This window comes from Pseudomonas sp. H3_E04 (assembly GCF_054668915.1).
The window spans coordinates 1203555-1261225 of record NZ_CP162797.1 but is presented as its reverse complement, the minus strand read 5'-3'; the positions used below and the strand labels follow the sequence as shown (position 1 = coordinate 1261225).

General features: G+C 59.1%; 50 protein-coding genes and 3 tRNA genes (2 of these 53 cut by a window edge). 27 read left to right on the top strand and 26 right to left on the bottom strand.

Annotation, left to right across the window (positions count from 1 at the left end):
- A protein-coding gene (pstS, locus tag AB4N53_RS05750; protein ID WP_051600442.1) for a phosphate ABC transporter substrate-binding protein PstS crosses the window boundary here: on the bottom strand, positions 1 to 420 show its 5' portion. The gene continues 612 nt to the left of window position 1, outside the view; the window shows 420 of its 1032 coding nt (coding positions 1-420); the start codon lies at positions 418 to 420; its stop codon lies off the left edge, out of view.
- Between the two features lie 313 nt (positions 421 to 733).
- Here pstS and AB4N53_RS05745 point away from each other — a divergent pair, with 313 nt between their 5' ends.
- Both AB4N53_RS05745 and AB4N53_RS05740 read left to right on the top strand, forming a co-directional pair.
- Positions 734 to 2173 carry an ATPase domain-containing protein gene (locus AB4N53_RS05745; protein WP_460125349.1) on the top strand — a complete coding sequence of 480 codons (1440 nt, stop codon included), beginning with the start codon at positions 734 to 736 and terminating at the stop codon, positions 2171 to 2173.
- 23 nt (positions 2174 to 2196) lie between these two features.
- Positions 2197 to 2556, top strand: coding sequence for a response regulator (locus AB4N53_RS05740; RefSeq protein WP_064361715.1), 360 nt, complete (start codon positions 2197 to 2199; stop codon positions 2554 to 2556).
- Here the strand turns inward: AB4N53_RS05740 and AB4N53_RS05735 are convergent.
- Complete coding sequence (locus AB4N53_RS05735) at positions 2551 to 3507, bottom strand: fimbrial protein (RefSeq protein WP_460118910.1); 957 nt, start codon at positions 3505 to 3507, stop codon at positions 2551 to 2553. The genes AB4N53_RS05740 and AB4N53_RS05735 overlap by 6 nt on opposite strands.
- Positions 3508 to 3836: 329 nt before the next feature.
- Between AB4N53_RS05735 and AB4N53_RS05730 the strand changes: the two genes are divergently transcribed.
- On the top strand, positions 3837 to 4418 hold the full coding sequence (locus tag AB4N53_RS05730) for a hypothetical protein (protein WP_460118908.1): 582 nt from the start codon (positions 3837 to 3839) through the stop codon (positions 4416 to 4418).
- 37 nt (positions 4419 to 4455) lie between these two features.
- Here the strand turns inward: AB4N53_RS05730 and AB4N53_RS05725 are convergent, their stop codons facing one another.
- The 6 genes from AB4N53_RS05725 to AB4N53_RS05700 form a co-directional block, all read right to left on the bottom strand.
- Positions 4456 to 6084 carry a methyl-accepting chemotaxis protein gene (locus tag AB4N53_RS05725; RefSeq protein WP_460118906.1) on the bottom strand — a complete coding sequence of 543 codons (1629 nt, stop codon included), beginning with the start codon at positions 6082 to 6084 and terminating at the stop codon, positions 4456 to 4458.
- 115 nt (positions 6085 to 6199) lie between these two features.
- The gene (locus tag AB4N53_RS05720) at positions 6200 to 6661 is read right to left on the bottom strand and encodes a hypothetical protein (RefSeq protein ID WP_460118904.1); all 462 of its coding nucleotides are present in this window, start codon (positions 6659 to 6661) and stop codon (positions 6200 to 6202) included.
- Positions 6662 to 6967: 306 nt separating this feature from the next.
- Positions 6968 to 7345, bottom strand: coding sequence for a type 1 fimbrial protein (locus AB4N53_RS05715; RefSeq protein ID WP_460118902.1), 378 nt, complete (start codon positions 7343 to 7345; stop codon positions 6968 to 6970).
- A gap of 102 nt (positions 7346 to 7447) precedes the next feature.
- Positions 7448 to 11080, bottom strand: a complete 3633-nt coding sequence (locus tag AB4N53_RS05710; protein WP_460118900.1) for a transporter substrate-binding domain-containing protein — start codon at positions 11078 to 11080, stop codon at positions 7448 to 7450.
- 7 nt (positions 11081 to 11087) lie between these two features.
- Positions 11088 to 11795 carry a response regulator gene (locus AB4N53_RS05705; protein WP_460118898.1) on the bottom strand — a complete coding sequence of 236 codons (708 nt, stop codon included), beginning with the start codon at positions 11793 to 11795 and terminating at the stop codon, positions 11088 to 11090.
- Positions 11796 to 11969: 174 nt separating this feature from the next.
- Entirely contained in the window at positions 11970 to 13190 is a 1221-nt protein-coding gene (locus AB4N53_RS05700; RefSeq protein ID WP_110599490.1) for an EAL domain-containing response regulator, read from the bottom strand.
- Positions 13191 to 13515: 325 nt separating this feature from the next.
- On the opposite strand from AB4N53_RS05700, the gene AB4N53_RS05695 reads away from it, so the two are divergent.
- The 3 genes from AB4N53_RS05695 to AB4N53_RS05685 all read left to right on the top strand — a co-directional run bounded on the left by AB4N53_RS05695 (position 13516) and on the right by AB4N53_RS05685 (position 17596).
- On the top strand, positions 13516 to 14121 hold the full coding sequence (locus AB4N53_RS05695) for a fimbrial protein (protein ID WP_056785673.1): 606 nt from the start codon (positions 13516 to 13518) through the stop codon (positions 14119 to 14121).
- Positions 14122 to 14189: 68 nt separating this feature from the next.
- Entirely contained in the window at positions 14190 to 14939 is a 750-nt protein-coding gene (locus AB4N53_RS05690) for a fimbrial biogenesis chaperone (protein WP_460125346.1), read from the top strand.
- 197 nt (positions 14940 to 15136) lie between these two features.
- Entirely contained in the window at positions 15137 to 17596 is a 2460-nt protein-coding gene (locus AB4N53_RS05685; protein ID WP_460125343.1) for a fimbria/pilus outer membrane usher protein, read from the top strand.
- 121 nt (positions 17597 to 17717) lie between these two features.
- On the opposite strand, the gene AB4N53_RS05680 is transcribed toward AB4N53_RS05685, so the two are convergent.
- The 9 genes from AB4N53_RS05680 to AB4N53_RS05640 form a co-directional block, all read right to left on the bottom strand.
- On the bottom strand, positions 17718 to 18623 hold the full coding sequence (locus tag AB4N53_RS05680) for a LysR family transcriptional regulator (RefSeq protein WP_016774575.1): 906 nt from the start codon (positions 18621 to 18623) through the stop codon (positions 17718 to 17720).
- 87 nt (positions 18624 to 18710) lie between these two features.
- A complete protein-coding gene (locus AB4N53_RS05675; RefSeq protein WP_024012829.1) occupies positions 18711 to 19247 on the bottom strand; it encodes a 2,4'-dihydroxyacetophenone dioxygenase family protein in 537 nt (178 codons plus the stop codon).
- Between the two features lie 130 nt (positions 19248 to 19377).
- Positions 19378 to 20502 (bottom strand): glycerol dehydrogenase, encoded by a 1125-nt coding sequence (locus tag AB4N53_RS05670; RefSeq protein WP_460118895.1) that lies wholly within the window; start codon positions 20500 to 20502, stop codon positions 19378 to 19380.
- A gap of 24 nt (positions 20503 to 20526) precedes the next feature.
- Positions 20527 to 21297: an SDR family oxidoreductase gene (locus AB4N53_RS05665; protein ID WP_460118893.1), complete on the bottom strand. Its 771-nt coding sequence runs from the start codon at positions 21295 to 21297 to the stop codon at positions 20527 to 20529.
- A gap of 33 nt (positions 21298 to 21330) precedes the next feature.
- On the bottom strand, positions 21331 to 22035 hold the full coding sequence (locus tag AB4N53_RS05660) for an ABC transporter ATP-binding protein (protein WP_073474647.1): 705 nt from the start codon (positions 22033 to 22035) through the stop codon (positions 21331 to 21333).
- Positions 22028 to 23809, bottom strand: a complete 1782-nt coding sequence (locus AB4N53_RS05655) for a branched-chain amino acid ABC transporter ATP-binding protein/permease (protein ID WP_460118891.1) — start codon at positions 23807 to 23809, stop codon at positions 22028 to 22030. Before AB4N53_RS05655 ends, AB4N53_RS05660 begins: the two co-directional genes overlap by 8 nt.
- Before the next feature lie 11 nt (positions 23810 to 23820).
- Positions 23821 to 24696, bottom strand: a complete 876-nt coding sequence (locus AB4N53_RS05650) for a branched-chain amino acid ABC transporter permease (RefSeq protein ID WP_073474651.1) — start codon at positions 24694 to 24696, stop codon at positions 23821 to 23823.
- A gap of 76 nt (positions 24697 to 24772) precedes the next feature.
- Positions 24773 to 26020 carry an ABC transporter substrate-binding protein gene (locus AB4N53_RS05645; protein WP_056785656.1) on the bottom strand — a complete coding sequence of 416 codons (1248 nt, stop codon included), beginning with the start codon at positions 26018 to 26020 and terminating at the stop codon, positions 24773 to 24775.
- A gap of 201 nt (positions 26021 to 26221) precedes the next feature.
- A complete protein-coding gene (locus tag AB4N53_RS05640; RefSeq protein WP_460118888.1) occupies positions 26222 to 27127 on the bottom strand; it encodes a LysR family transcriptional regulator in 906 nt (301 codons plus the stop codon).
- Positions 27128 to 27244: 117 nt separating this feature from the next.
- Here AB4N53_RS05640 and AB4N53_RS05635 point away from each other — a divergent pair, with 117 nt between their 5' ends.
- Both AB4N53_RS05635 and AB4N53_RS05630 read left to right on the top strand, forming a co-directional pair.
- A complete protein-coding gene (locus AB4N53_RS05635; RefSeq protein WP_460118886.1) occupies positions 27245 to 28171 on the top strand; it encodes an alpha/beta hydrolase in 927 nt (308 codons plus the stop codon).
- 91 nt (positions 28172 to 28262) lie between these two features.
- Positions 28263 to 28472 (top strand): hypothetical protein, encoded by a 210-nt coding sequence (locus AB4N53_RS05630; RefSeq protein WP_460118884.1) that lies wholly within the window; start codon positions 28263 to 28265, stop codon positions 28470 to 28472.
- Between the two features lies 1 nt (position 28473).
- Here AB4N53_RS05630 and AB4N53_RS05625 read toward each other — a convergent pair whose 3' ends face one another.
- Positions 28474 to 29448 carry an NAD-dependent epimerase gene (locus tag AB4N53_RS05625; RefSeq protein WP_460118882.1) on the bottom strand — a complete coding sequence of 325 codons (975 nt, stop codon included), beginning with the start codon at positions 29446 to 29448 and terminating at the stop codon, positions 28474 to 28476.
- A gap of 684 nt (positions 29449 to 30132) precedes the next feature.
- On the opposite strand from AB4N53_RS05625, the gene rfaH reads away from it, so the two are divergent.
- The 17 genes from rfaH to AB4N53_RS05540 all read left to right on the top strand — a co-directional run bounded on the left by rfaH (position 30133) and on the right by AB4N53_RS05540 (position 50667).
- Positions 30133 to 30651, top strand: a complete 519-nt coding sequence (rfaH, locus tag AB4N53_RS05620; RefSeq protein ID WP_460118880.1) for a transcription/translation regulatory transformer protein RfaH — start codon at positions 30133 to 30135, stop codon at positions 30649 to 30651.
- Positions 30652 to 30702: 51 nt separating this feature from the next.
- Complete coding sequence (locus AB4N53_RS05615) at positions 30703 to 31860, top strand: outer membrane beta-barrel protein (RefSeq protein WP_460118877.1); 1158 nt, start codon at positions 30703 to 30705, stop codon at positions 31858 to 31860.
- 12 nt (positions 31861 to 31872) lie between these two features.
- Positions 31873 to 32406 carry a polysaccharide biosynthesis/export family protein gene (locus tag AB4N53_RS05610; RefSeq protein WP_375123650.1) on the top strand — a complete coding sequence of 178 codons (534 nt, stop codon included), beginning with the start codon at positions 31873 to 31875 and terminating at the stop codon, positions 32404 to 32406.
- 2 nt (positions 32407 to 32408) lie between these two features.
- Positions 32409 to 34718: a GumC family protein gene (locus AB4N53_RS05605; protein WP_460118874.1), complete on the top strand. Its 2310-nt coding sequence runs from the start codon at positions 32409 to 32411 to the stop codon at positions 34716 to 34718.
- A 66-nt stretch (positions 34719 to 34784) separates the two neighbouring features.
- Positions 34785 to 36176, top strand: a complete 1392-nt coding sequence (locus tag AB4N53_RS05600; RefSeq protein WP_281895177.1) for an undecaprenyl-phosphate glucose phosphotransferase — start codon at positions 34785 to 34787, stop codon at positions 36174 to 36176.
- Between the two features lie 46 nt (positions 36177 to 36222).
- Positions 36223 to 37581 (top strand): UDP-glucose dehydrogenase family protein, encoded by a 1359-nt coding sequence (locus tag AB4N53_RS05595; protein ID WP_460118872.1) that lies wholly within the window; start codon positions 36223 to 36225, stop codon positions 37579 to 37581.
- Positions 37578 to 38285, top strand: a complete 708-nt coding sequence (locus AB4N53_RS05590) for a WecB/TagA/CpsF family glycosyltransferase (protein ID WP_460118870.1) — start codon at positions 37578 to 37580, stop codon at positions 38283 to 38285. The genes AB4N53_RS05595 and AB4N53_RS05590 overlap by 4 nt, the downstream gene beginning before the upstream one ends.
- A gap of 11 nt (positions 38286 to 38296) precedes the next feature.
- Complete coding sequence (locus tag AB4N53_RS05585; RefSeq protein ID WP_460118868.1) at positions 38297 to 39376, top strand: glycosyltransferase; 1080 nt, start codon at positions 38297 to 38299, stop codon at positions 39374 to 39376.
- Entirely contained in the window at positions 39373 to 40479 is a 1107-nt protein-coding gene (locus tag AB4N53_RS05580; RefSeq protein WP_460118866.1) for a glycosyltransferase, read from the top strand. The genes AB4N53_RS05585 and AB4N53_RS05580 overlap by 4 nt, the downstream gene beginning before the upstream one ends.
- Before the next feature lies 1 nt (position 40480).
- A complete protein-coding gene (locus AB4N53_RS05575) occupies positions 40481 to 41788 on the top strand; it encodes an O-antigen ligase family protein (RefSeq protein ID WP_460118864.1) in 1308 nt (435 codons plus the stop codon).
- On the top strand, positions 41782 to 42711 hold the full coding sequence (locus AB4N53_RS05570; protein WP_460118862.1) for a glycosyltransferase family 2 protein: 930 nt from the start codon (positions 41782 to 41784) through the stop codon (positions 42709 to 42711). The genes AB4N53_RS05575 and AB4N53_RS05570 overlap by 7 nt, the downstream gene beginning before the upstream one ends.
- Before the next feature lie 17 nt (positions 42712 to 42728).
- Positions 42729 to 44147: an oligosaccharide flippase family protein gene (locus AB4N53_RS05565; RefSeq protein ID WP_460118860.1), complete on the top strand. Its 1419-nt coding sequence runs from the start codon at positions 42729 to 42731 to the stop codon at positions 44145 to 44147.
- A 31-nt stretch (positions 44148 to 44178) separates the two neighbouring features.
- The gene (gene galE, locus AB4N53_RS05560; RefSeq protein ID WP_460118858.1) at positions 44179 to 45234 is read left to right on the top strand and encodes a UDP-glucose 4-epimerase GalE; all 1056 of its coding nucleotides are present in this window, start codon (positions 44179 to 44181) and stop codon (positions 45232 to 45234) included.
- Positions 45235 to 45265: 31 nt separating this feature from the next.
- Positions 45266 to 46744, top strand: coding sequence for a family 16 glycosylhydrolase (locus AB4N53_RS05555; RefSeq protein WP_460118856.1), 1479 nt, complete (start codon positions 45266 to 45268; stop codon positions 46742 to 46744).
- 409 nt (positions 46745 to 47153) lie between these two features.
- The gene (locus tag AB4N53_RS05550) at positions 47154 to 48338 is read left to right on the top strand and encodes an MFS transporter (protein WP_460118853.1); all 1185 of its coding nucleotides are present in this window, start codon (positions 47154 to 47156) and stop codon (positions 48336 to 48338) included.
- Between the two features lie 27 nt (positions 48339 to 48365).
- A complete protein-coding gene (locus AB4N53_RS05545) occupies positions 48366 to 49040 on the top strand; it encodes a polysaccharide lyase family 7 protein (protein WP_071172297.1) in 675 nt (224 codons plus the stop codon).
- Positions 49041 to 49374: 334 nt separating this feature from the next.
- Complete coding sequence (locus tag AB4N53_RS05540; RefSeq protein ID WP_460145101.1) at positions 49375 to 50667, top strand: MFS transporter; 1293 nt, start codon at positions 49375 to 49377, stop codon at positions 50665 to 50667.
- Positions 50668 to 50674: 7 nt separating this feature from the next.
- On the opposite strand, the gene AB4N53_RS05535 is transcribed toward AB4N53_RS05540, so the two are convergent.
- Both AB4N53_RS05535 and AB4N53_RS05530 read right to left on the bottom strand, forming a co-directional pair.
- Positions 50675 to 50803 carry a hypothetical protein gene (locus tag AB4N53_RS05535; protein ID WP_460118851.1) on the bottom strand — a complete coding sequence of 43 codons (129 nt, stop codon included), beginning with the start codon at positions 50801 to 50803 and terminating at the stop codon, positions 50675 to 50677.
- Between the two features lie 160 nt (positions 50804 to 50963).
- A tRNA-Leu gene (locus AB4N53_RS05530) sits at positions 50964 to 51050 on the bottom strand.
- Between the two features lie 497 nt (positions 51051 to 51547).
- Here AB4N53_RS05530 and AB4N53_RS05525 point away from each other — a divergent pair.
- On the top strand, positions 51548 to 52087 hold the full coding sequence (locus AB4N53_RS05525) for a GAF domain-containing protein (RefSeq protein WP_460118849.1): 540 nt from the start codon (positions 51548 to 51550) through the stop codon (positions 52085 to 52087).
- An 85-nt stretch (positions 52088 to 52172) separates the two neighbouring features.
- On the opposite strand, the gene AB4N53_RS05520 is transcribed toward AB4N53_RS05525, so the two are convergent.
- The 6 genes from AB4N53_RS05520 to AB4N53_RS05495 form a co-directional block, all read right to left on the bottom strand.
- Positions 52173 to 52246, bottom strand: a tRNA-Cys gene (locus AB4N53_RS05520).
- Positions 52247 to 52292: 46 nt separating this feature from the next.
- Positions 52293 to 52368: transfer RNA gene (locus AB4N53_RS05515), tRNA-Gly, on the bottom strand.
- A 60-nt stretch (positions 52369 to 52428) separates the two neighbouring features.
- Positions 52429 to 52989, bottom strand: a complete 561-nt coding sequence (gene pgsA, locus AB4N53_RS05510) for a CDP-diacylglycerol--glycerol-3-phosphate 3-phosphatidyltransferase (RefSeq protein WP_460118847.1) — start codon at positions 52987 to 52989, stop codon at positions 52429 to 52431.
- Between the two features lie 32 nt (positions 52990 to 53021).
- Positions 53022 to 54845, bottom strand: coding sequence for an excinuclease ABC subunit UvrC (gene uvrC, locus AB4N53_RS05505; protein ID WP_024012762.1), 1824 nt, complete (start codon positions 54843 to 54845; stop codon positions 53022 to 53024).
- 2 nt (positions 54846 to 54847) lie between these two features.
- Positions 54848 to 55489 carry a response regulator transcription factor GacA gene (gene gacA, locus AB4N53_RS05500; protein WP_024012761.1) on the bottom strand — a complete coding sequence of 214 codons (642 nt, stop codon included), beginning with the start codon at positions 55487 to 55489 and terminating at the stop codon, positions 54848 to 54850.
- A 127-nt stretch (positions 55490 to 55616) separates the two neighbouring features.
- Positions 55617 to 56060, bottom strand: a complete 444-nt coding sequence (locus tag AB4N53_RS05495; protein ID WP_460118844.1) for a GNAT family N-acetyltransferase — start codon at positions 56058 to 56060, stop codon at positions 55617 to 55619.
- A 607-nt stretch (positions 56061 to 56667) separates the two neighbouring features.
- Here AB4N53_RS05495 and AB4N53_RS05490 point away from each other — a divergent pair.
- On the top strand, positions 56668 to 57671 hold the 5' portion of the coding sequence (locus AB4N53_RS05490) for a 3-deoxy-7-phosphoheptulonate synthase (RefSeq protein ID WP_460118842.1). Its footprint extends 70 nt past the window's final position; only the first 1004 of its 1074 coding nucleotides appear in the window; the start codon lies at positions 56668 to 56670; its stop codon lies off the right edge, out of view.

The following is a 57671-nucleotide window of genomic DNA, read 5'->3' as shown; positions in this document are numbered from 1 at the left end:
GTTCCAGCGCGTGATCTTGCCCAGAAAAATGTTGGAGTAGACGTCGCGTGGCAGCTTCAGGCCCTTGGGATTGCCCGGCAGGTTATAGGCCAGCACGATTTCCCCGGCGGTCATTGGCAGCAACTGCACGCCTTCGGCGACCTTGGCGATATCCTCGTCTTTCATTGCCGAGTCACTGGCAGCGAAATCTACGGTTTTGTTCAAGAAGTCCTGTACGCCCGCGCCACTGCCCTTGGATTGGTAATCGACAGTGACGCCATCGGACTTCTTGCTGAAATCCTTGAACCAGGTCAGGTAGATCGGTGCCGGAAAACTTGCTCCGGACCCCGTCAGGCGAACATTTTCTGCTGCAAAGGAGGCCGAGGTGGCACAAAGAGATACCGCAATGGCGAGCGCAGCAGACTTCATTAAACTTTTCATTAAATGACACCTAGTGATTACGGGCTCCCGAACTCTGCAGCAGTTTTGTGACGATTTCATGAAAGCAAAGTGGCAAGCGTTGCCCTCATGGTCCGCAGCAGCGCCTATGGATGTAATCGGCTTCCGGGTTTCGAAAAATCGAATCTTCCTGTGCCGGGCTTGTCACTACCCCCTGATCCCGAGCAGTCACGCGCCAGGTTCACATTGCAAAAACGCTACTTTTCCCCAGCCTTTATGGCCCTCAACCGGAAATGGCGTTAGCATTTCACTCATTCGGCTGAACAAGCCTGTTTATTCAGATCAGGGTCGCATTGTGGAAAAGCTAAAACGCCTTCAAAGCGGGATCGAAGGGCTCGACGCGCTGCTTCAGGGGGGCTTTGTCGCCGGCGCTTCGTACATCATTCAAGGCCGCCCGGGTTCCGGCAAAACCATCCTTGCCAACCAGCTCGGGTTTCACCATGCCCGTAACGGCGGCCGTGTGCTGGTCGCCACGTTGCTGGCCGAGTCCCACGACCGGCTGTTCCAGTTCCTGTCGACCATGAGTTTTTTCGACGCTTCGCGAGTCGGCGCGGAAATTCAGTTTGTCAGCGCATTCGATACGCTGGAAAACGAAGGCCTCGATGAAGTCGTGAAGCTGCTGCGACGCGAAATCACTCGGCAGAAGGCGACCGTCATGGTCGTCGACGGCCTGCTCAATGCACGCTCCAAAGCCGACTCGCCGATCGACACGAAAAAATTCATCTCCGAACTGCAAGGCCATGCGGCGTTCGCTGGCTGCACCGTGCTGTTCCTGACCAGCTCGCGCCTGGACGACGGCAGCCCCGAGCACACGATGGTCGACGGCGTGATCGAAATGGGCGAAGAGCTCTTCGGCACTCGTTCGGTGCGCCGCATTCATTTGCGCAAGACCCGCGGCAGCAGCGCGCTGACCGGTCTTCACGAGTGCGAAATCACCGATAACGGCCTGGTCGTCTATCCGCGTCTCGAAAGCCTCTACAAGCGCCCTTCCGCCCCGGACAGCGCGGACATGACGCGCATTCCAAGCGGAATTGCTTCTCTTGACGAGATCTTCGGTGGCGGCTTGCACAGCTCCAGCGTCACGCTGGTCATGGGGCCTTCCGGGATCGGCAAGACCACGCTGGGTCTGAAGTTTCTGGCGCAATCAACAACGCAAGAGCCGGGCCTGCATTTCGGTTTTTATGAAAGCCCGCAGCGGCTGCGCCTGAAAGGCCATTCGCTGGGCATCGATATTGAACACATGGAACACAGCGGTGCATTGAGCATTGCCTGGCAGCCAACAACGGAGGGTTTGCTCGACGGCCTCGGCGCGCGCCTGCTGAGCCTGGTCGATGAGAAAGGCATCAAGCGCCTGTTCATCGATAGCCTGAGCGGCATGACGCGGGTTTCAACCACCCCGGAACGCATCACCGACTTTTTCAGTGCGCTGATGAATGAACTGCGCTCCAGAGGCGTGACGGTGTTTGCCTCTTGGGAAATGCGCGATTTGTTCGGCTCCGAGGTCAGCGCACCGAACTCTGACCTGTCCAGTATTGTCGACAACCTGATCCTCATGCGTTTCTTTGAGAATCACGCTGAACTTCGCAGGACGCTTTCCATTCTTAAGGTACGTGATAGCTCCTACAACCCGTCGCGGTTCGAGGTGGTTGTCCGTGATCAAGATGTGTTCCTGGAAAAGGCTTTGAAAAATGAACCTTCAGTCACAGCTGAGTCATTGCCTGGTTCAATTTCGTAAGTCTGCAAGCGGGTTGAAATAACATGACCACCATCCTGGTAGTCGACGACGAGTATCTGATTGCTGACATTCTTGGCTTTGCGCTTGAGGATGAGGGCTTCATGACTGTGACCGCGAGCAATGGCAAGAAGGCTCTCGAAGTGCTGGAAAGAGAACGTCCAGCCCTGGTCATCACTGACTTCATGATGCCGGTCATGGACGGCCTCGAATTCGCCGAAGCCGTGCGTGCCCAGCCCTCCGTCAAACATCTGCCGATCATCCTGATGAGTGGCGCGCAGGCGCATATCGGCATGCAGCGCTCGGATCTTTTTGATGTCGTGGTGCCCAAGCCTTTTGATATTGCGGTGATTGTGGCTGAGGTGAAGAAGCTGTTGGGCTCATAGATACTCGACCACAAAGGCAATTTCGGCATTGGCATCGCCCGGCTTCATTTGCGCATTGGAAGGCTCGATGCGCACGAAGCGGGCTTGCAAGGAAACGGATGCATTACCGCCGCTCGATGTTGGCGCTTTCATTATGTAATTCTGGTTCAGCTTGAGTATCGTCCGGTCACTGAAGCGCATTTGCAATGCCAGCCCTTTGGCAGTGGAATTACTGTTGAGGTGTACCACGCCGGTATCAGCGCTCCATGCAGGGCTGCCCGCAGTGGGCGAAAAGGAGTACCTGAAGTTATTGATTCCGGGAGGACAGTTTTTCATATCAAGAAAGAAGTATTTTTCTTTCGCATAGTCACCGTTCTGCAAAAAATCGCTCATGGTGTAGCTGCCCATATCCACTTTCACATCAGGTGTTTCACAAGACTGCGAGACGATCCGCGTGCCATTTGTATTCATTGCTAGAGGCTCGATTTCTGCAGCGACGAAGGTCCCAAGTTGGCCTGAGGGTATCGTCGCACTGCCGGAAATAGTTCCCGTCTTTACAAAACGCAAGATGTGCTCAGAACCATTCCAACCCCAACCGCCAGCAGTGTCGGTAGTTCCTGGAAAGCCTTTCCACGCTTTCCCCGATGGCGGTCGGACCCATTGCCAGCCGATTCCGGTATTTCCGATAGGAAAAATCTCCGCGCCCGGCTGAGTAACGCCGACAGTATTGCGTACACCTTCGTTGTGTACCGCAGAGCACCTGAATGAGCTGGGTATGGCGCCCAGGGTCACGATCGGGCTTTCATAGATAACCGTGCCGTTGGGCGTGTCACGAGGCACCGAGATCGTGGCTGGAAGAACCACCCTGACACTGCCCTTGGAATGGTCGGGATAAAATTCGCAAACTGCAGCCATTGCGTTAAATGGCAGTAAATACAAAAACCCGACAATTAAAACGTGGGAAAACTTCATAGCAATCTCTCTGAACTCGCCGTGTTTGCAAACAATTGAATGGCGGACGATTGCGTGAACTATCAGCAGTAACGCCACCAAAGCGGCAGCAGACGATAATGAAAAAAAGGAGCTTGAGCAAAAAGTTTATTTATTCGCAAACAAGACAATTCTCATGGACCCACAAGAAACTTTAGATAGTCGGTTTAAACAAGAAACCTTCTGCGAATTCTTTAACAAATGTTAGCCGTTATCGACATACGCAAATAGAGCACAATTTAAGACTCGTCTTAAAGGCCCAGCGAATCGACGTTATTACACTGTCTACTCTTGATAGGAGAAACGATTCCGTGAGAGTCCTCGATACCCTCAATAGCTCAAAACCCCAGAGCAACGCCGCCATCTACTGCCTGACCATTCTTGCGCTGGCACTGATCGCCATGACTGTGGTCGCCGGCTACCAACTCAATGAACTGTTTCCACTGAAGGCTGTGGTGCAACAACAGGAGGCCCAACTCACCCAACGCGCCGATGCAATCCAGTCGATGAGCGCAGAACTGAAGCGCCTGGCAGAACAAAAACAGGCATTGGAAACCGACCTGCTTAGCGCCAAGGAACAGGCGAAGGCTGCCGAGACCGCTAAAGCCGAGCTTGAAAACCGTCAACACGCAGCCCAAACCAGCGCCGCGTTAGAGGATGAAGATTCACTGTGCGCAATCATCGAGCAAAATATTCGACTCGTCGCGGACCAGCTCAGTCGCGACGATTTCTTCCGCTTACGCGATGAGCGTGAGGCTGAAGCCGAAGCGGTGCTCGAAAGCTATGAAAGACAACTCGCCACCTGTATTGAACAGCTGACAGCACAAACCGCATCGCCAGCTCAAAATGATGAACCGGATGCGCAAGACCTCACTTCACCGATCAAGCACTGATTAAAAAGCCCTGGCAACCAGGGCTTTACGCTCACAATCAGAGTTTGAATTCCTTGGTCAACCTGTTCAGCGACGCCGCTAGCTGCGAAAGCTCCGCCGATGCAACAGCCGTCTGTTTCGATCCTTCTGCGGTTTCACAGGACAGGTCGCGAATGCTGATCAGGCTGCGATCCACTTCCCGCGCAACCTGAGCCTGCTCTTCGGCAGCGGTCGCCATCAGCAGATTTCGTTCGTTGATGAGATCCAGTGAGCCAGTAATGTCGGTCAGCACTTCGCCGGCGATATTGGCCATTTCGAGCGTCCTTTCAGCCTGCGACCGCGTGTGGCTCATTGAAGACACGGCACGGCTGGTGCCCGACTGAATGGAGCTGACCATCGATTCAATGTCCTCGGTCGATTTCTGCGTACGCTGGGCCAGCCCTCTGACCTCGTCCGCGACCACGGCAAAGCCACGGCCCGCCTCCCCCGCCCGCGCCGCTTCGATCGCTGCGTTCAAGGCAAGCAGATTGGTTTGTTCGGCAACCTCTCGGATAACGTCCAGCACGCTGCTGATATCGCTTGCCATGGTCGATAGCGCCTGCACCTCAGCCGAGGTGTTGTGCACACTGGAGACCATCAGATTGATTGCTGCGACCGTTTCACTGACCCGGGTTCGACCGGCAATGGCAGCGGCACTGGATTCCGACGTCAGTTGCGAGGTCGATGCGGCATTGTCTGCAACCTGCTCCACCGCTGCGCTCATTTCAGTCACGGCAGTGGCGGCCATTTCGATTTCATGGCTCTGACGCTGAGTGATACGCGAGATATCTTCCGTGACGCCGTGCATGACTTCCGAGGTTTCCGCCAACTGCGTGGACGAATCGCGGATCATGATCAGGGCATCGCGCAGACTGGTTTGCATCGCCGCCAATGACGACAGCATTTGCGCCGCCTCATCGGAGCCATCCAGCGCAATGGTTTCGCTCAGATCATTGGCGGCGATGCATTCCGCCACCCTTAGCGAGCCTGCAATGGGTACCGTCAGGCTGCGGGTATACAACACGGCCAGAGCCAAAGAAGCACCGATGGCAATGATAATGAACACACTGACAATCAACAGCGTGTGTTCGTAGACATTGTCGGCCTGCTTGCCAGCTTCGTAAGCTTCGATCTCGTTGAGTGCAATCAGCTTCTTGAGCGCGACTTGTACGCCATCCGAGGCAGCACGCATCTGATTCTTTGACAACGCAATGGCCGCTTCAAGCTGCCCGTTCGCCACGGTTTGAAGGTACTGGTCCTGCGCCAGATCATTGACCTTTTGCGCTTTGGCAAATTCCTCGAACGCCTCGCGTCCAGCGTCGGTGGCCAGCAGCTCAATGAGCGCTCGCTGATGCTTCTTGATGAGCTGACGGGACTGCTGAATGTCCATCAGGGCCTGCGCCTTGCGCTCGGGGGTTTCGATGGGATTGCGCAAGCGGGCGTTGTTGCCTTTGATTTCGACGAACTCACGGTCCAGTTGGCCGAGCAGTTTGATACTCGGCACGATCGTCGTCTCGACGTACGTTTCTGCCTTGTTGAGCAAATCGACTTGCTGCAGGGCGATCAATCCGATCGCGATAATCATGAGACAGAACAAGCCAAAACACAGCGCCGAACGCGGCGCGAGATTGAGTTTACGAAGCAGCATGATGCCTTACCTTAGAGTGTATTCAAGACAATGGGGCAAACGAGTGGGCAGCAAAGCAGGCGCCGGGCAGCAGCACGTCAGCGCCTGCGTGGATCATCGCGGGAAGGTGACGCAGCTAGCGGTTGGCGCACGAGGAAAGCGAAGGATCGGTTGAGGCCGGCTCCCCGAGTTCCTTGAGCGCCGGGTCGGCCAGCATCAGAAAATCTGCCAATCGCGGCAGATCGATTTTCGATACCAGGCGCATCCAGCGCTGCGGATGCGGGTTGAAGAAGGTCTTCGACCACTGGTGATCATCGCTGGGATTGAAAATCAGCAGATGACGAATCAGCGGGTTTTCCCCAAAAAAGTCGAGCGGATCCATCGCCATCTCGCTGAGCAACTGCGCATTGACGACGACCAGGCTCAACCGTTGAGGGCAGTAATACGTCAGGACTCTCAAGTCACGATAGGTACACACGTTCAATACGCTGAGACAGCCCAGCTTGTTGAACTGCTGTTCGATCGACTGGCCTCTGCGCACGTCGCTGTCAGCGATCAGGATCCGCAAGGATCGACTGCGGTTATTTTCAAGAAACATCGGACACCTTTGGCAGCTCCATTCTTCCTTTGAAGAAAATAGCCAAGGGCACGTCTGACTGAAATGAGACTTGTCTCAAAATGACGCAAGGATCGCCGAGCGATCGCCACACCTGGACGACAGCCCATGGCAGCGGCGCATGGTCTGGTTCAGAGAGTGTTGAAGGGGAAATTTTGCAACGCAGGGAAGTGGCGGCAAGCCTGAAGCGCGGGACGGTTCTGCACGAACCAGACAATTCTCATTAGTGACGCCCCTTTTTGTCAGTAACCTTGAAACAAGGGGCGCAGATTCATTCTTTCCAAGCCATCAAGGCAGCGTCATCGTCACGACGTAATTACCGGTCGTTATCTGGTGGCCCTTGTTGTCTGTCAGTAGCAGACGCTGGTCGTAGTATTTTTCCTGTTCATGAGTATCGGCAATCATTTTCACGAACACTTGCTGGCGCGGCTCACCCCGCCCTGCCGCACTGACGTTTTTCACCGTGAAGGTCTGCCCGGTGCTTGCCTGCGGGCAGCCAAGCAGCTCGACAGAAAAATGGCTGCTGCCACTCGCCATGCAACTCGTCTCGACAATCTGTCCGCTGAAGCGAATCACTCCGCTGACCGGCGCAGACTGGGCTGCGCTGACGGTGTCGACACCGAGCAGGCAAAGGCAGGCAATCAATAAAGGACGTCGAATGATCATCGCGAAACTCCATGGTTATTAACCAAGGTATCGCCCGTGACGAAATGATCTTTAACGCCCTCTTCAATGCGCGGCCAGTTTCAGGGTCATGAGCCGAGACGCTTACAACTCGACCCTTTTGATTTTCTTGATCAGATCAGCCTGTGCATGCTCCAGCTTCGCTGCGCTGCGATTGAGATCCAGAGCATCGATGACCGGCGCTTCGCATTCGGCCTCAAGCTCGTTACACGCCTCGATGACCTGATGTTCGGCAACAATGCGCGCCGCCCCCTTGATCCGGTGTGCCAGGTCAGCCAACAGCCCAGGATCGCTTTCGGGTATCAGCGAATGCAACTCCTCCAGATCCTTTTCACAACTCGACAGTGCCTCACGCAGGAGTTCTTTCATCATGTCGAGGTCGCCCCCGGTGAGCTCGTTCAAGCGCTCACGAATCGATCCCAGCTCCTTGCTACTCGCCGCAGGCAGGCTTTCGACAGGCTCGGTTTCGAGGTTCTTTTCCCAGCCTGCAAGCAGGGTCGACAATGTGCTGAGGCTGATCGGCTTGAACAGACAATCATCCATGCCAGCCTCTCGGCACTTCACTTTTTCTTCCGGCTGCGCGTTGGCGGTAAAGCCCAGCAGGACACATGGCGTTGCACCACTTTCGCGTTCGTCGTGGCGAATGGTGCGGGCCAGTTCGTAGCCGTTCATGACCGGCATGTTGCAGTCCGTGATCACAATGTCGAACGGCTCCGAGCGCCACAATGCCAATGCCTGGGCACCATCGGCGGCATCACGCACCGCCTGGCCAAGGAAACTCAGCTGCTGCGTGAGCAGCAGGCGATTGGCGCTCTGGTCATCGACTACGAGAATCCTGAGTGTCGGGACCGGTTTGTCCTGAATAACCGTAACAGGCAGCACCTTGCCGCCGAGCGGGCTGAGAATGTTGAAGAACAGCGACACTTCCAGGCAGGTGCCTTTGCCCAGCGTACTGGTGATATTCAGCCGCCCGCCCATCAGTTCACACAACGAACGCGAGATGGCCAGCCCCAGACCGGTGCCGCCCCTGTTGGACGGACCATGGTTGGCTTGGGAAAACGGCTGAAACAGGTTCTGCAGATCAGCACTGGAAATGCCGATGCCGGTGTCCTCGACTTTAAGGTCGACTTGCAAACGTTCGTCAGCAAGGCGTTGGCCGCGAATCGAGACGCTGACATGACCGGTGTCGGTAAACTTGATCGCGTTGCCCACCAGGTTCGAGAGCACCTGCTGAAAGCGCATCGGATCAACCAACACGTCACAGCCGACAGTGGCGTCGATGTCGAGCTTCAACACCAGACTCTTCTGCCTGGCCAACCCGTCGAACACCCGCGCTACCGATTCGACCAGTTCGCGCAGGTTGGCACGCTTGGGCGAAAGGCTGACATGGCCGGACTCGATGCGAACCACATCAAGAATATCGCCGATCAGTTCCAGCAGGCCTTTCGCCGAGTCGTAGGCCACTTCAATCGCCGGCCGATCGAAGTGGCCCTGCTCGGCGCGTTTGAGTGTGAGTTCAAGCATGCCGATCACGGCACTCATAGGCGTACGGATCTCGTGGCTCATGGTCGCCAGGAACGTGGTTTTGGCGCGGCTCGACTCGTCAGCGAGCTCTTTCGCCGCACGCAACTCCTCGATCAGTTCACGGCGCTCGCTGATATCGATCCAGCCGCAGATCACGCCTCTGACTTCACCGGCGGTGTCGTGATAAGGCTGGATCCAGTGGTAAATGACCAGCCGCGTATCACCGACATGCAGCGTGCGATCCACCTCGTAAGGTTCGTCCTGCTCGATGACGCGCAGGTAGTCGTCGTGAAATTGCAACGCCTCCTGGCGATTGCGCTTGCCGCTTTCGAGCACGGTCTTGCCGATCACATCCTTTTCTATCAGGCCAAATGTCTGCAGATAGTTGTTATTGCAGGTGACGAGTCGACCTTCCCGATCACGAACGTAAATGGGGTGCGGCGTGCCGTTGATCAACGCGCCCATGAACTTCAACTGATCGCCGAGCAAGCGCTCTGCCCGACTGCGTTCACGGATCTGCCGGCGGATGTAGAAATTCCATGCCACCGACCCGAGGATGATCAGGAACGCGGCAGCGCTGATCTGGTAGATCAGCGCCTTGTAGTCGCGCCACGACAATCCGGAAAATGCTGCAATGGGCCGCCACCGGTTGAGAATCACGTCCAGCTCATCCGGCGGAATGCTCAGCAGTGCCTTGTTCAGAATGCTGACCAGTTCGGTATCGGCACGCCGCGCGGCGAAAGCGAGGAAGCCTTTGTTCATGCCGACGATATTGGAGATGCGCAAGCTGTCGCTGTAGATGTGAGCGATGTAATAACGCGCACTGTGCAACGTGGTAATCATCGCGTCCGCACGTCCATTCTTCACGTCGGCCAGCGCACCCAGGACTGTTTCATTGTCGACGATCTCGATGTCGGGATAGTCCTTGAGCAGCTCACGCTCCGCCGAGCTTTCGGGAACCGCGACTCGCTTGCCGCGCAATTCCTGCAGGCTTGAAGGCGCGCCCGGGTCCTTGGCGGTGACGATCACAAATGGGCTGGCGAGGAACGGATGAGTGAAACGCATGCCGACTTCACGCGAGACCGTTGGCGTCAGCAGAGAGATGTCGGCACTGCCATCCAGCAGACGCGTACTCAGACTGGAAAAGCTGTCAGTGCGTTCTACATCGATCTGCAAACCGGTACGCCGTTGAATCAGCTCAAGCAGATCAGCACCGATCCCGCCGAAATTGCCATCGCCATCAAAGAACGCAAACGGCGCCTGATCGTCATTGATGACGAACCGCGCGACCGGATGCAGCTCAAGCCAGCGGGCTTCGCCGGGTGTCAGGTCAATGCGTTTGGGCGTCAGCGCCCCGCCGCCGCCGGACCAGCGCTTGGTGATTTCGGCAATCTTCGCATCACCCAGCGACTCAAGGGTCGAGTCGATCAGACGCAGCAATTGGTCGTTGCCCCGGCGCAAGGCAAAGCTGAAACCGCTGGTTTGGGTTTTGACGAAAGAGTGCAGGCGCACATAGTTGAAGTAGTTGAGGTTGATCAGGTAATTGCTCGACACCGTATCGCCAAGAAACAGGTCGACCTTGCCAAAAGCCAGCGCAGCCAGTGCCAACTCGTTCGATGGAAAAAGCACAAACTCGGCGTTGGGGTATAACGCGTGCAATTGACTGGAAGGCAGGTAATCGTCGGCAACCGCAATACGCAAACCGGCCAGATTGGCCGGCATCGGTCGCCGATCGTCGCCGCGCATGAACATCGCCGGCACGTCGTCGACATAAGGTTTGCTCAGCGCGACAAGGCCATCGATCAATTCGAAACTGTTGGAGCTGCCCAACATGTCGATGTCACCGCGTTCGAGTGCGGCCATGGCGTCACGCCGGTCGGGGTAAGCCTTGACGGTAATTTCAACGTGCAGTGCCTGACCGATAATGCAGGCGATATCGGCGGCAATCCCCTCATAGCGCGTACCGCTGGCGGTCATGACATAAGGCGGGAAATCCGGGAGCGCAGAACCCAATACCAGGCTGCGCTTCTGCCGCAGCCAACTCCAGTCTTCATTGGCCAGATCGACTTGCAGTTCCTTGCAGTCCGATCGACCAAACACCTGCAGAGTGCGCGGCTCTGCTGCCCACAACGACCCGCTACCGAACACGAAAAGCACACTGATTAGCAAAACACCGCGCAACAGATGAAACATAAGCGAGTTATCCCTGGTTGTCGGCCGTCAGGCTGTGCTGCAACTTGAACAGCTCCGCATCACCACGAATGCCAAGCTTTTTGAAAGCGGCCTGTTTTTGCCCGCTGATGGTTTTGCGACTGCGGGAGAACTTCAAGGCAATCTGCGTAACCCCCATCCCCTCGAGACAGCAGCGCAAGACTTCTTTCTCCTTCGGCGACAACAAAGGATTGCTCAGGAAATCATCGCTGTGCGCCGCGCTGTCGTCTCTACCACTTGCGGGCTCGTCAACCGACGCAGGCAGCACGTCCAGCTCAAAGGCCATGGCCGGCGACAGATACAACTGGCCGGACGCTGCACAACGGATGGCAGTGATCAGGTCATCGACCGACTGGGATTTGCCAAAGAATCCGCTGACGCCCGCCCCGATCGCCATGTTCACCACTGCCGGACGCTCTTCAGAGGACGAAACGAGAATGCGCATGTCCGGATATTGCTTGCGCAGCAGGCGGATCAGATTGAGCCCGTCCAGCTCTCCATCGTGCAGCTTGTAGTCGAGGATCAGCAGGTCGATGTCGACCTCGCGCAACCCGGCGAGCAACTGCGCGCTGCTGCCGTACACGCCCACCACACTGAACTCGGCTTCACGCGTCAGCCGTGATTTCATCGCCAGACGTATGAGCGAGTGATCATCAAGGATGGCAACGCGTAACGGATTCACGACTGACCAATGCATGAACAGCTCCATGATGAGGAGGGTTGGAGGACCATCAGCACTTGGCAACCGCAGCAAATCCCGGGCATCACCGAAGCATTCAGGTGCATCTGATTGATTTCAGGGCACATCATGAGTGTTTTAAAGGTGCGACGAAATAGGGCTTTGTCCCAAAAGTCAGATTGCCCGCTCACATCAGCGGTCGGATGTGCCTATTGCGCGGCGCCAGGATGACTTCTGACCCTCGAAACGCCAGTCGACCAAATGCGCCCAATTCATCGGGCGAGCATAGAAGAAGCCCTGCCCCCACTGACAACCCAGGCGAGCCAGGTGATGGACCTGGTCGGCGGTTTCAATACCTTCTGCGACCACGCGCATGTCCAGCTCGCGCGCCAGGGCCAAGGCACCGTGGATGACCGCGCTGTAGCGCGCCTGGTGGAAATTCTGCACGAAGCCGGCGTCGAGCTTGATTTCGTTGAACGGCATCTGACACAGGCGCTCCAGCGAAGAATAGCCGACACCGAAATCATCGATCGCCAGACTGAAGCCGAGCATGCGCAGACGCACCATGTTTTCCATGCTGATCTCGGGCATCTGCAGCAGGCCGGTTTCGGTCAATTCGAAGATGAGACCGGCTGGCGAGGCGCCATGGATGCGCAACAGCGCCTTGATCCGGTCGACAAGGTTAGGGTTGGCCATCTGCGTCACGTCGAGATTGAACGCCAATTTGAATGGCTTGCCGTGAGACTGGACGAAGCGCTGCAGACTCAAGCCTTGCGTGAGCAGGCTGAAAAACATTTCATCGAGCAGGCCGCAACGCTCGATCGTCGGCAAGAACATGCCTGGCGAGAGCAAGCCGCGACTGGGGCTCTGCCATCGCACCAGCACCTCGGCGCCATCCACCTCACCACTGCGCAGATGAAACTTGGGCTGGAAGTAGGCGCGAAATTCCTGACGGCGTATCGCTTCGAGCACTTCGTTCTCCGAAGGCTGATCGAGATGACTTTCCGCGACCTTGATATCGACCTGGCTTTGAGGCCGATAGCGCGCCAGCAATGGCCCCAGCACATCGACCATCAGCGGCTTGCCGACACTGCCAAGCAATTCCAGCCCCTGCAACGTGACAATCCGGTCAACCGTGCGCAACAAGTCTTCAGGCAATGAACTGCAGATGATCACCGCGCGAATCAATCCGGCCTCTCTCGCCAGGCGCAGAAACGTCAGACCATCCATCCCGGCCATGCTCAAGTCACACAACGCAACGTCCACACCCCCTGCCTGGGAGATCACAGCCAGCGCATCCTTGCCGTCAGCCGCCTGAAAGATATTTTTGTAACCCAGACTATTAAGCGCACTGACCGCCGCCGTGCGCTGGAAGGCGTGATCTTCCAATACCAATATACGAAGCGTGTTCACAAACCGGGAACCTCTTTCTATCAGCCATTAATAGTGGAAAGTCTGGATCAACTATCAAGCAGGACGCTCGCTCACAAACTTTGCATTGACTGAGAATTTCTGCACCAGCGAATAGTACCCAGTGCACGGCTGCGCAACCTTGAGAATTGTCTCAATTGGTTCTCCACAATAACTAATCAGAAAATAGAGTTAGGCGTTAAGCGATATTGCTGGCGTGATCGCATTTGCCACGCTTTAAGACAAATCCCAAAGACCTACCACCACCGCCGACCTAACATGGCCTGGCATTTCAATGCAGCACTTCACAATAACTTCGGATATAAACATGAAAAAGTTCGCTTTCGCAGTACTCACTCTTTCCGTACTGGCTGCCTCCACTGGCGCAGTGGCTGAAGAAGAAGCCGCCAAAGCTGTCAAGGGCGGCAGCGGTCAAATCAGCTTCACCGGCGTTATCAATAACGACGCCTGCTCGGTAGACGGCGCTTCGGGTAACGACAAGATGATTGCCGTGGACATGGGCAGCGTTTCGATCAAGGACATGGGCACCGACTCTGCCCCGGGCGCCGGTCGTGTGGCTGCCAACGATTTCAACCTGAAAGTGAACTGCAACGCCGGCACCAAGGTTTCGATGCTGTTCAAACCAACCGTCAATGGCGGTTCGGGCCTGGTTGATGGCAAGAAAGTTCTCAAGCTGCAGGGTGCAGACGCGGCCAAAGGCGTTGGTATCGCCCTGCTGGACAGCAATGGCCAGTTGATCGACCTGAGCTCCGAAGCCACTGCCAAAGTGCAGACCAACCTGACTGGCGACGCAACCACTGGCGGCGACGGCACCCTGTCGTTCGCAGCCGCTTACGTCACCACCGGCGACAAGACCACCGCTACTGCAGGTACTGGTAACGCCACTCTGCCGTTCGTTCTCGAATACGAATAAGCAGCGCGCATTACCTGGGCGGGGCCGTCGTGCCTCGTCCCTCTCGACCAGATTAATCGGTGAACACTATGTTAAGTCGCTATTTTCCGCTGTGCCTGGGGCTTGCCGGAGTGTTGATGACGCACTCGGCATTCGCCAGCATTTCCTTGAGTTCCACCCGGATCATTTTCGATGGCGCGCACAAAGAAGCGAACGTCACCGTGCGCAACGGTGGGCAAACCATTCTGGCGCAATCGTGGCTGGATGCCGGCGACACGGCTGGCAGCGCGCCACCTTTCGCGGTAACCCCACCGCTGGCCAAACTCGAGCCCAATCAACAGCAACTGCTGAGGATACTTTATGAAGGCCGCGGCATGCCTGCGGACAAAGAGTCGGTGGTATGGCTGAACGTGCAGGAAATCCCTCAGGCCAGTGCTGCCGATGTCAACACCCTGCAACTGGCGGTACGTCAGCGCATCAAGGTTTTCTTCCGCCCGAACGGACTTACCGGCGAAGCCGCAAAGGCGCCGGAGCAACTTGCATGGCAGTTGGTTACACAGGCTGGCAAGTCGATGCTGCAAGTAAAGAATCAGAGCAATTACCACGTATCGCTGGCAGATCTGAAAATCGCTGCTGGAAAAAAGGCGGAACTGGTAATTGATTCGACAATGATCGTTCCCGGCGAAGTCCGTTCGTTCAATCTGAAAGAGCTGCCAGCCGGTTCTTCGCGCTTGAGTTTTTCAGCCATTAACGATTACGGCGCACAACAACGATTTGACGCATCACTGAGCGCTACCGAAAGTCATGCCGAGCGCGTGAAAGATGCATCCGCCCAGTAACTTCCCCGCCCTACTCTGCCAACTTACAAGTTCTTCACAAGTTCCGGACTCCGGTTGAAGCAACACGGACTGATAAGGCAAATTGCATGTTTTCCTCCCAACACCACACATCTAAAAGTTGTGTTAAGCATCATGTTGCGCGCCAGAAAAACAAAGCGGCGTTGGGCTGCCTGCATCCATTGTGCTTTGCCGTCAACATGGCCATTTGTGGATTTGCCGTGGGTGCCGAAGCCCCGGCCGCAGTGGCGAGTGAATCTTTCAACACACTGTTCCTTGAAGGCTCATCGGCGGTCGATCTGCAACCTTTGCTGAATGCCAACAGCGTCTTGCCAGGCCAATACCGCGTCGACGTGTTCAGCAACGGCACGCTGGTCGGTCGTCGCGACATCGATTTCGCGGCCAACCCGGTCAATGGCAAAGTGGAGCCACGCATCACTCTGGAACTGTTGCAGCAGCTGGGTGTGGACATGCGCAAACTGCATGAGCAAGATCTGGTTGACGAGCAACACCCTGCCGATCACTACGACCTGCCTGCAATGATCGAGCAAGCGAGTCTCAGTTTCGATGCCAACCGCCTGCGCCTCAACATCAGCGTGCCGCAGGTCGCCATGGCGCGTGGCATGCGCGGTTATGTAGATCCAGAGCTTTGGGACCAAGGTGTCGCCGCCGGTTTCATCAACTACCAGTTGAGCAGCACCCGCAGCAAAACCGATTACGCCACGCAAATCTCCAATAACCTGGGGCTGCGCAACGGCATCAACTTTGGTGCCTGGCGTCTGCGCAACGAATCCAACCTGAGCAGTTCCACCGGCCGGCCCAATCGCTTTGTCAGCAACCGCACTTTCATCCAGCGCGACCTCACGGCGATCAAGGGGCAACTGAGCGCGGGTGAAATCTTTTCCGATTCGGATCTGTTCGACAGCGTGCGCTACCAAGGCGTCAAGATCGCTTCTGATGAAGGCATGCGTGCAGACAGTGAGCGCGGCTATGCGCCGATCATTCGTGGCGTGGCGGAAACCAATGCGAAGATCGAGGTTCGTCAGGATAACTACATTCTCTACACCACCAATGTACCGCCGGGACCGTTCGAGATCAGTGATATCTATCCATCGGGCTCCAACGGTGATCTGGAGATCACCATTGTCGAAGCGGATGGTCGGCGCAAGGTCACCCGGCAGGCGTTCTCCGCCCTGCCGACGATGGTGCGTGAGGGCCAATTGAAGTACAGCCTGTCGAGCGGCAAATTCAACAACAACAGCGAGGGCTATGACAAACCGGCTTTCCTTGGCGGGACTTTCGCCTACGGCTTGACCAGCAATCTGACGGGCATTGCCGGCATTCAGGCGAGCAACGGCTTCAAGGCGCTTTCCATCGGTGCGGCGAAGAATACCTCGATTGGCGCGATGTCCCTGGACGTTACGCAATCGTCCAGCAAAGCATTCGGCAAAACCACCCAGGGCAGCAGCGTACGCGCGCTCTATGCAAAGACCTTCACCGGTACCGATACCAGCTTCACCCTCGCCGCCTATCGTTATTCGACCGAGGGTTACCGCACGCTGACCGACCATGTGCAGGACACCAGCGCCGGCGCTACGCGGCGCGCGGGCAATGCCAAAACACGTACCGACCTCACGGTAAACCAGACCCTTGGCGAAGCGCGCCAGTTCGGCTCGCTGTATTTGAATGCCAGTGATCAACGTTACTGGGATCGCGGTGGCTCGCGCAGCTTTTCCGCCGGCTACAACAACAATTGGCGCGACCTGAACTACAACATCAGCCTGAGTAAAACCCAGGAATATGGCGCACGCGGTGACACCAGCAACGACACACAACTGAGCGTTTCGATTTCGTTCCCGCTCGGATCGACACCACGCGCACCGCGTGCCTACATTTCCAGTAACCATCAGAACGCCGGGACCAGCACACAGGCCGGGATCAACGGTTACCTGAACGAGGACAGCGACACTTACTATTCCGTGCAGACCGGGCGCAGCGTCCAGGGCGAGCGCTCTGGTTCGCTCAGTCTGAGTACCCGTACATCGATGGGTGATCTGGGCTTTGGCTACAACCGAGGCAGTGGCTATGAGTCGCAGAACCTGAGTGCGGCCGGATCGATCGTGGCTCATGCCGGCGGCATCAATATGGGCCAGACCGTCGGTGAAACGTTCGGCCTGGTGGAAGTGCCCGGCATGTCGGGCGTCGAAGTCAGCAGCTATTCAGGTGTGAAAACCGGCTTGAACGGCTACGCGGTTCTGCCTAACGCGCAACCTTATCGCGTCAACTGGGTAACGCTGGACACGCGTAACCTGGGCGGCGAGATCGAGCTGGATAACGCCACTCAGCAACTGGTGCCAAGACGCGGCTCGGTGGTTCTTGCACGCTTCGAAGGCAGCAAAGGCAGGCGCGTCCAGTTTGAGCTGTACGATGCCAACGGCCAGGCGATTCCATTCGGCGCGGTACTACTCGATAGCGAAGGCAAACAACTGGCCCTGTCAGACCCGACGGGTAAAGCCCTGGCGCTGGTGACCAAGGATTACGGTGTCATCACCATCAAGTGGCAGGGCAAAAGCTGCCCCGTGCCGTACAAGTTGCCGGAAAAGGTCGAAGGCTTGAACTATGAGCAATACCGGTTGGCCTGCTCTTCGAGCGCGAAGTAGACCGACCGCGAGCTTGTCACCCTACGCCCCCTCAGCCAAAACTCAGCCCTGATGATTCAGGGCTTTTTAATGCGCAGTTTGAGCATCGCGTTGATCAATACGCTGACCCAAAAGCTGAACGTCAAGAAACCTTCCACGGATGCTCACGCCACTTGTTCTGAAAAAACTCGATGAATACTCGTATCCGTGGACTCAAATGCTTGCGATCCGAGTAAAGCAGGTAGATCGGCTCGACCACACCCGTTTTGAAATCCTCAAGCAACGGCACCAGCGTTCCCGCTTTTACATCAAGCCCGATATGAAAGTCCGCAAGCTTCACCACGCCAGCGCCTGACAGCGCCATGTCGCGCAACAGATCGCCTTGAGTAAACGACGCGCTGGCGGTCACCGGTACCGAGACGCCGTCTCCATCCTGCAAAAATGACCATTTGTTCCACGGGCTGACGAAGCTGAAATTGAAGCAACGATGATTCAGCAAATCTGCGGGTGTGGTTGGTGTGCCGTGTTCAGCCAGGTACTGGGGCGAGGCACAGATCAGCCATTCACATTCGCCGATGCGTCTGGCAATGCGTGATGAGCTGGGCAATACGCCGCTGTGGATGGCGATATCGAGCCCTTGCTCGAAGTGATCGACGAATTGCGCGCCGAGTTGAATCTCAACGTCCAGTGAGGGATACAAATCCAGAAATTCCGGCAGCCATGGCACGATCTGGTGTTTGGCGAAAGAGGTCATGGTGTGGATGCGCAGGGTGCCACTGACCCTGGAGGGCAACGCCTCGGCCAGCGAGTCCGCCTCGTTCATGGCTTCGACGACGGCTTTGGCGCTGCGCAGGTAAGCGGCGCCCTCCTCGGTCAGCGTCAGCACGCGCGAGCCGCGCTGGAACAGCCGGACCTGTAAGCGATCTTCCAGGCGGGTGATCAGTTTGCTGACCGCTGATGGCGTCAGGTGATGGGCGCGCGCGGCAGCAGAAAAACTTCCACATTCGGTAGACCAGATAAAAGCGAGTAGCTGCGAATAATTGTCCATGGCCGGTCCTGGCGAAAAGCTTGAAGGCATGTTGTCTCAACGCTCATGAAAAAGCGCGCCGAAGCGCGCTTTTTCCTGTGGTCCGGGTCAGCGAATGAACTGCTCGATGTAGTCGTCCGGCAAACCCAGCGTCTTGTAATGCGCTCGGGCGGCTTCAAGCTTGGTGAACACATCTTCGTAACCCACGGCAACGCCCTGCGGATCGACGTAAGTGTAGCCACCCTGCACGTGGAACCAGGTGATCATTTCACTCACATCCTCGGGGACGAACAGGGTATGCGTTTCACCGGGCGGCTCATAGGCAAAAGACCCCTCCTCCGCGACCCAGTCATGCTCCAGGTAGTACCAGCGCCCCTTGAGCACGATCGCATGCACGCCGCCGGTATGGCGGTGACGCGACAGCACGCCGGCCTGACGCACCCGCAACAGGTTGATGTAATAGCCGCCGCTGGTGTTGAGCAGCAATGGCTTGAAGGAGACAGATTTTGTTACCGGCACCCACAGCGCGTCGTCTTCGAGCCACTGCGTCATGACGCCCGGATGCACCATGTCGGGCGTCATGAATGGAACTTGCGGCAACTGGTACGCAATGGCGAGCTCATCAGGTTTAACAGGAGTATTCATTGTCAGGCCTCTAGGTTTTCTTGACGAACTCACAGCACTTGATTGCGCCAGGATTTCGCTTGAGGGAAAGGTTATGGCGTCGCAGTACGGGAGAAAACAGCTACTTGGTCATACCTGTTGTGACACAGGATCACAGCGTCGCGGGCGGCTTCGCGCAGCCTCTGATCAACCGCGCACCCAGGCTGTCAGCCGCCGCCAATCCTTCCACCAGGCGCTGGTAGGTCAAGGGCGGCTGCATGTTTCTGGCGTAAGCCGCCGATAAGGTTGCGTCCACGAGAATATTGATCTGCGCCGTCGTCAACGGCGTGCGCTGACCCAGCTCAGCGAACGTCACAGGCAGCTTCACCGCGTGCAGCAGACGCGCGACCTGTTCAATCTCTTCGACCGGGCGCGCCTCCACCGCCATCTGCACCAGTGTGCCGAACGCCACCAGTTCGCCGTGCAGCATCGACGCCATCGCCGGTATCGCGGTCAGCCCCCGAACGAGGGCATGGGACAGTGACAAACCACCGCTCTCGAAACCGACACCGCTAATCAGCACGGTGCCTTCGATGACCCGCTCGACATCATCGGTGAGTTCATGTCGACACACCGCCTGATAAGCCGGGACGCCGTACTGCATCAGCGTGTCGAAAACCAGGTTGGTGAGCATCAACGCGGTGTGCAGAGGCGGTGTGCCGAAAGAGTTGTGGCCGCCGGCGGCGTAGCACTGTCGGGCTTCGAATTTCTTGCTGATGGCATCGCCGATGCCGGCCGCGAAGAACCGTGCCGGCGCCTGAACGATGACCTCTGTATCGACAATCACCGCAGCGGGATTCATCTTCAGGAACTCCACGCCCACCACTTTGTGCTCTTCGTCGTAAAGCACGATCAGCCGACTCGTTGGCGCGTCACTTGAAGCGATCGTGGGGCAGACAATGATCGGCACGTCGAGATTGGCCGCCAACCCCTTCGCCGTATCGATGGTCTTGCCACCGCCCAGCGCAATGATCGTGTCGGGGGCGTGCAGCAATGCCTGCTCGGATAACTGCGCAATCGCAGCGCGCGTGCACTCGCCGGGAAACTCGATGTGCAATGGCTCCAATCCCTGGTCCTGCAACGCGGCGCCAACCTGCGGCCATAGATGCCGGGCAACAAACTCATCGCAAAGCACCAGCGGCCGTGATCGGCCCATGTCGCTCAGCACTCTGCCCAATTGTCGCAATGCATTCGGACCCTGCTCGTAGCGACCGGGAAATCCCATCGTTTTAACCATGACAAACGTCCTCGCAAGAAGTCATCAGCGCATCAACCAGCCGCCCGCGACATCAACCACCTGGCCGGTAATGAAGTCGCTTTCGCTTGACGTGAGAAAACACGCCGCCCTTGCCACCTCAAGCGGTGTGCCCAGCCTGCGCAGCGGTGTCTCGTCGACCACGGCTTGATTGGCCTGGGCCGATACGGTCTTGAGCAATGGCGTTTCGATTCGTCCCGGTGCCAGCGCATTGGCGGTGACACCGAACGGCCCGAGTTCGCCGGCCAAGTGGCGGGTAAAGCCGATGATTGCGGCTTTGGTCGCACTGTAGTGCGCTGCGACAATCGGCAAGAACGCGCTGCCCGCCACCGAAGACATATTGACGATGCGCCCGAACCGGCGCTCGACCATGCCGGGCGCGAGCACTCGCACCAGGTTGAAGGAGCCATTGAGGTTGATATCGACCACCCGCTGCCACTCATCCGGTGCCATGGTCCAGATCGGCGCGGGTGCGCCGTGGTGTTTCGGCGAAATGCCGGCGTTGTTGATCAAGGTATCGATGGGGCCGAGCTCACCTTGCACGCGCTCGCATGCAGCAGCGCAGTCTTGAAAACTCGCGACATCAGCCTGCGCCCACGCGACCGCAAAACCCGCATCACGCAACGCCCCGGCCTGCTGTTGCACCTTGTCGGCATCAGCGTCGAGCAGCGCCACGGCTGCACCTTCTTCGCAATACAACCGCGCGATCGCCGCACCGATGCCGCCACCGGCACCGGTGACCAATACGGTGCGCCCGGCGTGTCTGGAATGAGTCATGAGCTGTTCTCACTTGCAGATGAATGGACTGGGTCAGAGCCCCAGATAAGCACGCTTGACGTGCGGGTTTTCCAGCAGTTCCTGGCCGGTGCCGCTGAGCACCACTTCGCCGTTCTCCAGCACGTAACCTCGATGAGCAATGCGCAGCGTATGAACGATGTTCTGCTCGACGATCAACACGGTGGTGCCCAGCTGGAGAATCCTGTTGATGATCTCGAAGACCTGCGACACCAGCAGCGGCGACAGGCCCAGCGACGGTTCATCAAACATCAACAATTTCGGCTCGGCCATCAGGCCCCGGGCGATGGCGACCATTTGTTGTTCGCCGCCCGACAGTGTCCCGGCGTTCTGATCAAGACGTTCGCGCACCCTCGGAAACAGATCGAGAATATTGTCCAGACGCTGCCTGTAGCCTGCTCGTGCACTGCGTTTGTAGGCGCCCATCAAGAGGTTGTCGCGCACGCTGATGAAGGGAAACAACTGGCGCCCCTCCGGTATCAGCGTCAGGCCCGCGTCGACAATCTGATCGGGGCGATTGCCATCGATGCGCTGGCCTTCGAATTCGATCGTGCCTTGGGACGGTGTGACGATGCCGCACAAGCTGCGCAGGGTCGTGGTTTTGCCGGCGCCGTTGGCGCCGACGATGGTCACCACCTCACCGGCATTGACCTCGAACGACACGCCACGAAGGATCTCCGTACCGCCATAGCCGCTGTGGACGTTGTCGAGTTTAAGCATGGCTGTACTCCTTACCGAGGTAGGCTTCGATAACCTGAGGATCGTTGATCACATCGTGAGGCGCGCCCTGCATCAGCAGCGTGCCGGAACTGATCACGACGATGCGGTCAGAAAGGCTCATGGTGGCTTGCATCAGGTGCTCGATCATCAACACGCTGACGCCCGAATCACGCACCCGGCGAATCACTGCGATGGCCTTGGCAACATCCGTCGGGTTGAGGCCGGCCATGACTTCGTCGAGCAACAGGATGCGCGGGCGGGTCGCCAGAGCGCGGGCCATTTCCAGGCGCTTCATGCCGCCGACCGTCAGGTTGCGCGCCCGGGTGTCGAGCAGCGCGGTGAGTTCGGTCAGCTCGGCGACTTGCTCGGCGATCGCCCTCGCCTCCTTCGCGTCGGCGGTGTGCATGAATGCACCGAGCATGATGTTTTCGCAGACACTCAAATCAGCGAATGGCTGCACGATCTGAAAGGTTCGGCCAATGCCTGCCCGGGCGAACTCGGCCGGGCTGTTCGGGGTGACCCAGTCGCCATTGAGCAGGCGCACTTTCACTTGGCCTTTGGATGGCAGAAGAAACCCGGAGAGCTGGTTGAACACCGTAGTTTTGCCGGCGCCGTTCGGGCCGATCACACCCACGATTTCGCCTTCGGCCAAGCTCAGCGAAACATCGTTGGTGGCGTGCAGTCCGCCAAAGAACTTGTGCAGGTTTTCTGCGACCAGAACCGGCTCACCGTGCGTGGCCGAGTGGGCTTGCGCCAAGGTCGGCCCGATCGGTGCTTCTGTATTTGCCATCGAACGACGGCCGCCGGGCAATGAGTCGATCCAGCCAAATATCCGGGCCCCAAAACGCCCCACCACGCCTTGCGGAATAGTCAGCACCACCACGACCAGCACGATGCCATAGACCAGACCGTGCACCCCGCTGCCCAGATCGCCAAGCCAGCCGCGTGCCAGTTCAGCCAGCGGCAGCACCAGCAAAGTGCCGATCAGCGGTCCCGATACCGTGCCCAGTCCACCAATCAACGCGAACATGGCGATCTGAATCGACATCTCGAGAGAGAACATCGAGCCGGGTTCGATGAAGGTCAGGTACATCGCATGAAAGCTGCCGACCAGGCTGGTGATAAATGCGGACAACACTACGGCGATCAGCTTGACCTTGACCGAGTTCACGCCCACCGCATGGGCGGCGTCTTCACGCTCACGCACGGCGATCAGGTAATAACCCAGTCGGGAATTCTTGATCTTCCACGACACTGCCAATGTGATGAGCAGAAAGGCGAAGGCAATCAGCAGGTATGGCCAGCGCGGGCGGAACAACATCCACTCGAAACCGAGCTTCAGCGGTACGCCCAGCCCCGCCGCACCACCGGTCACGTCATGCTGATTGATCGCCACCAGACGCACGACCTCCAGCACCGCAATGGTCGCCAAGGCAAAAAACGGCCCGCGCAATCTGAAGCATGGCCAACTGATCAACACCGCGACAATCGACGACAGGATTGCGCCAGCGAACATGCCGATCCATGGACTGATGCCCAGTTTCATCATCAGCAGCGTCGTCGTGTAAGCGCCCACCCCGTAGAACACGGCATGCCCCAACGACAGCTGGCCGGCAAACCCGCCGACGATGTTCCAGGCACTGGCCAGTGCCGCATAACTGCATATGAGGATGAACAGGTGATAAACGAACGGCGAGCCAACGCTCAATGGAATGATCAGTAACAGCGCCAGGGCCAGTGCACTGACATAGACACGCGGGTGCAAAATATTCATGAACATCTTCCTCACTCAGACCCGCGACCGGCGCCGAAAAGACCTGTCGGACGAAACACCAGGATGCCCAGGAAAATCGTGAAGTAGACGACCTCCTTGAGGTCCGGCGCGATGTAGTAACCGGCGAGACTGTCGACGATGCCGATCAGCATTGAACCGATCAGTGCGCCGGACAGGCTACCCAGGCCGCCCAGCACCACAATCACAAACGCCGTCAGCACGAAGAAAGTGCCAACGGTTGGAAAGACCGGATATTGCGGAGCGATCAGTCCCGAGGCGACGCCCAGGCAGGCGCAACCCAGGCCGAAGGCAAACACATAGATGTTTTTGACGTTGACCCCCATCAGTTGCGCCGCGTTGCGATGCTGTGCAGTAGCGCGGACAGCCCGGCCGAGAAATGTGTTCTGCAAAAACCAGTGCAGCCCCGCGACCAGTGCGAGCGACGCGACAAACGTGATCAACTGACCGCTGCTGACGCGAAAGGCGCCGAAGCTGACGGTCGTGGTACCGACGCTGATGTTCTTCACCGTCATGACGTCGGCACCGAAGATCAGCAACGCGCCGTTCATCAGGGCAATCGAGACGCCGACGGTGGCGAAAATCTGGATATGTCCCTCAGCGCCAAGCAACGGCTGAATGATGAAACGCTGCATTGCCGCACCAGCGGCAAACAACAGGATCGTCGCAGGAATGATCGCTATATACGGGTGGATGCCGAAGTGCGAATTCAGCAAATACACGGCATACAGGCCGATCATCAGAAACTCGCCATGGGCGAAGTTGACCACACGCACGATGCCGAAAATCAACGTCAGGCCGATGCTGATGATGGCCAACGTGCCACCGAGCAATAAGCCGTTCAACAGGAGCTGGATGAAAATTTCCACGGTTGGCGCCCTCTTTGCGAGCGAACGAACCCGTGAAGCTCAATGAACAAGCTTCAGCAGATTGCGGGTTCAGCTATCAGGGTTGGTCGGAAAAACGCGCTTGGGCAACGGCAGCTGCCTGGGGGTAAACGGTTTTCAGCAGTCCGTTCTGCCACTGCATGATTGCCGTATTGGCGCGCTGGTTCTGGCCGTTCTTGCCAAACCTGGCACCGATGCCGGCAGCCGTGCCGCCGAGAGGAATATCGATGGTTGCCACCGAGGCACGAATCGCATCGGCGTCCAGCGAAGTACTGTTTTCCATGGCATCGAGGAATATTTTCGCCCCGACATAGTTGATCAGGCTGTGGCCCGAGCGCGGTTCGCTGCCGTAGCGATCCTTGTATGCCTTGGCGAACGCACCGATACCGGGAGCGCCGTTTTCATTGGTCTGGAACTGTGGGAAATCGACATCGAGCACGCCTTCCATATTGGCTGCGCCGACAACCTTGACCGTGTCCTGCATGGAATAGCCGCCGCCGGCGCCGATAACGGCTTTGGGCCTGAAACCGGCTTCGCGGATCTGGCGGAAAAACAGCGTCGTGTCGTTCTGATAACTGGTCTGCAATACCACATCCGCCTGGGCGCCTTTCAAACGCAGGATCAGCGATGAGAGATCGACCGCTTTGGCCGAATACGGTAGTACCTCGACCACATTCAGACCTTGCTCCTGAGCGATTTTTTTCTGAAACCCGGCGATGGTCGTACCGTACAGGGCATCCTCGTGGATGATCGCGACCTTCAATTGTTTCGGATCGACCTTGAGCGATGGGCTGACAATCTCCGTGATGGCGGTGATGGTGCCTTCGGCAAAATTCCTGGCGGTCGGGTTGCTGCGCATCACGTAGCTCAGATCACGCTCAGTGATGTGGTCGGACACCGCACCCAACTCGAAAAATGGCACCCCCGCCATCTCCGTCACCTGCGTAGCCGCAAATGACAGCGCCGAGGAATAGCTGCCAAATACAGCAGTGACGTTCTCAACAGAGGTGAGCCGGCGCGCGGCACCGACCGCTTGTCCCGCATCGACTGCGTCGGCCTTGAGCAATTTGATCGGCTCGCCCTTCAAACCGCCCGAGGCATTTCGTTCGGCGACGGCCAGTTCAAGGCCACGAAAGCTCTCGTCGCCCAGCAACGCCAGGGATCCACTCAGGGGATAAAGCGCACCGATCCTGATGTCCGCGAGCGCGGCAACCGGAGTGGACAGGCAAAGCAGGATGCCGGCAGCTTTCAGCCAGCTTTTCGCGGTAGCCGCCACGGCCACGGCTTCCTCTTGAGCGAGTCTCATTGGATTCATCTCCCGCAGATATTGTTTTTATTGTTCCTTCAAATGATCCGTGCCGAGCACAGACATCGTCGGATTACAGTGGCGATGACACGCAAGTTTCTGCGCCACTGTTTGCAAGAGTACGGCTCGCCGAGATTGGCTGGATATAGCTGAAAAAGCACACCTGCTGTGAATTTGCGGCACAGCTTCTATCGCCGCTGATCAGTCCCAAGGCGCCGGCGACCACGCTTCCACCAGCCTGTCGATGAACAGCCGAATCTTCGGCGACAGGTGTCGCTTGCTCGGGTAAATCACCCGGATCGGCTCGGCAGCCTCGGCGTAATCTGCGAGCAACTGCACGAGCTTGCCACTGCGCAAGTCATCGTTGACCACATAGGATGGCAACGTCGCGATACCGAGGCCTGCGGCAGTCGCCTGATGCAAGGCCTCAGCGCTGTCCATCTGCAGCCGCCCGGCATGAATGACCGGCAAAGGCTGACCATTGACGCGAAAATTCCACGGCAGCAATCGGCCACCGCTGACGAAGTGCAGGCACGCATGCCCGGCGAGATCTTCGGGTGTCTGCGGTGCCGGATGTTCATTCAGATAATTGGGCGAGGCACAGGTGATCATTTGCTGGTAAGCCACCGTGCGCGTGAGTAGCCCGGAGTCTTCCTTGGGCGGACCGATGCGAATCGCCAGATCGAAACCCTCGTCGATCAGGTCGACCAGCCGATCGGAAAATGTCGCGTCGATGGCGAGCGACGGCCAGTCTCTCAAGCAGCGCTCGATGTGCTGCACAACGTGCAGCCGGCCCAGTGCTACCGGCAGGCTCATGCGCAAGCGGCCGCTGGGCGTCGAACGGCGGAACGCCAAAGCCTCTTCGACCTCGTCCAGATCCTGCAAGATGCCCACACATCGCTCATACAGCACCCGACCATCGTCGGTCAGGCTCAGGCTGCGGGTGGTGCGGTTCAGCAGGCGGACCTGCAGACGCGATTCGAGCCGCACGATCGATTTACCGACGGCCGAGCGAGTCAGCCCGAGTTGCCTGGCCGCCGCCGTAAAACTTCCGGTATCCACCGAGGCGACGAAGGCGGCGATGTCGTTCAGGTTATGCAGTTCCATGAGGCCTCCGGGTTTGCATTCAGGCGGATTGGCACCGGTTATGGGGAACCCTATTCCCCAATCATGAGCATAACATCTCGATTAGTTAAGCCATCACCAACGCCTGATCGAGGTCATATGAACACTGAAGTAAAAGCAGCCGTGCAAACCTGGGCCAACAGCCTCAGCGATCTGGTACCCGTGCTCAAGGGCACCGATACCACCACAAAGATGAGCGACATCCGCGATGCCTACGCAAAAATGCTCGGGCAGAATCAGCCGCCGGCTGGCGTGAGGTTTGAAACAGTCGACATGGGCGGCGTGCCCGCTACGCTGGTGACTCCGGATGAGCTCAAGACCGACGCGGTGCTGATGTACATCCACGGTGGCGCCTACATCGTCGGTCGACCTGACGGCTACCACGGCATTGGCGGCAACTACGCAAAAATGCTTGGCGCGCGGGTGTACATGCCGGATTACCGCCTCGCACCCGAGCACCAATTCCCCACCCCCATCAATGACACTTTGCGCGCCTATGAGTGGTTGCTTGAGCAGAGCGTCGTCGCCAGCAAGATTGCCTTCGCAGGCGAGTCGGCGGGTGGCGCGATGGTGGTCAGCGTGATGGTCGCGGCAAAATCCAAAGGCTTGCCATTGCCTGCGGTGGGCTCGTCAATTTCGCCATGGGCCAACCTAGAACACACCGGCGCCTCCATGAGCAATCGTGAAGGCCTTGATCTGCTGAACTCCAAGCCAGTGCTGGACATCCTCGCGCGAGCCTTTCTCGGCGACACCCTGGCCAACCATCCGCTGGCCTCGCCGGTGTTCGCCGACGTCACCGGACTGCCACCGATTCTGGTGCAGATCGGCGAAAACGAACTGATGCTCAGTGACGCCATGCGTCTGGCCAATCACCTGGCGGACAACCGCGTCCGGGTCAATCTTGAAGTGTGGCCCGGCATGTTTCACGCCTGGCATTTCTACGCGGGCATGCTGGCCGAGGGGCAGCAGGCGCTGGAGAGTTCGGTGCGGTTTATCGAGACGGGGTTGACTGAGGCTAATCGCTGACCAAACTGCGTCCGCTGCTGATCGGGGATACTTGTGGCTGTATTGCTCGGCGCCTTGGCGGTATGGTGTGCCGACCGCCGAGGAACCCTGAATGCCGGAAAAACCAACAGCCCCCAACGACACCGCCAGTGCAGCCGACATCGAGCGTGCGATTCTGGCCTTGAACAAAATGGCCGAACGCCTGTGGGGCGACGGACGTGAAGCCGAGGCCAAGGCGCTGCTGGATGCGCTGGATGCGTTGAACCGCGCCCTCGACCGGATCCGCATTGGTGAAAGTCGCAGGGCCGTCACCCTGCACTGAATCAGACCTGATAGAACTCGCGATACCACTGCACGAACGCTTGCACGCCCTGCTCGATCGGCACCTGCGGGCGGAAATCGATGCAGCGTTCCAGCGCCGCCACGTTGGCCCAGGTCTTCAATACATCGCCCTCCTGCATCGGCAGATAACGGCGCTGGGCTTTGATGGCCAGTGCCTGCTCCAGGCATTCGACGAAGCTCATCAGCGCCACCGGACTGCCGCGGCCGATATTCAACAGCCGGTTGGTACCACGCTCGGCGCTGAGTGCGGGCGGTTTGTCGAGCAAGCGCAAAATCGCCTCGACGATGTCATCGATGTAAGTGAAATCCCGCGCCATTTCGCCCTGGTTGTAGAGGTCGATGCCGCGCCCGTGCAGCATGGCTTCGGTGAATTTGAACAGCGCCATGTCCGGCCGCCCCCACGGGCCGTATACGGTAAAGAAGCGCAGGCCGGTGGCTTGCAAACCGTAGAGATGGCAGTAACTGTGGGCGAGCAGTTCGTTGGCACGCTTGGTCGCGGCGTACAACGAAACCGGTTGGTCGACCGGGTCGTCTTCTGCAAACGGCATCCTGGTATTGGCGCCGTACACCGAACTGCTCGAGGCGTAGATCAAGTGCTGCGGCGGATGGCGACGGCAAGCTTCCAATACGTTGAGAAACCCGACCAGATTCGATTGCGCATACGCATCAGGATTGTCCAGCGAGTAGCGCACCCCGGCCTGCGCCGCCAAGTGAACGACGTGTTTGAAGTGGCCGTGTGCGAACAACGCAGTCAACGCAGCCTGATCGACAATGTCCAGCCGATGGAAAGTGAAGTTCGCCAGCGTTTGCAATCTGTACAGACGCGCCTGTTTAAGTTCGACGTCGTAATAAGCGTTGAGATTGTCGACACCAATAACCTCAAAACCCTCGCGGCATAAACGCCTGACGGTGTGATAACCGATAAAGCCTGCTGCGCCCGTCACCAGAACACTCATGATTATCTCGACCCACCGGTTTGACTTAAAGGGGACATATGCGTCTGAACACTTGCCTGCGAACGACGGCAACTATTCATAGACGAGCTTAGTTATCACGACCAGCGGCATCCGACGCAAGGCATTTAAAAGCCGAACTTCTTACGAACCGAAACATGTAAGATTGAAACTAATTTGCTATCACGCCCGCCATCTAAACGCCTCGACTTCAATAACTTGGAAAAGTTTAAAAATTCCGACGAATAATTTTCATCTTTTAAAATCAATGCGTTACGAAACGCTGTCAACGCCAGCGGATGAAAGGTAATGTTTTTGACTGTTAGCAATTGACAGCTTGCGAAGACTGGCCGATAACTTAGCACTGCCCGATGAGCTCGCGCCGACGCGCACTTTTCTGTTCTCTGGCTATTTATGTAATTGGATCCTGAAGGTCGCAACTGCGAACCGTGCGGTAGCTTTGCTTAAACAAAAGCGCGGATTCGTTATAGCCAAGACGGCCATGGATATAACAACAACCCAATCAAGTTGATTCATTTTTGAAACACTTCTTCTGCCAATAAACATTGATGCATCTGGCTCGGCACTTTGCCTTGATCAGCCTACTACCTACTAGCAAGCATGACGGCTCGTCCCACGCTATCGGCCGCCCTGCTTAAACGATCGCTATGTATGGAGTACTCCAGCATGCTAACGGTTTGCCGCAACGGCTCTAACTGGTATTTATTGCAGTGCAAGCCCCGCCAGGATGAACGGGCACAACTCAATCTGCAGCAACAGAACTATTCAACCTTCCGGCCGCAGCTGATGAGCGAGCGCAGTATTCGAGGCAAACGCCAACGAACACTCGAATCGCTGTTTCCCGGCTACGTGTTCATTCAACTGAGCCGCGACGACAACTGGGCGCCGATTCGCTCGACCCGCGGTGTCAGCCGCATCGTTGAATTCAACCATGTACCGGCCCGGGTCGACGAGGATGTGATTGCGCAACTGCGCGAGCGCAGTCAGGAGTCGATCGGCTTTCCTGCCGAGCCGACGCTCAAGCCCGGCGATTCTTTGCAAATCGTCCAGGGTCCACTGTCCCCGCTTGAAGGCGTGTTCCTGTCCATGCAGGGCGACGAGCGCGTGATGATGCTGCTCAATTTCCTCAACCGCCAACAGCACGTCAGCGTCCCGCTGAGTTACCTCGAACGCCAGCGACAATAGTCCGGATCCGCTTCGCCCTGACACCGACCCCCTTCATCCGGAGCGTGATCCATGGCTCTGAAGCCTCGCTGTTCCCTGATTTTAGCCGTCGCCTGCTGCGCACCCGAAGCCTGGAGCGTCGAGCCGCAAGCGATCAATGTCTACGGCTTCGATTTCACCCCGACCTTTGCTTTGTCGGAAAGCTACGACGACAACTTTCGCGAAGTCGAACACGATGTCGAATCGACCATGGTCACCCGCCTGGCGCCGGCCTTCGAGCTCAAGGCCGAGGACCGCAACAGTGCCACGCGGGTGATCTGGGAACCGACCCGCTACATCTATCACAGCGCCTCGGATGCTTCGAATACCGCCCAGCGGCTGCGCGCTGACAGCATCATGGAATTCACCGATCGGCATCGGCTGAAACTCGAAGCCGAGGCGCGCAAATACGAGCGCACCACTTCGACCGCCGTCGACGGCATCAACGACAAGATCGAGAGCCAGCGCGTCGGCGGCGTCTACACCTTCGGCGCGCGCAGTGCGCTGAACCAGATCGACCTCGGGGCCAGTTACGCAAGGCTGCGCTACGACAACTCCGACGGCATCAACGATGACAAGGAACGCGACACCAGCAACCTGACCACCACCTGGTATCACCGCCTCGGCAGCAAGACCCGCAGCCTGCTCGAATACGACCACACCCGCTTCGACTACCTGCAATCGAACAGCCCGCGCAGCAGCCGCTCCGATGCAGTGTTGGCCGGTGCCGAATGGGACATGACGGCGAAAACCACCGGCAAGCTGCGCGTCGGCTACGAGCGCAAGAACTTCGACCAGAGCGGTTCCGACGACCTGAGCAACCCCACCTGGCAAGTGGATCTGGCGTGGAAACCGCGCACCTACTCGACCTTCACCTTTCTCGCGCGCCAGGCCATGGCCGAGGGCGACGACGGCTCCGACGCGGTGAAGGCCACCTTCACCCAGATCGGTTGGCGCCACGGCTGGACCGAGCGCATCACCACGGTCGCTGAAGCTGGCATGGGCCATTACGTCTACGAAGGCCAGGACCGCAACGACGACCTGCAGGACTACAAACTCGGTGTGAATTACGAAATGCGCCGCTGGCTGGACGTCGAAGTCGCCTACCGCCACCGCGACAACGACTCCGATGCCGACAACGAAAGCTTCACCCGCAATGTTTTCCAGATCACGTTCGACGTCAGTCTTTAGGAGGGTTGGGCCATGCACACGCGCCTGATTTTACTGCTGTTGCTGCTCTGGACAGTGCCCACGGTCGAGGCGGCGGACACCGACACCCATTACCGCCTGGCCGCTGGCGATGTCTTGCGCATCATCGTGTTCGGCGAGCCGGAACTGAGCTTCAAGAAGATCCGCCTCAATGATGCCGGCACGTTCTCCTACCCGTTTCTCGGCGAAATCGTCGCCAAGGGCCTGACGCCCAATCAGGTCGAACAAAAGATCGTCGACGGTCTCAAGCAAGGCTATCTGGTCGATCCGAAAGTCAGCCTCAGCCAGATCGAATACCGCCCGTTTTACATCAACGGCGAGGTGCAGAAGCCCGGCAGCTATCCGTTTCAGCCCGGCCTGACCCTGGAAAAAGCCATCGCCCTGGGTGGCGGCCTGACCGAACGCGCCTCGATGAAACGCGTGACGATCCTGCGCGGCAGTGGCGGCCCACCGGTCACTGAGAACATTTCGCGCACCACCGTCATCGCCCCCGGCGACACCATTTCCATTGCACAAGGCTTTTTCTGATCATGGACAACAGCCCAAGCACCTACCTCGAACGTCCGCTCCAGGGCCACTTGCCAACGCAAGCCGCCGACGAGTCGGACACCCTTGATCTGCTGCATCTGTGGCGGGTGATCTGGTCGGCGAAGTGGAACATCGCCTGGCTGGTGCTGCTCAGTTGCGCGCTGGCCGTGGTGGCGCTGTCGTTCATCACGCCGCAATACGTCGGCAGTGCGACGTTGCTGATCAAGGACAAGACGCCACCGGTGTTGAGTTTTCAGCAGGCCGCCGAATCCGGCGGCGCCACCACCACTGATTACTTGCAGACCCAGCAAGCCCTGCTGCAATCAAGGGAACTGGCCGAGCGCGCCGTGCGCAAACTTGGCCTGACCACTCACCCGGTCACCGATCCACGCCAGCAGGCGCAGAGCTGGTTCACTCCGCGCCAATGGCTGGCGGAGCTAAATCGCGACCAATGGCTGCCATGGCTGGATCTGCTGCCGCCGCCGAAGCCGCCAGCGACCGAAGAGCAAGTGTTCAACGACGTCACGCAAAACCTGATGCTGCACACCAGCGTCAAGTTTGTCGGCAAGAGTCAATTGCTGGAGATCGACGTCGAACTGCCCGACCCGGCACTCGCTGCGGCGGTGGCCAACGCCCTCGCGCAAGGCTTCATCGACAGCCAGCAGGACACCAGCCTGAAGTCTTCGCAAAACAACACCAGCTGGATGAACACCCGCCTGGTCGAACTGCGTGACAACCTGCGCGTGGCCGAAAACAAGTTGCAGGCCTATCGCGAGGAACAGGGTCTGGTCGATGTCGACGGCGTCGCCACCATCAGTGCCAACGAGCTGCAAATGACCGGCAATCGCATGATCGACGCGCGCCGCGACCGTGCTGAAGCGGAGAGCCAGTTCCGTCAGGCGCAAGCCCTTAGCAACGGCGACATCAGTCGTTTGTCGAGCGTTCCGGCAGTGCTGAGTAACCCGCTGATTCAGCAGTTCCAGGGCGATCTGGCCAAGGCCCAGGCCAAAGTCGAGGAGTTGTCCGGCCGTTATGGGCCCAAGCACCCGGCGCTGATTTCTGCCCGATCCGAACAACGGACGGCGGCCAATAGCCTGCGCCTGCAAGTGCAGCAAGTGGTCGCCGGCATCGAGCGCCAGTATCAACTGGCGGTGGCCAGCGAAGACGCGCTGCGCAAATCCTTTAACAGCAACAAGGCGCAGATTCAGGACATTTCGCGCAAGGAATTCCAGCTACGCGAATTCCAGCGTGAAGTCGACAGCACCCGAGCGCTCTACGAAACCTTCGTCACCCGCCTCAAGGAAACCGCCGCCACCTCGGACATGGACTCGGCCAAGGCGCGCATCGTCGACCCAGCGATCGCGCCGCTGGAAGCGAGCAAACCGCGCAAGAATCTGATCCTCGCCATTGTCGCGCTGGTGGCTGCGGTCGTCGGCGTCGCCCTCGCCTTTCTCTTCGACACGCTGAGCAACACCTTCAAGACTGACGACACCGTCGAGAGCCTGCTCAATGTGCCGCTGCTCAGCGTCGTGCCGCTGGTGATGAAAAAGAGCCGGCGGCAGTTGGCGCGGCTGTTCGAGGACAACGACCACCCGCGCTTCTGCGAAACCATACGTAACCTGCGCACCTGGCTGATGCTGCAAAACAACGAACGGCCGGCGCAGGTGGTGCTGGTCACGTCCTCGGTGTCCGGCGAAGGCAAAAGCACCATCGCCAACAATCTCGCCTCGTCGCTGGCGCCACTGGAACGGGTGCTGCTGATCGATGCCGACATGCGTCAGCCGACACTGTCGCTGAACTTCGATTTCCCGCCGCAGAGCCCAGGCCTCGCCAACCTCATGGCTGGCACCGCGCGGCTGGAAGACTGCATCCGCAGCGTCGGCAATCTCGACATGCTCCCGGCCGGCTGCCTGTCGCCATCGGGGCTGGACCCATTCGATGCACCACGGCTCAAAGCCTCGAGCAGTTCGAGCAACGCCGTGGCGCCCGCGCAGGATTTGCTCAGCTCGCCGCGCCTCGGCCGGCTGTTGCAGATTCTCAAGTCGCGCTACCGGCACATCATCATCGATTCGCCGCCCGCCGAAATCGTCAGTGACGCGCTGTTGCTGGCGCAGCATTCCGACGCGGTGATCTACGTGGTCAAGGCGCAGAGCACGCCGGTCGGCCAGGTGCGCAAGAGCATTGCCGTGTTGCAGCAGAGCCAGGCGCCGGTGTTCGGCGTGGTGCTCAATCAGGTCGATCTGCGCAAGGCGCGCAAGTACGGCCATGGCCATTCCCGCTCCTTCTACGACTACGACTTCGCCCCGCGCTGATCCCCCGGGCCGTGCCGCCCGGCAGCAGCCTTTTCTTCCCTGTTCGACGAATCGGAGATCGCGCCGATGACCTCGCAATATTCCGCGCAAATGGCACACCGTCGCGGCCTCACCTTCTGGGTGCAATGGCTGTGCGCAATGACCCTGGTCAACCTGTTGCTGATCGTGCTGGTGCACTGGCGCATCGGCGAGTTGCCCAGTGAATATCGGCTGCTGATCATCCTCACGGTGCTTGGCTCGATGCCGGTCTACGGCCTGGTGCAGGTCTACCACAAGCGCCATGGCCTGCTGGTCGGGCTGGGGCGGTTGCTGGCCGGCTGGCTGATTCTGCTCGGGCTGCTGATGAGCATCGCCTTCGTCACCCAGACCAGCGCGTTGTTCTCGCGGCAAGTGGTGATTGTCTGGGCCGTGGTGGGTTTTCTCGCCCAGGCGGCGACGTTTCTGCCGCTACACCTGTTCGTGCGTCTTTACACCAAGATGATCTGCAACGAGCGCCGCGCGGTGATCATCGGCACCTGCCCGACCGCCCATGAACTGGCGCGCAAACTGCTCGACCCGGATCGTGCGCTGCTGCTGGGCTTTGTCGCGGCGAAAGCCGACAGCGGCCCGGCGCCGAGCATCCTGCCGCTGCTCGGCGAGGTCGAGGACATTCGCGAAATCATCACCCGCTTGCAGGCGCGGCGCGTATACATCGTGCTGCCGATGGCCGAGGCAGCGACCATCGAAGCGCTGTACATCAACCTGCTCGACATGAACGTCGACGTGGTGTGGATTCCGGATCTGGGCAGCATGGTCTTGCTCAATCATTCGATCTCCGAGATCGAGCGGATGCCGGCGATTTACCTCAACGAAAGCCTGCTCACCTCGCACCCCGGCAGCCTGTTCTGCAAGGATCTGTTCGAACGCAGCGTCGCAGCGGTCGCGCTGATTCTGCTCAGCCCGCTGCTGCTCGGCGTCGCCATCGCGGTCAAGCTGACCTCGCCGGGGCCGGTGCTGTTCAAGCAGAACCGCCATGGCTGCGACGGCGAAGTAATCCGCGTGTGGAAATTCCGCTCGATGCGCGTGCACGACGATCAGCAAGTGCGTCAGGCCACCCGCGACGACGACCGCGTCACACCGCTGGGACGCTTTCTGCGACGCAGCTCGATCGATGAGCTGCCGCAGCTATTCAACGTGCTGTTCGGCCACATGGCGCTGGTCGGCCCGCGCCCACACGCGGTTACCCACAACATCTATTACACCGGCAAGGTGCGCGCCTACATGGCGCGGCATCGGCTCAAGCCTGGCATCACCGGGCTGGCGCAGATCACCGGCCATCGCGGCGAAACCGAGACCGTGGAAAAGATGCAGCGCCGGGTCGCCCAGGACCTCAATTACATCAATCAATGGTCGCTGTGGCTGGACATCAAGATCCTCCTGAAGACGCCCTTCACCCTGTTCTCGAAAAACATCTACTGACAGCGGCCAGCGCTCTGGCCCACCCCGCCACGCATGAGGTTTTCCCATGAATGTGAGTGTATTCGGTATCGGTTATGTCGGACTGGTCCAGGGCGCCGCGCTGGCCGAGGTCGGCCACAACGTGCTGTGTGTGGATGTCGACGCGGCCAAGGTGCAGGCCTTGAATGACGGCAGCCTGCCCATCTACGAGCCGGGCCTGAAAAGCCTGGTGCGGGAAAATCATCACAGCGGCCGCCTGCAATTCGGCAGTGATCTGGCCGCCGCCGTAAGGCACGGCGACGTGTTGCTGATTGCCGTCGGCACCCCGCCGGACGAGGACGGTTCGGCCGATCTTAAGCATGTCCTCAGCGTCGCACGCACCATCGGTGAGCACCTGCGCGGCGAGCAGATCATCGTCGACAAATCCACGGTGCCGGTGGGCACGGCGGACCGGGTGCGCGAGACCATCAACGCCATCCTCGGCGAAAGCGGCCGTGGTGGACTGACCTTCGATGTGGTTTCCAATCCGGAATTTCTCAAGGAAGGTTGCGCGGTCGACGACTGCATGCGCCCCGACCGGATCATCATCGGCACCGACAGCCCGCGCGCCGAAGCGCTGATGCGCGAGCTGTACGAACCGTTCAATCGCAACCGCGAAAAAATCATCGTCATGGATGTGCGCAGCGCCGAGCTGACCAAGTACGCGGCCAACTGCATGCTCGCGACGAAGATCAGTTTCATGAACGAAATGGCCGGGCTCGCCGAAAAACTTGGGGCCGACATTGAAATGGTCCGCCACGGCATCGGCTCGGATCCACGCATCGGCTATCAGTTCATCTACCCCGGCATCGGTTACGGCGGCTCGTGTTTTCCCAAGGATGTGCGGGCGCTGATCCACGCCGCCCACGGCGTCGACATCGATGCGCGCCTGCTCCGCGCAGTCGAGTCGCGCAACAACGAGCAGAAAAGCACGCTGTTCCACAAGATCGCCGAGCACTTCAACGGCGCGCTGGAAGGCAAAACCTTTGCGCTATGGGGCTTGAGCTTCAAGCCCAATACCGACGACATGCGCGAAGCCCCCAGCCGCGTGCTGATGGAGGCGTTATGGCGTGCCGGCGCCAATGTGCAGGCATTCGACCCGAAAGCCATGGAGCAGGCGCAGCAGCTCTACGGCCCGCGCGACGACCTGACCCTGGCCGGGACCAAGGAGGCGGCGCTGAAAAATGCCGACGCATTGGTGATCGTCACCGAGTGGCAATCGTTTCGCGCACCGGACTTCGAATTGCTCGCCCGCCAGTTGAAAAATCCGCTGATCTTTGACGGGCGCAACCTGTTCGATCCGCAACGCCTCAGCGCACGCGGCTTCACCTACATCAGCGTCGGCCGGCCGACCTGCGCGGCTGAAGCACAGGATCTCGCGTCATGATCCGCCTGGAATTGCTCGACCGTTATTCGCCGGCGCTGTTGGAATCGAACCGGGCGTTCTCCTTTCTCAACTTCGCCTCGGTCGGCAGTTTCATCCGCCAGCCGCCGCCGTCGCTGGCGTATTTCTGCGACGGCATGCTGATGTCCGGGTTCATGTCGCGCATCACCGGGCGCGCGGTGCAACGGGTCAGTTTCGATTTCACCTCGATTGCCGACCCGGTGTTGCGCGAGTCCGAGCAGCGCGGCAAGCGCGTGTATGTGGTCGGCGCGCAGCAGGCGGAGCTTGATCGTTTCGTCGACAAGCTCGGCATGCAGTACCCACGCCTGCAACTGGTCGGCGCGCACAACGGTTATTTCGACGCCGAACAAGGTGCGGCAATTCAAGCTGACATCCGCCGACAGCGGACCAACCTGCTGCTGGTCGGCCTTGGCGCCGGCCTGCAGGAGCGCTTTGTCCTCCAAGCGCTGCGCGGTGGTTTCAGCGGCGTGGCGTTCACCTGCGGCGGTTTCATTCGTCAGGAGGCCAATGCCAGCGAGCGTTACTACCCCGACGCGATCAATCGCCTGCACCTGCGCGCCTTCTACCGCATGTACCGCGAGCCGCACACGATCAAGCGTTACCTGCTCGACTACCCGAGCAATGCCCTGCGCCTGACCGAACTGATTCTGCGCCAGCAAGTGGCAATCAATGTCACTGCCCCATGAGGATTGTGCCGATGCATATTCTGTTCACGCTCAAGGATTACCAGACTGGCGGCGGCGTCGAGTGCGTGCAGCAACGCCTCGCCGAGCAGTTTCTGGCGGACGGTCGACGGGTGAGTTTTTTCGTCATGAACGGCGACTCGCCCAATGTCGACGGCGCGCCGAGCATGGCCGGTGGCGGCAGCGGGCTCGCGGGCTGGCTGAGATCGATCGTGCTGCTGCGCCGCATGATTCGCCGCGAAGGCGTGACGCACCTGATCGGCGCTAAGGAACAGGCCAATCTGTGCACCTGGTTCGCCACCTTGGGCAGTCCCTGCAAAGTCATTTACACCCGCCATGCCGCGCTGGATTGCGCCGAGCAGAACACCGGGCGCGCCAGCCTGCGGCTGTTGTACGCGCTGTACCTGTGCGGTAGCGGCAAGGTGGTCGCGGTGTCCCACGGTCTGCGCCAGTCGCTTGCCGGATTGATGCCGTGGGGGCGACCGCGCATCCGTTATTGCCCGAACGCAGTGATCAGCGAACAACTGATGCGCGCGGCACAAGCGCCGCTGCCCGGTGGCGTGCCCCATCATTACTGGCTGGGGATCGGCCGACTGGTGGACACCAAGGGCTTTGATCTGCTGCTCGAAGCCTATGCGCTGGCGGCGCAACAACGCCCGCTGCCGTATCTGTTGATTGCCGGCGACGGCCCGTTGCGCGCTCAGCTTGAAGCGCAGGCGCAACGGCTGGGTATTGAACGTCTGGTGCATTTCACCGGGCATCTGCGCAATCCCTATCCGTTGATCCGCCATGCGCAGGTGTTGGTGCTCAGTTCATTGCACGAAGGCTTGCCGACGGTACTGGTCGAGGCGCTGGCGTTGGGGACCGCTGTGATTTCCTCCGATTGCGGCAGCGGTCCGCGCGAGTTGCTCGATGACGGACGCCTCGGCCGTCTGGTCCGTGTCAATGATGTTCCGGCACTGGCCGAGGCAATGCTCGACAGTCTGGCCAGTCGCGAACCTGCGACACCGGCTCGACGTTCAGTCAGCGAAGCGATCCTGCCCTATACCAGCCAATACGCCGCCCAGGCCTATTACCAGGTGTGGAACCGATGAAAAAGCTGCTGATCATCCTCCAGGACCTCGGCGCCGGTGGCGCGGAGAAAATGATGGTGCGCCTCGCCGGTGCCTTGGTCGAGGCCGGCAACGAAGTGACGCTGCTGATGCTCACCGGTGCCGGCATCAATCAACCGGCGCTCGACCCACGGGTCAGGCAAGTGCTGCTCGACAGCCCGCGCAGCGCCGCCGCCGTACCCGCTTTGATGCGCTTTTTGCGCAGCAACCGCTACGACGCGCAACTGGCGGTGCTCACTCACGTCAACGTCGTGGCGATTGCCGCCGCCGCACTGTCCGGTACCCTGGCGCGGCTGCATGTCAGCGAGCGCAATGCCTTTTCGCGGGACAAGCACGTCAACCCGGCCCTGTCGGTCAAGCTCGCCTACTGGCTGGCGCCGTGGCTGTACCGGCTGATTCCCAACCCGGTTATCTGCGTGTCGAAAGGCGTTGCCGAAGACCTGGTCGACACCACCATCGCCCGCCCGCGCGATGTGACCACCGCTGACAACCCGGTGCTCGACAACGATTTTCGCGACAAACCAGCTGCCGCGCCCAGCCATCCCTGGCTGAAGGACAAAACCACTCCGGTGATCGTCGCCGTGGGTCGGCTAGCGCAGCAAAAGGGCTTTGACACTTTGATCGACGCCTTCGCCCGCCTGCCCCAAGGCGATGCGCGGCTGATCATTTTCGGCGAAGGCGCCTTGCGCGGCGAACTGCTGGCCCAAGCGACCTCGCTCGGCGTAGCACAGCGTTGCGACCTGCCGGGGTATGCCAGCGACCCCATCGCCGAAATCGCTCGGGCCGATTGTTTTGTCTTGTCGTCGCGTTTCGAAGGCAGCCCCAACGCCTTGGTCGAAGCCCTGTCGACCGGCACGCCGGTAGTGGCGACACGCTGCCCGTATGGCCCACAGGAAATTCTCGGCGATGGCGCCGTTGCGCCCTTGGTCGAGGTCGACGACCCCGCCGCGCTCGCCGAAGCGATCAGCCAACAATTGGCCACGCCGCGAGCCGTACATCGCCAGCGCCGCATCGAGGCTGCCTCGCGCTTTGTCAATGCTCGCGCGGTGCAGACCTACCTCAAGGCGTTACTCGGGAGGCGCTGAGATGAACCGCCTGCAAGTGCGTTATTCGACGCTGGCCGACGCCTTCACCCTGTTCGGCGTGCTGTTTTATACCCAGGTGATCGGCTTTTTTCTGCGCTTGGGCAACGTCAGCACGCTGGACGATGCCCAGCAGGACCTGGAAGGCAATCTGGCCAATCAGGTCTGCGGCTTGCTGACCTTGCTGGTGCCGCTGTTTTTCTTCATTCGCCACAAGGTGTTCCTCAGCAAGAGCTTCTACCGGCAAAACCTGTTTCTGCTGCTGTTTCTGGGCTGCGTGGCGGCGTCGATCAGTTGGTCGAGCGAGCCGATGCTCAGCTTCAAGCGTTTCGTCGCGCTGCTCAGCGTGGTGTTCTTTGCCGGCTTCATTGCCTGGCGCTACAGCCTGGAACGCATCGCTTTTCTGTTCGGCTGTGTGATCGGCGCGGCGGCGTTGGTCGGCCTGATCTTCGCCCTGATTCGCCCGGACATCGCCTTTATTTCCGGAGGCATTCGCGACGGTGCGTTTCGCGGCGTGTTCGCGGAAAAAAATGCCGGCGCGCGCCTTAATGCCATCGCGATTCTGTTGCTGCTACCGATGATCCGCCAGCGCAATCCAATGGCCATGCTCTACGGCCTGTTCGCGTTGATCGCCATCGGTCTGGCGCAGTCGGCCACGGCGATTGCCTTGATCGTCGCCGGCACCGCCAGTTATGCGTACTTCATCACCCTGATCCGCTTGCGCATCAACCGCTCACTGTTGGCGTTCATGGCTGCAACGCTGGTGTTCTTCCTCTTGTGCGGCGTGCTCTACGCCAACTACGCCATGCTGCTGGAACTGGTGGGCCGCGACCCGTCGCTCACCGACCGCACGCTGATCTGGGAGCTGCTGCAGCCGCTGATCGACGCACAATTTCTCAAGGGCTACGGCTTCGGTGCGTTCTGGGCCAGTGGCGATGCCGATGCGTTCATCACGCGCTGGGGCTACATCGGCAACGCGCACAGCGGCTACGTCGAAACCCTGCTCAACGGCGGTCTGATCCAGTTGATCGCGCTGCTGCTGATGTTTGCCCAGACTCTGAGCAAGCGCTATCGGGCAATCACGGCGGATCAGTCGGCGCGCTATCAGGCCTGTGCGCTGGTGGTAATCGGCCTGTTCGTGGTGACCAATTACGTCGCCTACGTGATCCCCAACTACCGCTCTGGCGAGTTCCTGATTTTCTGCGTGCTCAGCCTGACCTTCCGCCACCACCTCGTCGCCCGTACCCAGCCGCTGCCAGTCGCCAGCGCCCGGCCGATGCGCGGCACTTTCAGGGAGCAACGCCCATGCTGAATGATCCCTCGGCCGTCACCGTGTGCGTGGTGGTTCCGCTGTACAACGCCGCCGCCAGCATTCAACGCACATTGGATTCGGTGTCTGCACAGACCCGCCTGCCGGACAAAGTCATTGTCGTCGATGACGGCTCCAGCGATGCCGGGCCAGAGATCGTCAAGCACTACGCCGCGCCCTTCCCCATCGTCCTGTTGCAGCAGCCCAATCAAGGCCCGGCGAGTGCGCGCAATCGCGGCGTATTCAGTGCCGAAGAAACCTTTATCGCTTTCCTCGATGCCGATGACCGCTGGCATCCGGAGAAACTGCAAAAACAACTGGCGCTGCACGCGGAGTTGACGCAGCAAGGACGCAAGGTCGGCCTGGTCGATTGCTTTCAGATGAGCGAATTCAGCGACGGCAAACGGCAATTGGAGGATCGCTGCAAACACGGCGAGCACTTTGCCGATTTCATGCGCGAGAACATCATCAACGGCACCTCCGGCGTGCTGGCCGTGCGCGAGATCATCGTCGCCATTGGCGGCTTCGATCAGAGCCTGCGCTTTGCCGAGGATCGCCTGCTGTGGACGCGCATCGCCGAAATCAGCGAGATCCACAGCGTGCCGCAGATTTTGCACTGGCGCGCCGTCAACGCCGCCAACATCACCGCGCAACCGCACAAGTATTACCCGCACAAACTGCGTTTCATCCAGCTGTATCTGGCGCGCTACGGCACCCGGCTGAACAAGCAGCAGCGGATCTATTTCGTTCTCGCCAACCACGCGGAATTTCTCAATGCGTTTTCCCGGCGCGGCGATCATCGACGGGTCATCGAGGTGTTCCGGCAGATGCTCGGGCATTCGTGGCAGACGCTGTTTTTCTTTCAGGGCAAACCGACCCTGCGCTACCTCTACGCCTGCTTCAAAAGCCTGGGTAGAAACAGCTGAATTTCGAGGATCGCGCCATGGCCAACCGCCGCATGATGACCCTCGTATGGATTTTCACCGAGAAGTTCGGCCTGATTTTTCTGTCGATGATCACCTTTGTCGTCTACGCGCATTTGCTGACGCCGACGGAGCTGGGCATTGGCACGCTGATCATCGCCGTGGTCGAAGTGGTCGGCATTCTGTTCTCGTCGATGCTGGAAGACCCGCTGGTGCGCCTGCAGCGGGTGGAAGACAAACACATCAGCAGCGTTTTCTGGTTTGCCGTGCTGGTCAGTCTGCTGTCGATTGCGCTGATTTCGCTGGCGGTGGTGCTCTACACGCCGTCCACCGCGCTGCGCTGGATGACCGCTGTGGCCTCGGTGAAAATCCTTTTCACCCTGATGGCGCGGGTATATGTGGCGCAGCTGCGCCGCAGCGGCAATTTCAGGCTGCTGGCCTCGCGCACCTTGCTCGGCAAAGTGGCTGGCGGGGTTGGCGGCGTGGCCGTGGCGCTGCTGGGTTTCGGCCCGTGGGCGGTGGTCGCGCAGGCGCTGATCATGGACGGCATTTCCACGCTGGTGCTGATGCGCAGCGAACGTCGGCGCATTCCCTTTCTTATCGACCGCCAGGTGCTGGGCGAACTGCTGCGCTCCGGTCTCCCGGTCTGTGTCAACGTGATGAGTTCGCAAACCCTGCAACGTGGCGTCAACCTGATTCTCGGCCTTACCGCTGGCGCCCATGCGGTGGGCATGTTCAACCTCGCCATGCGCATCATCGACCTGCCGCGCTCGGCGATCTACAACGGCTTGATGAGTTACGCCTTGCCGGTGTTCGCCCGGCGCAGTGCGGAACCGGCACGGCTGATCGGGGTGATTGGCGATTCCACGGCAATCAGCGGCTTCGTACTGACACCGCTGTTCTTCGGCATCGCCCTGACCGCCGAAGACATCATCCTGCTGATCTTCGGCGCGAAATGGGCCGAAGCGATTCCCTTGTTGCAAGTGCTCGCCTGCACGGCAGCGCTGGGCAATCTGGCGCTGTATGCAACCACCGCGCTGGTGGCGGTCAATCGCACGCACTTGACCCTCAAGGCGGAAGTCGCCACCACCCTGCTCGCGCTCGCGCTGGTCTACCTGCTCGGCGCGAGCTACGGCGGCATGGCGGCGGCGCTGGCTTTGCTGCTGCGCATGCTGCTGATCACGCCGTTGCAGGTGCGCGGCCTGCACGCCGCGATTGGTTATGACTGGCGCTGCTTCTTTCAGTCCAGTTACCGCAGCCTGTTCGCCTCGCTGCTGATGGTCGTCGTGGTGATGTGGGCGTCGCGGCAAACCGGCCTGTCCGGCTACGCGCACTTGGCCGGCGACATTGCCATCGGCGCGCTGACCTATGCCTTGGCCTACAGCCTGCTGCACCCGCGCTGGCCTCAAGAATTCAAGTTGGTGTTCACCTCCCGCTGAGCCGGATTTCCTCGCAATGGAGCACGTCGTCATGCGCAAAACCACGTTGATCACGGGCGGTGCCGGCTACATCGGTTCGCACACGGCATTGCAACTGATCGAATCCGGACACTCGGTCCTGATCCTCGACAACCTGTGCAACAGCAGCCGCGAAGCGGTCGCACGGCTGGAGGTGTTAAGTCATTCGCACGTCGATTTCATCGAAGGCGATATCCGCGACGCGGCGCTGCTGGACGAGATTTTCAGCACCTACGCGATTGATGCAGTGCTGCATTTCGCCGGCCTCAAAGCCGTTGCGCAGAGCGTGCGCCGGCCGATGGATTACTACGCCAACAATGTCGTCGGCACCCTGAACCTGTGTCAGGCGATGGCCCGCGCCCACGTGTTCAATCTGGTGTTCAGTTCCTCGGCGACGGTGTACGGCGAGCCCGCCCGCATGCCCATCATCGAAGACCACGGCACCGGCAAACCGGCCAATCCCTACGGGCGTTCCAAGCTGATGATCGAAGAATTGCTCAGCGACCTTGCCCTCGCGGATGCGCGCTGGAACATCGCCGTGCTGCGGTACTTCAACCCGATCGGCGCGCACCAAAGCGGATTGATCGGTGAAGCGCCCAATGGACGGCCGAACAATCTGCTGCCGTGCCTGACTGAGGTTGCCAGCGGCCAGCGCGCTGCGTTGACCGTGTATGGCAACGACTATCCAACCGTCGACGGCACCTGCGTTCGCGATTACATCCATGTGCTGGATCTGGCCGAAGGTCATCTCAAGGCGCTACAGGTTTTGCAGGGCGACGAGCATGGCCTGCACGTGTGGAATCTCGGCAGCGGCAACGGCTACAGCGTGTTGCAGATCATCAGCGCCTTCGAAGACGTCACCGGCCTGCGCATTCCCTACCGCTTCGCCCCGCGCCGCGCCGGTGATGTCGCCGAATGCCGCGCCGATGCGAGCAAGGCCGGGCGCGAGCTGGGCTGGCGAGCACAGCGCGAATTGACGCAGATGCTCATCGACAGCTGGCGCTGGCAGACCACCAACCCTTGGGGCTATCGCCCGCAACCGGCGCCGTTGCTGGCGGTAGGCACGTAATAACGGCGCAAACCCAAGTTAGGGACGACTCATGAACAGATCACGCTGCTTGCTGTTGGTTTTGCTACTGCTGAGTGCAGGCGTCAGCGCCAATATTCCACGACCGGTGGCTGACGGCCTGGTGTTGTGGCTGGACGGCAATGATCCGGCCTCGATGACTCTGGAGGGGCAAAATCAGGTCGTGCGCTGGCTGGATAAATCCGGCAAGGGCAATGACGTGGTCGTCGACGACCGCGCGGCGACGACTTTGCCCACGCGCGTCGACAACGCCCTCAACGGCCACGGCGTGGTGCGCTTCAGCGGCACGGCGGCGTTCATGGGCCAGGCGATCCGCACCACCAAGGGCCCGGTGACAGTCTTTGTCGTCTCGCGGCGCTTGCCAGAACAGGCCGGCGGCAAGGCCTGGCAACGACTGTTCAGCTCGCGACCGCAACTGGCGGACAACGATAACGTCGCGCCGAATTTCGGCATCAGCGTGCAGCAGACCACCGCCTATGAACCGGCGCTGGCCTTGCTGGAGACCAATGACGTACCGATCGGCCCGTTCGCGGTGGCGCGCAACGTGGTTGGCACCTCGGAGATTCTGCGTGGCGACATCGCCGAAGTACTGGTTTATGACCGCCCATTCAGCAGCCAGGAAGAACGCCGCAATGTGTTCGAGTATCTGGCGCAAAAGTGGGCGGTCGCCATTCCGCAACAGGTCGATGCCTGGACTCGCGTCGGCCCGTTAGGCGCGACCCCGACGCACGTTACGCCCGATCTGCCGTTGTCGGATCAGGCCAATGCCGGCGGCTGGAAACGCGATACACGGCTGTCCGACGAATTCAACGGCAGCACCCTCGATGCCGAGCGCTGGCACGTCAACAACGCCACCGGTACTGATTCCCTCGGACGCAAACCGGCGTTGTTTTTGCCGGAGAACGCCAGGGTCGGCAGCGGCAATCTGAACATCACTTTCCGCAAACAGACCTTGCCGGAAAAATACGTAGCCCTGGGCTATAAGGATTACAGCTCGGCGATGGTGCGAACCAACGAACGGGGCATGTACGGCTATTACGAAGCCCGGGCGAAACCGATGAACTCTGCCGGTTCCAGTGCGTTCTGGCTGGCGTGGACCGGGCTGCCGGACAATGCCACGGAAATCGATATCTTCGAAATCGGCGGCAAGACCCGCAACGAAGCCTTTGATCGCCTGTACAACATGAACGCGCATGTCTGGACCAGACCGCAGAACGATCAACACCTGAGTTCCGGCAGCACCTGGATTGCACCCTGGCGGCTGGCCAATACTTTTCATGTCTACGGCTTTGACTGGCAACCCGAGACTTTGCGCTGGTACGTCGACGGCGTATTGGTCCGGGAAGCGAAGAACAACTACTGGCACTTCCCCATGCAAATCGTCTTCGACAGCGAAGCGATGTGGGACTGGTTCGGTGTGGTCGACGATGCTGACCTGCCGTCGGTGTTTCGCATCGATTACGTCAGGGTCTGGACGCGCTCGCCGCAGTAGTGCTGTTTTCAACGGTTTTCAACCATCGCTTGCATCCGCCACAGCGTGCGGAAACCTCCCTGACGCTTGCGCAGTTCTCCCGGCGTGCGGTCCTGCACGATCTCGCCTCCCTCCAAGTGTCATCCCCCTGCCCTCAATACCCGCAAGAATCCCTCGAGCCTGCTCGCAAAGGTCGACGTGCGCCAAGCCAATCGAGGGGCTGCCCTCGCCCTTTGCTCTACCATCCATCGGCTGTGATGGAAAATCATCAAACCCAAGTGCAAGTCCGCTATCAGAATCGGTAATCACTTAAGCAACAGACATCCTCGAGGACACTCATGGCTAATGATCCCTACATCTCCGATCGCACTTGGCCCAGGCCCGAGCATGCGGTCGAGAAAATCTTTCCTGCCAGAGATCCGATTTCGCCGTGAGTCTTGACCGGCGCAGCCTCAATCTGGTCGCGGCAGCCTTCGCGCTGACGGCTTTGTCCTATGGCCTGGCGCGCTTCGCCTATGGACTGCTGCTGCCGCAGATTCGTCAGGATCTGGCGCTCAGCGTGACCGCTGCCGGATGGATCGGTGGCAGCGCTTTTGCCGCTTACTGTGTGGGCATCATTGCCACGTTTATCTGCAACGGCAAGGTCAGTCCGCGTGGGTTGACGGTGATGGCCGGCGCCGCCGCGACGCTGGGCATGGGACTGGTGGTTGTCGCTTCGTCGGGGCTGACGTTGGGCTGCGGTGTGGCGCTGGCGGGATTGAGCACGGGTCTGACTTCGCCGCCATTGGCCAGCGCGGTAGCGGCGCGTCTTGATGATGCGGATCGCCCGCGCGCCAATGGCTTTATCAATGCCGGGACGGCAGCGGGCATCGTTTTTTCCGGTTTGGCGGCGATATTGGCGGCCGGGCAATGGCGCCAGCTGTATGCCCTATTTGCCTTGATCGGCATCGGCGTCACGATCTGGCTCTGGTTTGCGGTACCGCGCCGGATCGAGCGTGACGTCGCGCAGAACTTCTCGCTGGCAATGCTGCGTCGACCAGGCGTACTGCCTTTGTGCGCCAGTGCTTTCCTGATGGGCCTGGCGAGCACGGCGATCTGGACATTCGGTGCCGATATCCTGCGCAGCGAGGCTGGACTCAGCGATCAGTCGATCGCCTGGGCGTGGATCGTCCTGGGGGCGGCGGGAATCAGCGGATGCATGACGGGCGTGTTCACCGGCCGATTCGGTGTCGTGCGTATTCAGCATCTGGCACTGGCAGGGATCGCCCTCGGGACATTGGGCCTGTCGGCCGCCTCGATATCAGCCGGGTCTGGCCTCGTCGCAATGTGCCTGTTTGGCGCGGCCTACATCGTTTCTTCAGGCGTTTATCTGCTGCAAGGCATTCGCCTGTTTGCGGATCGTCCCGACTTGGGGCTGGGCATTCCGTTTCTGCTTCTGGCGCTCGGCCAAACCACCGGCACGCCGGTTTTCGGCGCTGTGCTGGAGGCTGCCGGCGTAATCGTTGCCCTTTGTGTTTTCGCGGCGGCCGCTTGCGCCGCCATGGTGCTGTGCCCAAGAGATGGTGAAAGTCCGCGCAGACAGATGTGCCAATCCACCGAAGGCTTGGGTCGCTAATGATTTTTATCGTCAGGAGTACAAACCATGGCCGTAAACATCAGCAATCTCACCCTCTCCACTCCGGTCCCCGTTTCGGCAACCAATCCGGTCGCACTTGAGCTCAACGGCGCCGAGGCCATTGCGCAGTTCCCCAGCATCGTCACGGTGCTGCCGGATGGATCGCTGCAACTGTCCGCGCCAACCAAAGGCGCCTCGAGCAAGAGCACTCACCGCACTCGCTGCGAATGGAAAGAATCCTTCTATTGGTCGCTGGCCAGCGCCGCTGACCACCTCAACTATCAGGAGATGACCGTGACCAAGGTCAACTCTGCGCAGAAAGTCGTTATCTCGCAGATGCATGTGAAAAACGACGACAGCCCTGCAATCAAAGTGTTCTGGCAGAAAGGCAACATCACCATGGGCTTCCGCCAGAGCTTCAACCAGCCCACCCCGGTCAACACCACGGTGCTCAAGGGCGTACCGTTGGGGGCGAAGTTCAAGATCACCATTCGCGCCAACTCTGCCGGCGTCGCTCGAGTCACCGTTGACTACAACGGCGTTGTCGGTACATCAGGTGATTTGCAGCTCGACTCAACGTGGAATTCGCAGGTGTTCAATTTCCACGGCGGGGTCTACAACCAGATCGACTACACCGACGCCACGCCGCCAGAGGATGGCTCGATCTGCATCATCAGTGACTTGTTGATTTCGCATACTTAGGCGCTGAAACGAGCAAGGGCCTGGGTCAGCTTTCGCTGGCAGGCCCTTGTCAGAGCTGAGCTCGATGGTGGGTTTTCAGCCTCCTCTTCGACTTCGAAATTGCCTGCGTCCTAACGTCGCAGCCTTCGGCTATTGGCAAATCCTGAGCAAGCCGTAGAATCCCGCGCGCTCTTGCAATCGCGCGTCTGGTCATAGACGCGCACTTGCAGGGCTGGCCATGTCGGCCGACGCCACCGCCCTGCCCGATCGGCAGACATTTGCACAACACCTGTTCCAGCCAGGCAACCGCATGCGCAGAGGCGCACGTTGCGCTGTTCGATTTCTTGAGGTTTTTATGTCTCCGCGTTTGCTGGCCATGGCGCTGGCGCCCCTGCTCGGGCTGTTCATTATTGCTCTGGGCAATGGTTTTCTGTCTTCCCTGACCACCCTTCGCCTGGACGCCGCTGGCGCCTCGGCGACGATGATCGGAGTTGTTTCGTCCGCCTATTTCATCGGCTTGACGCTGGGTGCGGTGTTCAATGACCGGCTGATTCTGCGCATCGGCCATATACGCGCCTACGGCAGCTTCGCCTCGCTGATTGCCGTAACCATCCTGTTGCAGGGTCTGTTCTATGACACCTGGGGCTGGCTGGTCCTGCGCCTGATCAACGGCTGGGCCACGGTCGGTGTGTTTCTGGTGATCGAGAGCTGGCTGCTGCTGGCCGGTGACGAGAAGATTCGCGGGCGCTTGCTCGCGCTGTACATGATCGTCCTGTATGGCGCTGGCGTTTTGGGCCAGGCGACGCTCGGGACCATCACCGGCATGAGCGACAGCGCGCCGTTCATGGTCGCCGGCATGCTCGCTGCGCTGTCGGTGCTGCCGATCGTAATCCTGCCGCGCGTATCGCCGCTGCTCGATCAGGTCGAGCCGCTCAAGCCCCGGCAACTGCTGGGTGTGACGCCGACCGGGCTGGTCGGCTGTTTCGGTTCGGGCGTGACCATCGCGGCGATCTACACCTTGTTGCCGCTGTATCTGCAACGCAGAGGTCTGGACGTCGGTGAAGTCGGCAGCATGATGGCCTGGACGATTCTCGGCGCGATGCTGCTGCAGTATCCGGTCGGACGCTGGTCCGACCGCACCGATCGCTTGCAGGTGCTGACCCTGCTGACGGTGGCGTGCACCTCGTTGTCTCTGGTAATTGTGCTCGTGCCGTTGTCCTCGACGATGCTCGCCGCAATGCTGTTTCTGCTCGGTGGCGGTGTCTTCGCGCTGTACCCGGTTGCCGTCAGCCACGCGGCCGACCGCGCCCCGGCCGAAGCGCTGGTGCCGATGATTCAGGGCTTGCTGCTGATCAATTCACTGGGCTCGGCCATCAGCCCGATGATGATCTCGCCGGTGATGAACTCGTTCGGTGCCAACGGCCTGTTCTGGGTATTCGCAGTGGTCAACCTGAGCATGGTCAGCTTTTTCTTCTGGCGCCGCGGCAAACGCCCGGTGCCGGCCAACCCCGCACCGTTCACTGCGGCAGCCACCTATTCGCCGACGGGTGCGGAGTTGCGGGTCACCGAGGATTTGCGCGTGGCCGCTGAGGAGCATCCGGCGATGATGGATGCGATCAGCGGAGAACTGGTGACGCAGCCACGGTGACAGGTGATCAGCAACTGCCCGGCGGGATGCCGTCCTTGTTGAAGTCCTTCAAGCGCTCGCGCTCTTCTTCAGTGGAATGCGCCGGGGTTGTTTGATTCGGTACTTCTTCCGGCACTTCGGTTTTTTCTTCAGTCATGGCTTTGCCCTCGTTGTCGATGCTATTTCGGCATCGGCGAAGGGCTGGTGGTTCCGGATTTCGCACTCCGCCCCGCCATGCGCGTGGCGAAAAAAAGAATAGCGAAGGGTAAACGAACAAAGGCCTGCGTAGCTTTCGCTCGCAGGCCTTTATTGAAAGATGGTGCCCGAAGCCGGAATCGAACCGGCACGCCCTTACGAGCGGGGGATTTTAAGTCCCATGCGTCTACCAGTTTCGCCATTCGGGCGGTAGCGCGGTGTTGCTTTGCTCAGCTTGCGGTTGCGATCCTGACAGGATGGCTGCTTGAAAAGCCGAGCGGGGAATATATACATCACGTCCCGGTGAAGCAAGTTTGGAGTGCGCGATTTGAAAACTAAATTTTGCAGGGCTCAAAAAAACAAAAAGCTAACTAAATCATGGAGCTATGTCGCTTGCTTGAAGTAGAGGCCAAGGTGAAAAACGGATCTCAGCAATCAGAGCGCAAACTGGAGATAAACCTCAATAGATTCATAAGGTTAACGCTACCTTCGCTAAACCGGTCAAGGATTTTCCTGCGCTGGCGATCATGACGAAGCAACCCGCCACTCGCCTGAGTGTCTACGCTAAACGTTGACGCCGGATCAGCGACTGGACCTGACCAATCTGTACCTATCCACCACGACCCCGCCCTACAGGCGCTGGCTTCCACAACACGTCACCAGAGCCCAGCTCAGGGATGTACCAGAAATCAGGAGATTTGACCCTATGCAAATGAGTGACACCGTGCTCAAGGCATCGTTGAGCCATGAGGAGCGCTCGGCGATCGCCGAGATCGAAGCGACGACCAATATTCTCCAGCTCGTCACCCGTTTGACCGGTACGCGCTTCGCCGGCATCGCAAAATTTACGGAAACCGAGTGGATCGTCTGTTCCGCCTACGATTCGATCGAACTGGGTATAAACGTCGGCGATACGCTGGATCTGGAAACCACGCTGTGCAGTGAGTTTCGAAGGGATCCTCAAGCCCTCTTCCTTCCACAAATCAGCCAGGACGGGAGGCTGTCGTCACGCCCGGTCGTGAAACAATATTCGATTGAAAGCTATGCGGGCGCTCCGGTCTTCCTGCCGGATGGGCGACTGTGGGGAGCGCTCTGTGCTTTGGATTCCCGAGCTGTTCTGTTTGATAACCCGGATCTTGCAGAGACATTGACACTGTTCGCACGGCTTATCGGCTGTATCTTTTTTTCGAATCTTACAGTGGAAGGCGCCAGCCATATCAAGACCGGAGCATGCCTGAGCGAGTGACGCTGTCTAAGGGGGGCGCAACTCCCCTCTTTTTCCAAGGCAACAAAAAACCCCGTAGATCATTGATCTACGGGGCTTTTGATAGTGGAGGCCGAGGTCGGAATCGAACCGGCGTAGGTGGATTTGCAATCCACTGCATAACCATTTTGCTACTCGGCCTCAAAGTCTTTGCTGTCAGTAGCGCAACAACAAACACTGTACAAATTGGAGCGGGAAACGAGACTCGAACTCGCGACCCCGACCTTGGCAAGGTCGTGCTCTACCAACTGAGCTATTCCCGCTTGGTGTGGCGCATTCTATAGAATTAAGAAGCCCCGTCAACCCCTTGATTCAAAAAACTTTTATTTCTTTTCCACATCGGTCTTGAGGTGCGGCCAGGCGGCGCGAAGGTATTGAACCATCGACCACAGGGTCAGCCCTGCCGACACGATCAACAGCGTGTAACCGAGCACGACCCAGAAGCTGAAGGCCTTTGGATGAGCCAGCAGGATCACCAGCGCGAGCATCTGTGCAGCGGTTTTCCATTTACCCAGATTGGAAACGGCCACCTGTGCCCGGGCGCCGAGTTCGGCCATCCATTCGCGCAGGGCCGAAATCACGATCTCGCGGCCAATAATCACCGCTGCGGGCAGCGTGAGCCAGAGATTACCGTGTTCCTGCACCAGCAAGACCAAGGCAACTGCAACCATCAGCTTGTCGGCGACGGGATCGAGGAACGCACCGAAGGGCGTGCTTTGCTCCAGTCGGCGCGCCAGATAACCATCGAGCCAGTCGGTTGCGGCCGCGAAGGCAAACACCGAGGCGGAGGCCATGTAACTCCATTGGTAAGGCAGATAGAACAGCAAAATGAAGATCGGGATGAGCAAGACGCGTAGAACGGTAATCAGATTAGGGATATTCATCGGCACAACTGGCTACGAGGTGAAGGGGCATTCTACTCACTATGCAGGTTCGCATAAATCGACTCTGCGAGCTTTTTACTGATCCCAGGGGCTTTGGCGATCTCTTCGATGCTTGCACGAGACAGCTCCTGCAATCCACCAAAATGTTTCAACAGGTCACGGCGGCGCGTCGGTCCTACCCCTGCCACGCCTTCCAGCGTCGAGGTACGGCGGGTCTTGCCGCGACGGGCGCGATGGCCCGTGATTGCGAAGCGGTGCGCCTCATCGCGGATCTGCTGAATCAGGTGCAGGGCAGGTGAATCGCCACGCAAGGTGAACTCGTGCGCTGCATCATTCAGATACAACGTTTCGAAACCCGCCTTGCGCGTTGCGCCCTTGGCCACGCCCAAAAGAATCAGATCCGGCACCGCCAGTTCGTTGAGCACGTCACGGGCCATCGACAGTTGGCCTTTGCCACCGTCGACCAGCAGGATGTCGGGTAGTTTGCCCTCGCCGTCCTTGAGTTTGCTGAAGCGGCGGGTCAGCGCCTGATGCATGGCGGCGTAATCGTCACCGGCGGTGACGCCTTCGATGTTGTAGCGGCGGTAATCCGACTTGATCGCGCCTTCCGGCCCGAACACCACGCAGGACGCAACCGTCGCCTCACCGCTGGAGTGACTGATGTCATAGCATTCCAGGCGTTGTGGTGGTTCATCCAGGTTCAGCACCTCGGCCAGCGCGTCGAATCGCGCAGCGGTGTGCTGACGGTTCGCCAGGCGTGCGCCCAACGCTTGCTCAGCGTTAGTCACGGCCAATTGCTGCCAGCGTGCCCGTGTGCCGCGCACTCGATGGCTGATTGCCAACTCGCGGCCGCGCAAGGTATGAATGCCTTCTATCAACGCCGGGAAGTCTTCGTGAACCACGTTGACGATCAGTTCGCTCGGCAGATCGCGTTCGGGGCTGCTGATGTAGTACTGGCCGAGGAACGCTGCCATGACCTCGGAAACGTCTTCCTCGATGCCGACTTGCGGAAAGAAATTTTTGCTGCCCAGCACTCGGCCGCCGCGCACACTGATCAGGTGGACACAGGCGCCGCCAGGGTTGACGAATGCGGCAATGACGTCGATATCGCCGGTTCCGCCCTCCATGCTCTGCTGGTCCTGTACTCTACGCAGCAAGGCAATCTGGTCGCGCAATTCGGCGGCACGTTCGAATTCAAGATTAATCGCCGCCTCTTCCATCGCGGTGGACAACTCGTTGGTCAACGCATGACTGCGACCTTCAAGGAACATCACCGAGTGGCGCACGTCTTCGGCGTAAACGTCAGGCTCGACCAGACCCACACAAGGCGCCTTGCAGCGCTTGATCTGGTATTGCAGACAGGGACGCGTACGGTTCTTGTAATAGCTGTCTTCGCACTGACGGACGAAAAAGGTTTTTTGCAGAATGCTCAGGCTTTCGCGGATAGCGCCGGCACTTGGATACGGGCCGAAATACTTGCCCTTGGCCTTTTTGGCCCCGCGATGAATGCTTAGGCGCGGAAACTGCCCATCCGACAAAAACACATAAGGATAGGATTTATCGTCGCGCAGCAGAATGTTGTACGGCGGCCGCCATTCCTTGATCAGCGTCTGTTCAAGCAGTAGCGCTTCGGTTTCGTTGGCGGTGATGGTCGTTTCGACCTGAGCGATACGCCCGACCAGTGCAGCGGTCTTGGGTGCCAGGCCGGTCTTGCGAAAATAGCTCGCCAGACGTTTCTTCAGGTTTTTCGCTTTGCCCACGTAGAGCAGGCGCGCCTCGCTGTCGAACATGCGATAGACGCCGGGCCTACCGCTGACGGTCGACAGGAAAGCACTGGAATCGAATGTCTCGGTCATGGTCAGGCGCTGGCATCCACCATGCCGTGACGCACCGCGAGCAGGGTCAATTCGACGTCGCTGCTGATCGAAAGCTTCTCGAAAATGCGGTAGCGGTAGGTGTTCACGGTTTTCGGCGACAGGCACAACTTGTCGGAAATGATCTGGACCTTCTGGCAGCCGACAATCATCAGCGCAATCTGGATTTCCCGCTCCGACAAGGCATCGAACGGCGAATCATTGGTCGGCTGGAAGGATTTGATCGCCAACTGTTGGGCGATTTGCGGACTGATATAGCGCTGCCCGGCAAAAACCAGCCGAATCGCCTGGACCATCTCCGGCAGACCCGCGCCCTTGGTCAGGTAACCGGCGGCGCCTGCCTGCAGCAAACGTGTCGGGAAAGGGTCTTCCTCGCACACCGTAACAGCAACCACCTTGATGTCCGGATGGCTACGCAGCAGTTTTCGCGTGGCTTCGAGGCCGCCGATGCCGGGCATCTTGACGTCCATGAGCACTACATCAGGCTTCAACTCACGGGCCTTGATCAAGGACTCTTCACCTGACTCGGCCTGCCCCACCACTTGCAGGCCGTCGATATCGGCCAGCATCCGTGTTATGCCTGTGCGAACGAGATCATGGTCGTCGACCACTAGCACCCTAATCAAGCAGACACCTCGCGATATGGTCTTATTGGGATGCCGGACACCTTAGCAAAAAGTGCCAGACAGACCTAGCGGAAAGCCGCATTTAAAAAGTTTCAATTCATCAGTCAGGGCTTGCCGGCTGTGGGTTTCAGAGCACAGCTGTGCTCAAAACAAGCTGCATCCTCAGGAAACACTCGTCCACGCCCACGATGCTTAGTCCTTTGCGCGCATAGAGTTTCTGCGCCGGGTTGTTATCGAACACCGTCAAGCGCAGTGCCGGTCGCCTTGCCTGAGCGGCCATTTCGACAACCTGATCGATGACCCAGGAACCGGCACCCTGCCCTTGCCAGGCCTGATCAATCTGTAATTCGCGTATGTACAGCGCCCGGGCATCCTGGCTCAGACTGAAAAAGCCGATCAGAGTTTGATCCTGGAGGATCATCCAGTTCTCGCGGTACTGCCAGCCTGCGTCGAACGCTTCGTCCTGCCACAACAGATCGTGGTCAATGTAATAACGCAGCATGTTCCGACATGTCAGATCCCGCGAGAAAGCCAGATCATCATCGGTGGCATGCCGAGTCCGGTAGTTCATTCTCCGCCTCCATAACTGCAAAAAGTTATCTCACCCGCATGGTTTGCAACTCAATAGTCATTTCGACCGGCAGGCAATAGCATTTTCTGATTGCTGACGCGTATCGGCGTCGAGTAAGCTCGGCGCATTCAACGGAGAAAACCATGTCCAACGCCCTTCCACAGATCTGCATCGCCAGCGCCCCGCGCTCGATTGCGCCTGTCCGGGTGAATGACGTGTGTGCTCCAGCCAACTTTTATTTTGGGTATTGGTTTAGCCACTGGCGCGCCTGATACCCAAACGGCGCCCATCATAACGGGTCGCCTACCAGAGATTTCTCAACCCCCGGTCGGCCTCCCGACCGGGGGTTTTGTTTTTTCAGGCCCGACCTTTTCCAGCACCACACCAGACACTTTGAGGATTACACCATGAACTACAGCACTTATTACCGCGACGACAGCTTCAGCGCCTGGCGATTTACCAGCCTCCGTTCGGGACAGCCTGCCGCCTCCGATCGGTCGCCCACAGGTGGCAAACACACACGCCTAGCCAGTACGGCCATTTGTCGAACACCCCAGTAGGGCCGAGCGCGCGGGAAATGCCCGCCATCCGCCCAGGAAGACCGAATATGAATTCCTCCGTTTCCGCTTTGCCGCTGTCCGCCCTCGATTCTGCCAACGAAGCACTGACCCTGCGCCTGCCCAGCTCGTTGCAGCTCAAACAGCAATTACCGCTCAGTCACTCCTTGCATCAACAGGTTAACGCCCATCGCCAGGCGGTGCGTGCCATCCTCAATGGTGAAGATTCGCGACTGCTGGTCGTCGTGGGTCCCTGCTCTATCCACGACCCGCAATCGGCAATCGAATACGCCAGCAAGCTCGCTCGTCTGGCTGAGGATGTCAGCGGTGAAATGCTCTTGGTCATGCGCGCCTACGTCGAAAAGCCACGTACCACAATCGGCTGGAAAGGCCTGGCCTACGATCCCCATCTGGATGGCACTGACGACATGGCTGCCGGCCTGACGCTTTCCCGCCAACTGATGCTGGAAATGATCCAGCTCGGACTACCGGTTGCCACTGAACTGCTCCAACCCATGGCTGCCAATTACTTCGATGACCTGCTGAGCTGGGTCGCCATTGGTGCCCGCACCACCGAATCGCAAATTCACCGAGAGATGGCAAGTGGCCTGAACATGCCGGTCGGCTTCAAAAACGGCACCGACGGCGGCGCCGCCGTTGCCGTCGACGCCATGCGCTCGGCAGCTCATCCGCATCGGCATTTCGGCGTGGACAGCCAAGGGCATCCGGCGATCGTGCAAACCGCTGGCAATGCGGACACCCACATGGTGCTGCGCGGCGGCCATCAGGGGCCAAACTACGACGCAACCAGCGTGGCCAAAATCAGCGCCGAACTCAGTCGGCTGAGGATCCCCAGCCGAATCATGGTCGATTGCAGCCACGCCAACAGCGGCAAGGACCCACTGCGTCAGCCAGCGGTGTTCAACGACGTGCTTGAACAACGCTTGCGCGGTAACCATTCGCTTATCGGCATGATGCTCGAATCCCACCTGTTCGAAGGCTGCCAGCCGCTGAGCACTTCTTTGCGCTATGGCGTATCGATTACCGATGGCTG

Coding starts and splice junctions, on each gene's coding strand:
- AB4N53_RS05740 (WP_064361715.1), top strand. CDS start 2,197: ATGACCACCATCCTGGTAGTCGACGACGAGTATCTGATTGCTGACATT.
- AB4N53_RS05735 (WP_460118910.1), bottom strand. CDS start 3,507: ATGAAGTTTTCCCACGTTTTAATTGTCGGGTTTTTGTATTTACTGCCA.
- AB4N53_RS05725 (WP_460118906.1), bottom strand. CDS start 6,084: ATGCTGCTTCGTAAACTCAATCTCGCGCCGCGTTCGGCGCTGTGTTTT.
- AB4N53_RS05720 (WP_460118904.1), bottom strand. CDS start 6,661: ATGTTTCTTGAAAATAACCGCAGTCGATCCTTGCGGATCCTGATCGCT.
- AB4N53_RS05715 (WP_460118902.1), bottom strand. CDS start 7,345: ATGATCATTCGACGTCCTTTATTGATTGCCTGCCTTTGCCTGCTCGGT.
- AB4N53_RS05710 (WP_460118900.1), bottom strand. CDS start 11,080: ATGTTTCATCTGTTGCGCGGTGTTTTGCTAATCAGTGTGCTTTTCGTG.
- AB4N53_RS05705 (WP_460118898.1), bottom strand. CDS start 11,795: ATGCATTGGTCAGTCGTGAATCCGTTACGCGTTGCCATCCTTGATGAT.
- AB4N53_RS05695 (WP_056785673.1), top strand. CDS start 13,516: ATGAAAAAGTTCGCTTTCGCAGTACTCACTCTTTCCGTACTGGCTGCC.
- AB4N53_RS05690 (WP_460125346.1), top strand. CDS start 14,190: ATGTTAAGTCGCTATTTTCCGCTGTGCCTGGGGCTTGCCGGAGTGTTG.
- AB4N53_RS05685 (WP_460125343.1), top strand. CDS start 15,137: ATGGCCATTTGTGGATTTGCCGTGGGTGCCGAAGCCCCGGCCGCAGTG.
- AB4N53_RS05680 (WP_016774575.1), bottom strand. CDS start 18,623: ATGGACAATTATTCGCAGCTACTCGCTTTTATCTGGTCTACCGAATGT.
- AB4N53_RS05675 (WP_024012829.1), bottom strand. CDS start 19,247: ATGAATACTCCTGTTAAACCTGATGAGCTCGCCATTGCGTACCAGTTG.
- AB4N53_RS05670 (WP_460118895.1), bottom strand. CDS start 20,502: ATGGTTAAAACGATGGGATTTCCCGGTCGCTACGAGCAGGGTCCGAAT.
- AB4N53_RS05665 (WP_460118893.1), bottom strand. CDS start 21,297: ATGACTCATTCCAGACACGCCGGGCGCACCGTATTGGTCACCGGTGCC.
- AB4N53_RS05660 (WP_073474647.1), bottom strand. CDS start 22,035: ATGCTTAAACTCGACAACGTCCACAGCGGCTATGGCGGTACGGAGATC.
- AB4N53_RS05655 (WP_460118891.1), bottom strand. CDS start 23,809: ATGAATATTTTGCACCCGCGTGTCTATGTCAGTGCACTGGCCCTGGCG.
- AB4N53_RS05645 (WP_056785656.1), bottom strand. CDS start 26,020: ATGAGACTCGCTCAAGAGGAAGCCGTGGCCGTGGCGGCTACCGCGAAA.
- AB4N53_RS05640 (WP_460118888.1), bottom strand. CDS start 27,127: ATGGAACTGCATAACCTGAACGACATCGCCGCCTTCGTCGCCTCGGTG.
- AB4N53_RS05635 (WP_460118886.1), top strand. CDS start 27,245: ATGAACACTGAAGTAAAAGCAGCCGTGCAAACCTGGGCCAACAGCCTC.
- AB4N53_RS05630 (WP_460118884.1), top strand. CDS start 28,263: ATGCCGGAAAAACCAACAGCCCCCAACGACACCGCCAGTGCAGCCGAC.
- AB4N53_RS05625 (WP_460118882.1), bottom strand. CDS start 29,448: ATGAGTGTTCTGGTGACGGGCGCAGCAGGCTTTATCGGTTATCACACC.
- rfaH (WP_460118880.1), top strand. CDS start 30,133: ATGCTAACGGTTTGCCGCAACGGCTCTAACTGGTATTTATTGCAGTGC.
- AB4N53_RS05615 (WP_460118877.1), top strand. CDS start 30,703: ATGGCTCTGAAGCCTCGCTGTTCCCTGATTTTAGCCGTCGCCTGCTGC.
- AB4N53_RS05610 (WP_375123650.1), top strand. CDS start 31,873: ATGCACACGCGCCTGATTTTACTGCTGTTGCTGCTCTGGACAGTGCCC.
- AB4N53_RS05605 (WP_460118874.1), top strand. CDS start 32,409: ATGGACAACAGCCCAAGCACCTACCTCGAACGTCCGCTCCAGGGCCAC.
- AB4N53_RS05600 (WP_281895177.1), top strand. CDS start 34,785: ATGACCTCGCAATATTCCGCGCAAATGGCACACCGTCGCGGCCTCACC.
- AB4N53_RS05595 (WP_460118872.1), top strand. CDS start 36,223: ATGAATGTGAGTGTATTCGGTATCGGTTATGTCGGACTGGTCCAGGGC.
- AB4N53_RS05590 (WP_460118870.1), top strand. CDS start 37,578: ATGATCCGCCTGGAATTGCTCGACCGTTATTCGCCGGCGCTGTTGGAA.
- AB4N53_RS05585 (WP_460118868.1), top strand. CDS start 38,297: ATGCATATTCTGTTCACGCTCAAGGATTACCAGACTGGCGGCGGCGTC.
- AB4N53_RS05580 (WP_460118866.1), top strand. CDS start 39,373: ATGAAAAAGCTGCTGATCATCCTCCAGGACCTCGGCGCCGGTGGCGCG.
- AB4N53_RS05575 (WP_460118864.1), top strand. CDS start 40,481: ATGAACCGCCTGCAAGTGCGTTATTCGACGCTGGCCGACGCCTTCACC.
- AB4N53_RS05570 (WP_460118862.1), top strand. CDS start 41,782: ATGCTGAATGATCCCTCGGCCGTCACCGTGTGCGTGGTGGTTCCGCTG.
- AB4N53_RS05565 (WP_460118860.1), top strand. CDS start 42,729: ATGGCCAACCGCCGCATGATGACCCTCGTATGGATTTTCACCGAGAAG.
- galE (WP_460118858.1), top strand. CDS start 44,179: ATGCGCAAAACCACGTTGATCACGGGCGGTGCCGGCTACATCGGTTCG.
- AB4N53_RS05555 (WP_460118856.1), top strand. CDS start 45,266: ATGAACAGATCACGCTGCTTGCTGTTGGTTTTGCTACTGCTGAGTGCA.
- AB4N53_RS05545 (WP_071172297.1), top strand. CDS start 48,366: ATGGCCGTAAACATCAGCAATCTCACCCTCTCCACTCCGGTCCCCGTT.
- AB4N53_RS05540 (WP_460145101.1), top strand. CDS start 49,375: ATGTCTCCGCGTTTGCTGGCCATGGCGCTGGCGCCCCTGCTCGGGCTG.
- AB4N53_RS05535 (WP_460118851.1), bottom strand. CDS start 50,803: ATGACTGAAGAAAAAACCGAAGTGCCGGAAGAAGTACCGAATCAAACA.
- AB4N53_RS05525 (WP_460118849.1), top strand. CDS start 51,548: ATGCAAATGAGTGACACCGTGCTCAAGGCATCGTTGAGCCATGAGGAG.
- pgsA (WP_460118847.1), bottom strand. CDS start 52,989: ATGAATATCCCTAATCTGATTACCGTTCTACGCGTCTTGCTCATCCCG.
- uvrC (WP_024012762.1), bottom strand. CDS start 54,845: ATGACCGAGACATTCGATTCCAGTGCTTTCCTGTCGACCGTCAGCGGT.
- AB4N53_RS05495 (WP_460118844.1), bottom strand. CDS start 56,060: ATGAACTACCGGACTCGGCATGCCACCGATGATGATCTGGCTTTCTCG.